Annotated in this window: 43 protein-coding genes and 1 tRNA gene (2 of these 44 cut by a window edge); 16 read left to right on the plus strand and 28 right to left on the minus strand. The window is 42.7% G+C overall.

Features of this window, described 5'->3' with window-relative positions:
- The 3 genes from J2X69_RS09115 to J2X69_RS09125 all read left to right on the plus strand — a co-directional run.
- Nucleotides 1-550 carry the 3' portion of an aldo/keto reductase gene (locus tag J2X69_RS09115; RefSeq protein WP_409014406.1) on the plus strand. The gene continues 455 nt to the left of window position 1, outside the view, so the window shows 550 of its 1005 coding nt (coding positions 456-1005); its start codon lies beyond the left edge, outside the window; the stop codon is at nt 548-550.
- Nucleotides 551-618: 68 nt separating this feature from the next.
- A complete protein-coding gene (locus J2X69_RS09120) occupies nt 619-1515 on the plus strand; it encodes a helix-turn-helix transcriptional regulator (protein WP_310101877.1) in 897 nt (298 codons plus the stop codon).
- Between the two features lie 20 nt (nt 1516-1535).
- Nucleotides 1536-2042, plus strand: coding sequence for a DinB family protein (locus tag J2X69_RS09125; protein WP_310101880.1), 507 nt, complete (start codon nt 1536-1538; stop codon nt 2040-2042).
- A 262-nt stretch (nt 2043-2304) separates the two neighbouring features.
- Here the strand turns inward: J2X69_RS09125 and J2X69_RS09130 are convergent, their stop codons facing one another.
- The 4 genes from J2X69_RS09130 to J2X69_RS09145 all read right to left on the minus strand — a co-directional run bounded on the left by J2X69_RS09130 (nt 2305) and on the right by J2X69_RS09145 (nt 7385).
- Nucleotides 2305-4032 carry an ABC transporter ATP-binding protein gene (locus J2X69_RS09130; protein ID WP_310101885.1) on the minus strand — a complete coding sequence of 576 codons (1728 nt, stop codon included), beginning with the start codon at nt 4030-4032 and terminating at the stop codon, nt 2305-2307.
- 56 nt (nt 4033-4088) lie between these two features.
- Nucleotides 4089-4781 carry a class I SAM-dependent methyltransferase gene (locus J2X69_RS09135; protein ID WP_310101889.1) on the minus strand — a complete coding sequence of 231 codons (693 nt, stop codon included), beginning with the start codon at nt 4779-4781 and terminating at the stop codon, nt 4089-4091.
- A 22-nt stretch (nt 4782-4803) separates the two neighbouring features.
- Nucleotides 4804-5538, minus strand: coding sequence for a siderophore-interacting protein (locus J2X69_RS09140; protein ID WP_310101892.1), 735 nt, complete (start codon nt 5536-5538; stop codon nt 4804-4806).
- Nucleotides 5539-5633: 95 nt separating this feature from the next.
- Nucleotides 5634-7385 (minus strand): ABC transporter ATP-binding protein, encoded by a 1752-nt coding sequence (locus J2X69_RS09145; RefSeq protein ID WP_310101895.1) that lies wholly within the window; start codon nt 7383-7385, stop codon nt 5634-5636.
- A 137-nt stretch (nt 7386-7522) separates the two neighbouring features.
- Between J2X69_RS09145 and J2X69_RS09150 the strand changes: the two genes are divergently transcribed.
- Together J2X69_RS09150 and J2X69_RS09155 are read left to right on the plus strand one after the other, a co-directional pair.
- Nucleotides 7523-8503 (plus strand): AraC family transcriptional regulator, encoded by a 981-nt coding sequence (locus J2X69_RS09150; protein WP_310101898.1) that lies wholly within the window; start codon nt 7523-7525, stop codon nt 8501-8503.
- Nucleotides 8504-8787: 284 nt separating this feature from the next.
- Nucleotides 8788-9117 carry a multidrug efflux SMR transporter gene (locus J2X69_RS09155; RefSeq protein ID WP_310101901.1) on the plus strand — a complete coding sequence of 110 codons (330 nt, stop codon included), beginning with the start codon at nt 8788-8790 and terminating at the stop codon, nt 9115-9117.
- A gap of 144 nt (nt 9118-9261) precedes the next feature.
- Here J2X69_RS09155 and J2X69_RS09160 read toward each other — a convergent pair whose 3' ends face one another.
- The 3 genes from J2X69_RS09160 to J2X69_RS09170 form a co-directional block, all read right to left on the minus strand.
- Nucleotides 9262-11538: a molybdopterin cofactor-binding domain-containing protein gene (locus J2X69_RS09160; protein WP_310101904.1), complete on the minus strand. Its 2277-nt coding sequence runs from the start codon at nt 11536-11538 to the stop codon at nt 9262-9264.
- Between the two features lie 9 nt (nt 11539-11547).
- Nucleotides 11548-12006 carry a 2Fe-2S iron-sulfur cluster-binding protein gene (locus tag J2X69_RS09165; RefSeq protein WP_310101907.1) on the minus strand — a complete coding sequence of 153 codons (459 nt, stop codon included), beginning with the start codon at nt 12004-12006 and terminating at the stop codon, nt 11548-11550.
- 742 nt (nt 12007-12748) lie between these two features.
- Nucleotides 12749-12825, minus strand: a tRNA-Ile gene (locus tag J2X69_RS09170).
- 103 nt (nt 12826-12928) lie between these two features.
- Between J2X69_RS09170 and J2X69_RS09175 the strand changes: the two genes are divergently transcribed.
- Entirely contained in the window at nt 12929-13558 is a 630-nt protein-coding gene (locus J2X69_RS09175; protein WP_310101910.1) for an HAD family phosphatase, read from the plus strand.
- On the plus strand, nt 13551-14666 hold the full coding sequence (locus J2X69_RS09180; protein ID WP_310101913.1) for a site-2 protease family protein: 1116 nt from the start codon (nt 13551-13553) through the stop codon (nt 14664-14666). Before J2X69_RS09175 ends, J2X69_RS09180 begins: the two co-directional genes overlap by 8 nt.
- A gap of 350 nt (nt 14667-15016) precedes the next feature.
- On the opposite strand, the gene J2X69_RS09185 is transcribed toward J2X69_RS09180, so the two are convergent.
- From J2X69_RS09185 to J2X69_RS09210, 6 genes are all read right to left on the minus strand, one after another.
- The gene (locus J2X69_RS09185) at nt 15017-15313 is read right to left on the minus strand and encodes a rhodanese-like domain-containing protein (protein WP_310101916.1); all 297 of its coding nucleotides are present in this window, start codon (nt 15311-15313) and stop codon (nt 15017-15019) included.
- 4 nt (nt 15314-15317) lie between these two features.
- Nucleotides 15318-17156, minus strand: coding sequence for a T9SS type A sorting domain-containing protein (locus J2X69_RS09190; protein ID WP_310101919.1), 1839 nt, complete (start codon nt 17154-17156; stop codon nt 15318-15320).
- Between the two features lie 5 nt (nt 17157-17161).
- Complete coding sequence (locus tag J2X69_RS09195) at nt 17162-17902, minus strand: PASTA domain-containing protein (RefSeq protein ID WP_310101922.1); 741 nt, start codon at nt 17900-17902, stop codon at nt 17162-17164.
- 145 nt (nt 17903-18047) lie between these two features.
- Entirely contained in the window at nt 18048-21125 is a 3078-nt protein-coding gene (locus J2X69_RS09200; protein ID WP_310101927.1) for a T9SS-dependent choice-of-anchor J family protein, read from the minus strand.
- A gap of 11 nt (nt 21126-21136) precedes the next feature.
- Nucleotides 21137-21385: a NifU family protein gene (locus J2X69_RS09205; RefSeq protein ID WP_310101931.1), complete on the minus strand. Its 249-nt coding sequence runs from the start codon at nt 21383-21385 to the stop codon at nt 21137-21139.
- Nucleotides 21386-21389: 4 nt separating this feature from the next.
- Complete coding sequence (locus J2X69_RS09210) at nt 21390-22484, minus strand: Mrp/NBP35 family ATP-binding protein (RefSeq protein WP_310101935.1); 1095 nt, start codon at nt 22482-22484, stop codon at nt 21390-21392.
- 152 nt (nt 22485-22636) lie between these two features.
- Between J2X69_RS09210 and dnaG the strand changes: the two genes are divergently transcribed.
- The 5 genes from dnaG to J2X69_RS09235 all read left to right on the plus strand — a co-directional run bounded on the left by dnaG (nt 22637) and on the right by J2X69_RS09235 (nt 29421).
- A complete protein-coding gene (gene dnaG, locus J2X69_RS09215; RefSeq protein ID WP_310101939.1) occupies nt 22637-24574 on the plus strand; it encodes a DNA primase in 1938 nt (645 codons plus the stop codon).
- Between the two features lie 86 nt (nt 24575-24660).
- Nucleotides 24661-25872 carry a bifunctional 3,4-dihydroxy-2-butanone-4-phosphate synthase/GTP cyclohydrolase II gene (locus J2X69_RS09220; protein ID WP_310101942.1) on the plus strand — a complete coding sequence of 404 codons (1212 nt, stop codon included), beginning with the start codon at nt 24661-24663 and terminating at the stop codon, nt 25870-25872.
- Nucleotides 25873-25965: 93 nt separating this feature from the next.
- On the plus strand, nt 25966-26610 hold the full coding sequence (locus J2X69_RS09225) for a hypothetical protein (protein ID WP_310101947.1): 645 nt from the start codon (nt 25966-25968) through the stop codon (nt 26608-26610).
- Nucleotides 26611-27396 carry a 5'/3'-nucleotidase SurE gene (gene surE, locus J2X69_RS09230; RefSeq protein ID WP_310101950.1) on the plus strand — a complete coding sequence of 262 codons (786 nt, stop codon included), beginning with the start codon at nt 26611-26613 and terminating at the stop codon, nt 27394-27396.
- Between the two features lie 168 nt (nt 27397-27564).
- Nucleotides 27565-29421: a tetratricopeptide repeat protein gene (locus J2X69_RS09235; RefSeq protein ID WP_310101953.1), complete on the plus strand. Its 1857-nt coding sequence runs from the start codon at nt 27565-27567 to the stop codon at nt 29419-29421.
- On the opposite strand, the gene J2X69_RS09240 is transcribed toward J2X69_RS09235, so the two are convergent.
- The 4 genes from J2X69_RS09240 to J2X69_RS09255 form a co-directional block, all read right to left on the minus strand.
- Complete coding sequence (locus tag J2X69_RS09240; RefSeq protein WP_310101955.1) at nt 29407-30279, minus strand: ABC transporter substrate-binding protein; 873 nt, start codon at nt 30277-30279, stop codon at nt 29407-29409. The two genes, J2X69_RS09235 and J2X69_RS09240, sit on opposite strands and share 15 nt — an antisense overlap.
- A gap of 264 nt (nt 30280-30543) precedes the next feature.
- Entirely contained in the window at nt 30544-31869 is a 1326-nt protein-coding gene (locus tag J2X69_RS09245; protein WP_310101957.1) for an MFS transporter, read from the minus strand.
- Nucleotides 31870-31902: 33 nt separating this feature from the next.
- Complete coding sequence (locus J2X69_RS09250) at nt 31903-34344, minus strand: glycoside hydrolase family 31 protein (RefSeq protein ID WP_310101960.1); 2442 nt, start codon at nt 34342-34344, stop codon at nt 31903-31905.
- A 183-nt stretch (nt 34345-34527) separates the two neighbouring features.
- Nucleotides 34528-35559, minus strand: a complete 1032-nt coding sequence (locus J2X69_RS09255; protein ID WP_310101963.1) for a LacI family DNA-binding transcriptional regulator — start codon at nt 35557-35559, stop codon at nt 34528-34530.
- Nucleotides 35560-36021: 462 nt separating this feature from the next.
- Between J2X69_RS09255 and fbaA the strand changes: the two genes are divergently transcribed.
- The gene (gene fbaA, locus J2X69_RS09260; protein WP_283414306.1) at nt 36022-37083 is read left to right on the plus strand and encodes a class II fructose-bisphosphate aldolase; all 1062 of its coding nucleotides are present in this window, start codon (nt 36022-36024) and stop codon (nt 37081-37083) included.
- A 126-nt stretch (nt 37084-37209) separates the two neighbouring features.
- On the opposite strand, the gene J2X69_RS09265 is transcribed toward fbaA, so the two are convergent.
- The 4 genes from J2X69_RS09265 to J2X69_RS09280 form a co-directional block, all read right to left on the minus strand.
- On the minus strand, nt 37210-38133 hold the full coding sequence (locus J2X69_RS09265; protein WP_310101969.1) for a hypothetical protein: 924 nt from the start codon (nt 38131-38133) through the stop codon (nt 37210-37212).
- Nucleotides 38134-38229: 96 nt separating this feature from the next.
- On the minus strand, nt 38230-39216 hold the full coding sequence (pfkA, locus tag J2X69_RS09270; RefSeq protein WP_310101972.1) for a 6-phosphofructokinase: 987 nt from the start codon (nt 39214-39216) through the stop codon (nt 38230-38232).
- Nucleotides 39217-39218: 2 nt separating this feature from the next.
- The gene (locus J2X69_RS09275) at nt 39219-39590 is read right to left on the minus strand and encodes a methylglyoxal synthase (protein ID WP_192349446.1); all 372 of its coding nucleotides are present in this window, start codon (nt 39588-39590) and stop codon (nt 39219-39221) included.
- A gap of 93 nt (nt 39591-39683) precedes the next feature.
- Entirely contained in the window at nt 39684-41726 is a 2043-nt protein-coding gene (locus tag J2X69_RS09280; RefSeq protein ID WP_310101977.1) for a S9 family peptidase, read from the minus strand.
- 184 nt (nt 41727-41910) lie between these two features.
- Here J2X69_RS09280 and mscL point away from each other — a divergent pair, with 184 nt between their 5' ends.
- Complete coding sequence (mscL, locus tag J2X69_RS09285; protein ID WP_310101981.1) at nt 41911-42330, plus strand: large-conductance mechanosensitive channel protein MscL; 420 nt, start codon at nt 41911-41913, stop codon at nt 42328-42330.
- Nucleotides 42331-42357: 27 nt separating this feature from the next.
- Here the strand turns inward: mscL and J2X69_RS09290 are convergent, their stop codons facing one another.
- The 7 genes from J2X69_RS09290 to J2X69_RS09320 form a co-directional block, all read right to left on the minus strand.
- Nucleotides 42358-42798, minus strand: coding sequence for a hypothetical protein (locus J2X69_RS09290; RefSeq protein WP_310101984.1), 441 nt, complete (start codon nt 42796-42798; stop codon nt 42358-42360).
- A gap of 229 nt (nt 42799-43027) precedes the next feature.
- On the minus strand, nt 43028-43387 hold the full coding sequence (locus J2X69_RS09295) for a hypothetical protein (RefSeq protein ID WP_310101987.1): 360 nt from the start codon (nt 43385-43387) through the stop codon (nt 43028-43030).
- A 34-nt stretch (nt 43388-43421) separates the two neighbouring features.
- On the minus strand, nt 43422-43970 hold the full coding sequence (locus tag J2X69_RS09300; protein WP_310101991.1) for an RNA polymerase sigma factor: 549 nt from the start codon (nt 43968-43970) through the stop codon (nt 43422-43424).
- Nucleotides 43971-44075: 105 nt separating this feature from the next.
- Nucleotides 44076-44996: a universal stress protein gene (locus J2X69_RS09305; protein ID WP_310101994.1), complete on the minus strand. Its 921-nt coding sequence runs from the start codon at nt 44994-44996 to the stop codon at nt 44076-44078.
- 599 nt (nt 44997-45595) lie between these two features.
- Nucleotides 45596-47068, minus strand: coding sequence for a polysaccharide biosynthesis C-terminal domain-containing protein (locus tag J2X69_RS09310; RefSeq protein ID WP_310101996.1), 1473 nt, complete (start codon nt 47066-47068; stop codon nt 45596-45598).
- A gap of 169 nt (nt 47069-47237) precedes the next feature.
- Complete coding sequence (gene feoB / locus J2X69_RS09315; RefSeq protein ID WP_310101998.1) at nt 47238-49367, minus strand: ferrous iron transport protein B; 2130 nt, start codon at nt 49365-49367, stop codon at nt 47238-47240.
- 5 nt (nt 49368-49372) lie between these two features.
- The gene (locus J2X69_RS09320; RefSeq protein WP_310102001.1) at nt 49373-49600 is read right to left on the minus strand and encodes a FeoA family protein; all 228 of its coding nucleotides are present in this window, start codon (nt 49598-49600) and stop codon (nt 49373-49375) included.
- A 400-nt stretch (nt 49601-50000) separates the two neighbouring features.
- Here J2X69_RS09320 and J2X69_RS09325 point away from each other — a divergent pair, with 400 nt between their 5' ends.
- Nucleotides 50001-55382 carry a hypothetical protein gene (locus J2X69_RS09325; protein WP_310102003.1) on the plus strand — a complete coding sequence of 1794 codons (5382 nt, stop codon included), beginning with the start codon at nt 50001-50003 and terminating at the stop codon, nt 55380-55382.
- Nucleotides 55383-55405: 23 nt separating this feature from the next.
- On the plus strand, nt 55406-57671 hold the 5' portion of the coding sequence (locus J2X69_RS09330) for a hypothetical protein (protein ID WP_310102006.1). The gene runs 1859 nt beyond the window's last position; the window shows 2266 of its 4125 coding nt (coding positions 1-2266); its start codon is at nt 55406-55408; its stop codon lies beyond the right edge, outside the window.

Below are 57671 nucleotides of genomic sequence, written 5' to 3' on the forward strand. Positions count from 1 at the left end.
AGAAGGAAAAGTCGGTTACTTGGGACTGTCAGAGGTATCTTCTGCGACAGTGCAAAGAGCACAGGCTGTTCATCCGATTTCTGCAGTCCAAAGTGAATATTCATTATTCGAACGTACGGTAGAAGAGCGTGGGGTACTACAAACACTGAATGATCTGGGTATAGGATTCGTTGCATACTCTCCTCTGGGCAGGGGCTTTTTGTCCGGTAATATCCGCGCGCTTAGTGATTTGCCTGAGGACGATTTTCGCAGGGCCATTCCCCGTTTTCAGGAAGCGCATTTTCACAAGAACATAGAGTTGGTTAAACTCATTGAGTCAATGGCCGGAGAAAAAGGAGTCACCTCCTCCCAACTGGCTTTGGCATGGATCATGAGCAAGGGGATCCTCCCGATTCCGGGCACGAAACGCAGAAAATACCTAGATCAAAACATGGCAGCTGCCTCTGTTGAACTAAGCGAAGCTGATCTGGGTAAACTGGAAAGTATTGTACCTTTGGGCACGGATACCGGTTTGCCATACGATGAGTTCAGCATGGGACTTATTGATTAAATAGTTATGGCGATTGTGGCTAATCTGCAGTCGCCTATTATTCAAGTCCCGGATTTAAATTGAAACCTATGAATACCATAAAGTCTATTTCCGAATTCCATCGTCTGTTGTCTTTATCCGAACCCCGACATCCAATGGTAAGTGTGATTAACCTTGCCGAAAGTATATTTCTGGATGAGGAAGTATGGAAAGGTTTTGTCAACAGTTTTTACTGTGTGGCCTTAAAAAGAGAAGCAAAAGGCAAAATAAGGTATGGCCAGCAGCACTACGATTACGACAAGGGGGTATTAAGTTTTACAGCACCCAACCAAGTCCAATATTTGGATGTTCAGACTATGGAATGCGGTTCAGGATATCTGCTGATTTTCCATCCTGACTTCCTGCTTAAGCATCCTTTGGCCCAATCCATCGGTAAATACGGATTTTTCTCCTACGCAACGAATGAAGCACTTCATCTATCTGCTGAAGAGGAAGATGACCTCATTGCCATACTAAATAAAATAGACAAGGAATGCACGCATATTGACAGGCATACCCAGGAGATTATCCTTGCACAGATAGATTTGCTGCTCACTTATTCCATCCGTTTTTACGAACGACAGTTTATCACTCGGAAAAACAATAATCATCAGCTGCTTATCAATTTTGAACAGTTTGTCAATAGGTATTTTGAAAGTGAAGAAGAGCTGCAATCAGGTTTATTGACGGTACAGCATATTGCCAAGCATATGAACCTCTCCCCAAATTACCTAAGTGACCTCTTACGGGTGCACACAGGCCAAAACACCCAGCAACATATTCACGGGAAATTAATTGAAAAGGCAAAGGAAAAGCTTTCTACGACCAGCCTTTCAATCAGTGAAATCGCGTATGCGTTGGGATTTGAACATTCTCAGTCCTTTAGCACACTTTTCAAAAAGAAAACCAACATGTCACCCTTGGAATTCCGCCAGTCGTTCAATTGATTTTTTTCAACCCTATTGACATGATTTTAAACTATTTGATACAGGAATTTGAAAACGAAGTAAAGAGTACCCGTAAATTACTTCAGGCAATTCCTGAAAAACATCTCGGGTATAAACCTGCCGAAACTTCCTGGACGATGGGAGAGTTAGCACAACACATTGCCACTATCTACTACTGGTACGTAGGCACTTTCACCCAAGATGTTTATGATTTGGCATCCGATAAGCTGGAAAGGGGAGATGTAAATGATATCCGGGCAACTTTGGCGCTTTTTGAGCAGAATGTAGAGAAAGCAAGAGCTGCATTAGAGTCACTTACTGAGGAGAAACTGAAAGCTGACTGGACCATGAAAGTGGGGGAACAGGTAGTTTTAGGTCCTATGCCCAGAGGTATTGTGGCCAGAGGATTTCTTTTTAATCATATTTATCACCACAGGGGAGAGATGATTGTTTACCTGCGTGCTACCGGAAATAAGGTTCCGGGATTGTACGGGCCTACTTATGAAGATGGGCTTCAGGGACAATGAGGCAGACCCGGCAACAACCTATGGGGATTACTTTGTTTGCCGGCAGTCAATGATTTTTCAATATCACCGGTGATGCGAAGGTCTGTTTCTTCAAATTTGATTCCTGCATCAGTTTTTTAGGTCTTCCGGCTTTATGGTGCTTACCTTTTTGCCGGGGGTTAAATATTTCATTCTCCTATTGTCGGTGAATCCCCAAGACTGGGTGCCGGTAGTTCAGCTCCTGATCTTTTGAATAGGGCCTGAGTTATTTGTCTATATCAGATTAATTTTGTTTCACCTTCCAACCTCCCGATTGCTGCTGAATATTCCACATTTTGCAGTAAATACCGTTTTGATTTAAAAGGTCAGAATGTGCGCCTTTTTCGGCTATTCTCCCTTCTTCCAAAACCAGAATCTGATTTGCTTTTTGAATCGTTGCTAATTTGTGGGCGATGACCACTACGGTTTTGGATTTTACCAATTCCTGAATGGCCTGCTGAATGTAAATCTCGTTTTCGGGGTCAAGACTTGCTGTGGCTTCATCCAACAAAACAATTGGGGCATCTTTCAGCAAGGCTCTTGCAATACTGATGCGTTGCTTTTGTCCGCCCGAAAGTTTGTTTCCGCCTTCGCCCACCATTGTGTCCATTCCTTCGGGAAATTCCCTGACAAAATCCAATACCTGTGCTCTGTCTGCTGCTTCATTGATTTCTTCTTCGGAAGCATCGGGTTTACCGATTTTAATATTATTGTAAATGGTGTCGTCAAAGAGGTACACCTCCTGAAAAACTTCGCTGATTAGTTTGTAAAATTTATCCTGATTGATGTTGCGGATGTCTACGCCACCGATTTTGATACCGCCCGAATTGACATCCCAAAAGCGTGCAATGAGCGAGGTAATGGTTGTTTTCCCTGAACCGGAATGCCCTACCAATGCGGTCATTGATTTTTCGGGGACAGTAAAGTTTAAATTCTGAACAGTCAGCTTATCGAGATAGCTGAACCCCACACTTTCAAAAGAGATATCAAAGTGTTCCGGTAACCCGTCTTTGTCAGTTTCCATTGTCGGTTCTTCCAGCACGTTGATGACACGGTTCAGGCTTTCATTCATATACCGAAGCACGAGGTAATCTACCATCACCACTTTCAGCGGATTGTACAGGTTGTAACCCATTATCAGGAATGTGATCAATACAGGGACGGTAATGGAATTTCCGCTCAGATAGTATAACCCCAGAGCGACCATTGCCAGAAAACCAATCTCAAAAACCACACTTGCCGTAATCACAAACGGCCCGGGAACAGCTTCCATTTTGATGCTTTTTTTGCGTAAATCTTCAAAAGCGTATTCCAATCCTTTGTGCCTATCGCCTGTTTGTCCGTAGGATTTCAGATGGCGGATTCCCTGCACATATTCCAAGAATTTTGCACCTACGGTATTGCGGGCAGCGATTTGTTTTTTGCCCAGTTTGCTCACGAAGTAATTTGCCAACTGTAGAAACGGAAAGATCAACGGCAATGCCGCCAACAGACACAACGCCAATCGCCAATCATAAATAAACAGAAAAATGGAAAGCACCGCCGTTCCAAACGCTGCCGAAGCAAGATTGCCTACACTGTGCCCGAAGATACCTTCAAAATTGGCTACGTCTTGCAAGACTATCGAGGCAATCTCTCCCGGGTCTTTCTTCTTGAAAAATCCCAATGAAAATTTCTGTATGCGGTTACCCAGATGGATACGCAATTTGGTCGACAAATCATATACCCATAGGTTGGACTTGACCATTGATTTTGATGCGATAAAAAACTGAATAACAAGCATCACAGTCATCAATCCAACAACAGCCCATATTTTTTGAATATTGGGGTTTTCTGAAAACAGTTCCCAAATAATCACCAATAAAATCCCCGATGGTGCCGCCACAAAAATGCTATGAATGATTTCCCACAGTGCCACTCGCCAAGTTTCTTTCAGGTTGAAAGAAGTAACGTATTTTAAGTTTTTAATCATAGTTCTTCAGTTGAAAGTTGAAAATCGAGTGCTCGTGGTGCAATTTCAACTCTGCATCATTTAATTTTAATCGTAAACTCCATCGCCTTCTTGGGATAGATCGTCGTGGACAGGTATCCGTTCTCGGGATTTCGGACATAATCGGTATAGTCCTTGGTCGAAGGCTGGAAACCCACGATATCATCCACAGCAATGACGGCACCCTTTTTCAGGTTAGGTTCTATCAGCTTGAATACAGGATGTACCATATCGGGCCAACCGTCCAGCAATACAAAATCCCATAGTACATCTAAGTCTTTCAGGGTTTCCATGGCATCCCCTTCCAGTACCTGCACATAGTCCGAAAGCCCTGCCTCTGCAATATTTTCCCTGGCAATTTTCACCTTATGCGGCAGGTATTCGGTAGAGATTACTTTGCCGCCATTATCCTTGGCTGCTTTGCCCAAATAGATGGTGGAAATACCGTAGGAAGTACCGAATTCAAGGATGTTTTTGGCACCCAATGCCCTTGCCTGCATATACAGAAATTCGCCCTGATAAGGCAATATGGGCGTGTATTTATCGTCATAAAAACGTTCGTTTTCCGTTTTCCAGTCGATGCCTTTACCGTACATTTTGAACGCTTTGGGCAGGAAATGAAATACCATCGACCAGCCCTGCTTCAGCGCGGCTTTGTATAAGCGGGAAAGTGTGGCTTCAACTTTCGGGTCGTTGAGTACCCGAAATAATTCCGGTGTTACTTTAGGCATAATACTGTGTTTTATGATTCCATTATAATCCTGTCTTACCCTCGGACCAATAGGGCTCTGTCCGGATCTGTTTGCTCTCAAAACCTCTACTGATTAAAAACTTCTTCACACCCGAAATAGACTTTGCATTTCCGGTCAGATAGAAAGTGGTACTTGCTTTTTCGCGAGAATAATTCGCCAAATAACCATCTAGGTAACGAATCGTCTCTATCGCTTTCATTTCCTTGTCTTTTTCGACAACGGTCGTTTCCAGTTGAAGCGCTTTCGGCCAGTGCTTGTTTTCCTTGTCCAGTTCGGCAATGGAATAGAATGAATGTCTTTGTTGTTTGGCTTCCGCTTCTATACAGGCGAATGATCCTAAAGAGGTTTCGTCTCCAAAAGCTATATGATTTTGGGAGGATGCATTGTATCCTATCTTTCCTCCCGGGCCCAATAGGTTCAAGGTTTCTCCGACTTTTAAATCAGCAACCCATTTGCTGCCGGGACCTTTACCATGCAGGTAAAACAGGACTTCGCAAACGCCTGCTTTTGGATCAAAATAAGAGGGTGTATAATGCCTGAATTCCGTATCGCTGACGCGGAATTCGATGACGTTTCCAGGTACGAATGCTCGTTTTGATCCGGAAAAGTCTCCTTCAAAACGTACTCTTCGCAATCTTTCCTCCAATTCTTCGGTAGCTGTGACTTGCACGGGGTGGTACATTCCGCTAAAGAGTGATTGCATCGCGTCAGCCATCCATTTGGGTACTTTAGGCATTGTTGTTTTAATTATGAATTACAGTTTTTACTTTCAATCGTCAGTTACCGGTTGTCAACTCTTCTTTGTCAGCCAGCCCATGTAAATATTGTTCACTATATGACAAATTCCTTAGCTCTAATATGTGCATTCCACATCCGTCCGTAGAGTTCACTTTGTTCCAGGAGTTCACGGTGTTTTCCTTTGGCAGATAATTGCCCTTTGTCAAACACTAGAATCTGATCGGCATCGGTAATGGTGCTCAATCGGTGGGCAATAATCAACACGGTTTTATCCCTAATCAATTCACTGAATGCCTGTTGTATTTTGTGCTCGTTTTCCGGGTCGGCAAAGGCAGTTGCCTCATCCAATATCAAAATAGGAGCATCTTTCAGTATCGCTCTTGCCAGCTGAAAACGTTGTTGCTCGCCTCCGCTCAGGTGCATACCTGACTGTCCGAACAGTGTGTTGTATCCGTCAGGTAAACCCAAAATAAAATCGTGGATTTGTGCCACTTTTGCGGCGTGTTCCACTTCTTCACGGGTTTTATCCATTCCCATACGGATGTTTTCGTACATATTCTGCTGAAACATAAAGCTGTCCTGAAACACGAAAGACACCATCTGCATCAGTTGCTCTGTTGGATAATTCCGAATGTCTATTCCTCCGATATAAATTTCACCTTCATTCACATCCCAAAACCGCGACAACAATTGACCGACCGTACTTTTTCCTGCTCCCGAGGGTCCTACCAATGCGGTAATGGTTTTTTCTTTGATTTCAAAATTGATGTTGCTTAATACCCGGTTTTTATCCTGATAGGCAAATGAAACATCCTGAAATCCAATGTTGAAATTTTTGGGCTGCCGGATTTTCTCGCTTTCCGGCAAATCCTCCTGTCCAAGCAGTTCGTCGATTTGTTCCACACCACGGTTGATGATGGAAAGTTGCATTCCCATATTGCTCAGTGCAAAAAGCGGTTTGATATATCCTGTACCCAAAATCAGGAACAGTAGCAACGTAGCCAATGTCACCCCATTCTGAAAATAGAGATATAGACCAAGAGCCAATACCGGAAGCATTGCATTGCTCGTAAAGCTCATAAATATGGCAAATCCGGGTGTACTGCTCTTTACCCATTCGGCGACGAAATTGTTGAAACGCTTAACCGTATTTCCGTACTTGTCGAATGTTTCTGCCGACTGTCCGAATATTTTCATTACGGGCATTGCCCGTACGTATTCTACGATTCCGGCATTCATGTCTTCCAGAGACTGATGATAGTCCTTAATCAGTTGCTTATTTCGTCCTCCATACATTTTTGGAAGCATTATCGCCAATACCACTAATGGGACAAAACTAATGGCAGCCAACCGCCAGTCCTGAGTGAACAGAAAAACAATCGTGATAATGGGCAAGGTGATTCCTTTCACAAAATCAGGGATTTGGTGAGCGATAAAACTTTCAATCCGTTCCACATCGTCCGAAAGGATTTTTTTCAGCGCACCCGAATTACGGTTTGTCAGGTAACCCATCGGTAGTTTCCCAACCTTGTCGGCAATAAATTTCCGTAATTCAAACAAAATATTGAATGCTGCGATATGCGATAAAATTCCCGAAAGAAACAGTATGGACATACTGACTATGGCGGCAATCACAGCGTAGATGATATAGGTACGTGCAAGAATAAAATCTACTGTTTCTTTGGTTAGTTCCCTGATGATGTAAAACACCAGAACATACGGTACAAGGCTTAGTACAGCATGCACAATCGCCAGAAATCCCGACACGAATAGTAGTCCTTTCCGTCTTCCTGCAATCTCCAAAAGCCTTGCTATCCCCGTTTGTTTTCGTTGTTTTTCATTCATTGGTAAAATATCAATCTCTATTAAGAATGATTCTAAATAATTGGTAGCTTTGGGCAAATATAAAAGTTAGATTCTTCGGACAGGTATGTAAGAGGGATTATAATGTCCGCAAAACGGATTACTTAAAAGTAGAACTGATGCATTTACGACTATATGACAATGATGGGGATAAGATATTCTTCGAAAAAGAATATCCCGACAGATTCTTAACCCATGGCGAAGGAATAAAAGAAAGCATCACCTATCATGAACAGTTAGTTGGTAGCGGATTTTATAAGGAAATCTACTTTGAAGGTGTTCATATCGGCTTCGGCAACACCGTTTTGAAAAGGAAAATCCTTCTCAATTTTGAAAGTGATATTGAAACCATAGAAATGCACTTTGCCTTGAAAGGCAAAAGCACTGCTACAACCGGCATTTTTGATAAATCAATAAGTTTTGTGCCCAATCGGCACAACATAATTTATGCAAATGGGATCTGTGGAAAGATGCAATGGGAAAGTGAAGAATTCCGGTTATGTGAAATCAATCTTACTCCGTTTTTTTTCAAAAAATTTCTGCCTCAGGACCATCAGCTATTTGAAACATTCCGTAATACCATCGAAAAAGGAAACTCTGGATTGTTACACCAAGACCATCGTCGCATCAGCCATCAAATGTACCGGATTATTGATGAAATTATGGGTTGCGAAAGAACGGGAATTTTTAAACGAATGTTTTTGGAAGCTAAAGTCATCGAACTTTTATTGCTCCAGCTGGAACAGTTTTCGGACGATTCTTTTTCCCATTCTACACTTAAAAAACCGGATGTCGATAAAATATATGCCGTAAGGGAGTTTATCCTGCAAAATCTGGATGCTACCTGCTCGCTCATTGATTTGGCTCATCTTGTAGGTACTAATGATTTCATCCTGAAAAAAGGATTTAAAGAACTGTTTGGTACTACGGTCTTCGGGTTTTGGAGCGATGCCAAAATGGATCAGGCAAAACAGTTGCTGATGGGAGAAAATATGAATGTGGGGGAAGTCTCCCAACGAATAGGCTACAAAAATCAACGCCATTTCTCAGCTGCTTTTAAACGGAAATTCGGTATCCTTCCCAGCCATTTTAAGAAGTGATACTTTGGAGATACCGCGTATTGTCTTTTTCAGATGAGAAAGACGATGATAAGCTGAAACCACACAACTTGTCCCTAACCTGCCAGCCGCAGACGGGGATTCCATAGCCTACCCCGACTGATCGGATCGGCCTCTAAAAAACAAGGCACTACAGGATTAAATCAAACGGTAAATCTATACAAGTATTTAAACATTAATCTGTAAACTTATTTTAGGACGAGTCAATTTGTAAAATTTATCCTCAATTCGCTTCCCGACCTTTGTGGGTACAAAGAGAAAGGAAAATGAATTGGATTATTTTGGTCACTGCAGGTTTGTTTGAAGTAGCTTTTGCATTTTGTTTAGGCAAAGCAAAAGAGACAGCGGGAAATGAAATGTATCTATGGTATACAGGTTTTTTCTTAGCCCTATGTGTTAGTATGGTGCTTTTAATTAAGGCAACCCAAAGTTTGCCAATCGGAACTGCTTATGCGGTGTGGACTGGAATTGGAGCAGTAGGAACTGTTTTAGTAGGTATTGTTGTGTTTAAAGAACCTGCAACTTTTCTACGGTTACTTTTTATTACCACTTTAATAGGTTCGATTGTTGGGCTTAAAGCAGTATCTGCTTATTGAGTAAGGTTTTGAGCCGTGTGCCGTTCTTGAATGTTAGAGTACCATATTTTATAACTAAAATAGTAGCGCTTCTACTTTAGGGAGTAGAAGCGCTTTGTGGATTAGTCTTCGCAGGAGTAGAAGAAGCAGCCGATTTTAATTTTATTAAAGCTTAAACGGTAGTTCGTAAATCCGTTTTCCCGTCATTTTATACACGGCATTGCAAAGTGCAGGGATAAATGGAGGGACAGGAGGTTCACCTACACCCGTGGGTTTTTCTGTGCTTTCAACGATGTGTACATGGATGTTTTTCGGTGATTGGGACATTCGGATGACCTGATATCCATCAAAATTATTCTGCTGTACCTGTCCATTTTCAAATGATATCGCAGAGGTAGTGGCTAAGCTGGTTGCAAATTGGGCCCCGCCTTCAAATTGAGAACGGATTCTATCCGTATTTACCGGCACTCCGCAATCAACCACGTAGTGGACATTCGGTATAAGCAATTCCCCATTTGTGCCTTTATCTACTTCAACGATACAGGCAACATAGGTCAGAAAGCTTTTATGGGCCGCAAATCCAACACTTTTTCCCTGTGCCAGTGATTCTTTCCAGTTTGCCTCCCCAGCCACTTTCCGAATTACATTTTTTAGACGGCCCGTGTTCCAGGGGAATTTCTCTATAGGTTCACCATAGTTGCCGAAAGTTCCCTTTATCTCTTCGTCAAATGTGATATCTCTGTCTTCGCCGAGTAGTTCCAACAGCATATCTACCGGATCCATACCCCGAGCTTCAGCCACTTCATCAAGCATACCGTTCACGGCAAAAGAGTGGTGAATATTACTTACAGATCTTAGCCAACCTATGCGCGTGTGGGCTTTGGATTCATGCGTTTCGATTCTGATATTGGGCACTTCAAAAGGGAAGTCTATGCAACCCAATCCCAACTCTCCGTCGGAGGGATGCAGTTCGTCCGGATTGCCTGTTGCCCCAATCGCCGGAAATACGGTATGATGGTTCCATCCACTGATCTTCCCTTCTCTATCTAAGGTGGCTTTAATTCGCTGTGCACTCAAAGAGTGGTAAAAATCATGGTGAATATCATCCTCTCTTGTCCATTGTACTCTCACAGGTGCTTTTGCGGCTCTGGAAAGCAGGGCTGCTTCCACTACATAATCCGGTTTGGATTTCCTGCCAAAACCTCCCCCCAACAGCGTCACATTCACTCTTATCTGCTCTTCAGGCATGGCCAGCGCTGTAGCTACGGCAGTTCTTGCCCATTGCGGGTGCTGGGTAGGAGCCCAGATTTCGCAAAAGTCTGCTTTCCAATTAGCAATTGCCACAGGTGGTTCCATAGTAGCATGGGCATAGTAGGGAGCCACAAAGCTTCTTTCCAACACAGTTGATGCTTCCCGTTGAGCTGAGGTGAAATTCCCTCTTTCCCTGCGGATCTGACCATTGGATAAGGTGCTTTTCACCATCTCTTCCAGTTGTTTGGCTGAGTTGTACTCTTGATTTGGTCCCAAGTCCCAATCTACCTCCAATGCCTTTCTCCCCTGAATGGCCGCCCAGGTATTGTCTGCAAGTACTGCTATTCCTTCCAATGCCTTATCCAACCCTGTAGGAATGCCTTGCCCATCAATTTTTATCACTTGGCTTACACCGGGAATAGCTAATGTTTTTTCATCCGAAAAAGAGACAACTTTAGCTCCGATTACAGGACTCCGCTGTATAACAGCTATTTTCATTCCAGGGATATCTACATCAGCACCGAAAACCGCCGTTCCTACAGCAATATCTTTTGCATCATAGATCGGCACATCCTTGCCTATAAGTTGATAATCCTTCAGGTCTTTTAGTTTGACTTCCTCAGGTTTGGGGATTTCCTGTTTTTTCAAATCTTCAATCAAATCTCCAAAGTCAACCGTCTTTCCGCCCGAATGGATGACCTGGCCCTTTTGAGTTCGGCATTCGGATGGATCTACTTCCCACTTCAGGGCAGCAGCGTTGATAAGCATCAGTCTGGCAGTAGCACCAGCTTGCCGCATAGGTTCAAAAAACATGCGGACTGAATAGGATCCATCGGTATTTTGATCTCCATATTTCTCGTTGTCTCCCTCGGCCTGGATGATTTTCACTTTACTCCAGTCAGCCCCCAATTCATCTGCGATGATCATAGGAAGGGAGGTACGGATGCCTGTACCCATTTCTGACCTATGGGCAATCAATGTTACCTGATTGTCAGAACTGAGGATTAGGTAGGAATTGGGAGCGAAGGTGATGGGATCACCTTTGGGACCGGTACATTGAAAATTCACTCCCAAGAGAAAGCCGCCGGTAGCCAAGCTTCCAATTTTCAGGAACTCCCTCCTGGAGGGAATATATACCTGACTTCGGTTCTCAGGATCCTGTTTTTTGCTGAAAAGAAATTTTGCGAACATGAGCGTAAGTTACAAAGAGTTGGAGGCTGTGTGTATGGCTTCTTTAATGCGGTTGTAGGTGCCGCAGCGGCATATGTTTCCATTCATGGCTGCTTCTATTTCCTCATCCGAAGGTTTGGGATTTGCTTTTAAAAGTGCAGCTGCACTAAGGATTTGCCCTGACTGACAATAGCCGCATTGGGGAACAACATGCTGAACCCAAGCTTGCTGAATAGGGTGGTCTCCTTTCTCTGAAAGCCCCTCGATAGTGGTGATAGAGGAATCACCAACTTCTGAAATCTGAAAGCTGCAGGAACGGATAGGCGAGCCATCCAAAAGTACCGTGCAAGCACCGCAAAGTCCCTGGCCACAACCAAATTTGGTTCCTTTGAGGCCGACTAAGTCCCTTATTGCCCATAGCAATGGCATCTCAGCTTCGGCTGAGATCTCATGAACTTTATTGTTGATTCCAAGAGAATATTTTTCCATAATTTAAATTACCTGATTTTCTGTTATTAAAACAGAATATTTGATTCTATCTTCTTGATGTTTTAAAAGGTAAAGTTGGTGAATGGTCACGCATTAAAGTTTAGCTAATCAAACAATGGATTAATGAATTCAAATAATACCTGTACCGGATACATTGGATGCTACATTTATTACCCACAAGTCCTGATGCTATTGATTGATTACTTTTATCATGTTTAAAGCGCAGCAATAAATAGGAAATGTCTGCCAAGATATTAGTTTGCTTCAAGGGGGCACACAAATCAAAAATAAGCTGAAGAAATAGCAGGAAAGGGAAGGGGTAGCAGGAAGTTTTACTTTCCGAAGCAAAGTCACTGCAATTGCTGTCTTAAACAACATCGTTCTTTAAAGAACAATTAATTCTCGATGAATACCGGCAAGTGAAAAGATCCGGTGAAGAGAGGAATCCGGAATTGGAGACCCAACTGGAGAAGAATCGAATCAAATTCGGAAAATGGTTTCGGGAAACTCTTTCATAAAGCGGTTCAATTCGCTTCAAGACTTGATTTTGTTTTTTCTTCCTGTGATTTAGCTCAAAAAAGGCGGCTAATTGGTTCGATCTTTCCTGAAAATCTGACCTTTGACGGCAAGGAACATCGAACCGCTAGGATCAATGAGGAAATTAACTTTATTTATCTGATAAACAGCGAGTTAAAAGGTAAAAAAAATGGGCAAAATCCTTTAAAAAAGATTTTGCCCGGAATGGTGGGCCCACCTGGAATCGAACCAGGCACCTACTGATTATGAGTCAGTTGCTCTAACCGAATGAGCTATAGGCCCTTAATTTTAAAATCCTCAATTTTTGGCTTGTATTCGCCGTAAACCTTGGTTTTGGGAGTGCAATGTTACATATTTGAATGCAAATACACAACCCATATTTCGAATGAAAAATGCTCCTGATGCAGATTTTTTGATTTTTGATTTAGGCAATGTCATCATTGATATCGATTACCGGAGAGCGATTAAGCGTATCTGTCAAGAGATCCCCGTTGATTTACATGATAAAGTGGATGGTTTTTATCTTACTGATTTTCATAAGGATTACGAGGTGGGAAGGATCCAGTCAGATAGGTTTAGAGATGAGGTGAGAAGCTATTTTCAGCAGGATTGGAATGACTCAAAAGTGGATGAATTGTGGAACGATTTGTTGCTGAAAATTCCTTCGGAAAGATTGGAATTAATTTCAAAATTGAGAGAAAAATTTCAAGTAGGGGTATTGAGCAACACAAATTCGATCCACATCAATGCCGTAAATAGAATTTTGAAAGAAGATCATGGGCTGGAAAATTTTGACCCGATTTTTGACTGGGTATTTTTAAGCCACGAGATGGGATTGGCGAAGCCTTTTCCTGAAATCTATGAAAAAATGCTGGTGGATCTGGGAACTTCAGGAGATCGGGTGATATTTTTTGATGATTTAATCGCCAATGTTGAAGGAGCCAAAGCAGTAGGGATCCAAGCAGTGCATGTGACCGGTCCTGAGGTTATTTTCGATTATTTTAAGAATGTATAGCAAAAAAGACTACCTCCGTCACGGAATTTTATTTCTGGTCACACTTATTTCCACCACTTTGGCAGGTTCCGAATGGGTATATGGGAAATCCGTACTCGGTACAGGAGACGGCTTACTTACCTGGGAGTATTTCTGGAAGTCAATGGCCTTCTCTGTACCTTTTATAGGGATATTGCTTATCCATGAGTTGGGACATTTTTTCACGGCGATTTATCATAAGGTAAAGTGTACGCTTCCTTATTTTATTCCCGGATGGTTGGGTTTTATAGGGATCCCAACTATCGGCACTTTTGGAGCGGTGATCCGGATGAAAGGTTTTGTCAACAGTAGGAAGAAATTCTTTGACATTGGTGTCGCCGGTCCTTTGGCGGGATTTGTTATTGCCTTTCTTGTGCTGATTTATGGATTTGTCACACTTCCTGAGCCGGATTATATTTATACAATACACCCGGAGTATGCTGATCCCGATTTTCACGGATTAGAGGAAATGGCATTTGATTTTGAACTTGGGAATAACCTGCTTTTTTGGGGATTGGGGGAAGTATTTGCCGATCCTGACCGTATGCCTGATATGTCAGAAATGATTCATTATCCCTATCTGTTTGCGGGTTTTCTTGCCTTGTTTTTTACAGCGTTGAATTTACTTCCGATTGGTCAGCTAGATGGGGGACATGTGGTTTTTGGCCTTTTTCCGAAGCGTCACAAGGAGATCTCCCTACTGGCATATGTCTTGTTCGTCGGGTATGCGGGCATGGGGATGATTAGCCCTTATTCAGATGTAAATGATCTGATGTTATGGATTCCTTTGTATATAGGTTTTCTCTTTATCTGTTTTGCGAAGTCGGGGCTGACCTTACAGAACAGAGTTACCCTTGCTCTGAGCATTTCGGCATTTCAGTATGCATTGGCTTATTTCATGCCGGATCTACAGGGATATCAAGGCTGGTTATTCTATGCGTTCTTACTGGGAAGAATAATGGGATTGAATCATCCGGAAGTGGCCGGATTGAAAGAATTGGATGGAAAAAGGAAACTGTTGGGTTGGGTGGCGATTGTGATTTTCATCCTCTGTTTTTCGCCACGTCCATTTATATTCACCGAACTTTAAGCATTGAAACGAGCAAAGATCGAGAGATGATTAGTGGGGGATCAGCTAAGGGCTACCGCTGTTGCCGTTCGCCACTGCCGCGGGTCGTGTCACAAACGGTTAAAACTAATCCGAAGACAGCAGACCGTACTTTTCAAAAATTTCTTTGCGTACTTCTTTGCTTTCTTTATGACTTTGAGGTGAAGAATATAGAACCTTCAGGGATAAAAAAAATACCTCAAAGGTTCTCTTCGGTCCCCTAAATCTAAGATCGTCCTTCACATTCAATACTATCGGATAAGGCAATCGGCCCCCTGTGATAATCTCTGTGACCGCCGTGGTTAAAAAAAAAACTCCCCGAAGGGAGTCTCTTATAAATTTCTGTAAGCTATTATTCCACCGGTAGTATTCCGCACCTTCGAATAGCCTTTGGATTCCAAGAATTTCTTGGCGTTCATGCTTCTCGCTCCTGAGCGACAGTGAACGACAATTTCAGTGTCCTTGTAATCTTCCAACTCATCAAGTCTAGTCGGTAAATCTGCCAATGGGATGTTCTTTGCTCCCAAGTTGTCATCTTCGTATTCCCATTCTTCCCGAACGTCTAAAAACACGAATTTTTCATTGTTATCCAATCTGGATTTCAGGTCTTCTACAGTAATATCTTCCATAATATTATTTAACTAAAATTCTATACGATTGCACTCCGGATTCAGTTGTCAAATTGAGCACATATACACCGGGCCGTTGCCCGTTAAAATTAACAATTTCTCCCTTGGATGAAAGTTGGTGTTCAAGAAAAATCTCTCTTCCAAACGAATCAAAAATCCTTGATTCTCTAAACTTCCCTTCTACATTAAGCAGTGTTTGCACAGGATTTGGATAGATCCGAATGTTGTCTTCATTTGGCGGCACTTCTTCTTCAAAAGGCGCATCTATGCTGATGTGTGGTCTGATCATCATCGAGCCGCGGATTTCTTCATTTTGAACCCAAGCACCGACTACATTGTAAAACAATTTGTCTCCCGTATCATTTACCTTGTCCAGCCCCACATGAAGGAAATCATTGGTAAATTGTGTGTAGCCTATGTAGAAATCCCCATCAACACGAAGGTTGGTGTCCAGAGAAAAGTATAGAAACTCCTGACCTTCTTCTTTCACATCAATGAGCGCCTCCTTTCTGAAAATAGGTTTCTCATCCAACTCTTTCCAGACATTGATATCTACAGCCTGGTTGACTTGCCTGGGGTTAGTGAAATTGATGGAAATTCCCTTGATATAAACTTCCTCGGGTGTGGTGTATTTTACTGCCGCCTGTCCGGAACGTTGATTGAGTCCGGCTGCATAGTCGGCGGAACCATTGTCATAGGCAAAAAAGTCCAACAGTGGGAACGATGTCCTCACAGTATCATTTAACTGATAATTTACAGTTGAAAAGAAAGTGGTATCACCGGCTACCACTTCATAAAGTAATCCATCCCCTGAAATAATTGAGGAAATAATCTCCAAGGTCGTTTCATTCTTCGGAATAGGAATTTCCCCAACTTCTCTACTTTCAAACACTCTACGTTCCAGTGCATTCGGCACGGGGTTAAATGGCGTGTTGAGATTGATGGGTGTGGTAGTCATAGTAGAAGAATCACGTATGACGATGGAGTATTCCATTGCCCGAAAGCGATTTTCCAGATTATAGAACTCATTTTGTATGCTGCCCCAAAGCCCTTCTTGATTGGTTTCCAATAAGGCAAAAGGATATGCCCCGTACTCCCCAATTCTAAGTTCATTTGTTCGGGTAAGGCTTCTGTCCCTGTAGTTTAGGTCAGAGCCGGTTCTGCCCTCATTTAGGTAAACGTAGTCAAGTAACCAGCTGTCAAACGGACCGGATTGCCTGCCGTCGGCATAAAAGCGAAACTGAAAAGAGTCATGCTGCCATTCGGGAATAATCTGTACTATTTCCTGATGAAATACATCCGTATCAATTCCCACTCCTCCAAGCTGGCTCCAAATTGTAACCCAACTTCCTTCGGGAGTTAGAGCTTGCAGTGTCAATTGGTCATTTTCGTCAGGAAGCTCTCCTCTTCCTGCTGCCTGCCAAAAGAAGCTTAAATACAAACTTTCACTAGCTGATAAGCTTAAAGAACTTAAATCAAATGGTTTTGAAGTAAGGTAATCCGTTACTCCTTGGTCACGCTCGGATAAAGAGTAGGGATGGCCATTTTCGTCTACTCCATCCAATAGGATCATGCCAATGGATGGGGCGTTCAGTCCAATGGTTTCAGTGTAGGAAGCTCCTGAAACAGTCCATTTCAATGTGTCTATTCCTTGAGAAAAATCATCCCAGAATGGAAGTATGTTGTTCCCCAGAATTCTTCCTTTCTGTTCGGAGGGATTCTGGGGTTTGATTTTTTGGTTCTGAATAGGGGCAAACTCCACCAATTGGCCATGGGCCAAAGTCGAAATAAAAAGTGCTGCAAGCAGCCCAGTCATTCGAAGTATATGGAGCTTATTCCGCATTCAGCTTAGAAATTATCTTTAGCAATCCAAAGGTCTATCAATTCGCCGGTTTTTACCTGCCTGGACGCCGGAGGAGATTGCCTCAGAACTTGACCTGCACTTACCGAATCAGTGTCAATGTAGTATTTATTACCCACTCTTAGGCTTGAACCTAAAATCATGAATTCAGCATCAACTTCCTCCATGCCTTTTAGGTTAGGCACAGCAAGAATCTGATTGCCCAGCCCATCACCCACTACCAGATCCACCCGTGCTCCTTTGGGAATTTCAAAGCCTTCAGGGACATTCACTCCCCGGTATTTTTGCTCCAGCACCACATTTATACCGATATCCGGCACATACACTATATCGCCCCGCTCAAGACCCATATTTGCCAAAATCTCCTGTACATTCTTTAAAGGAGTGTTGACCAAATTTGGCATTTTGAGCATCGGGGGATTTTTGGCATTCAACGTAAGATAGACGGTTTTACCCGTTTTTACCTGAGCATTTGCCTGCGGGATTTGCTTCAATATAGCAAAGGTCTTAAGATCAGTATTGAATCCTGAGTCAAGCGACACGTCGTATTGAAGTCCTGCACGGTCCAGAATATCCACACCCTCATCGAAGGTATAGCCTGATAAATCAGGGACTGATACCGATTCGCCATGATTGGTGTACATGGGAAGGTACATTTTCAAAAAAAGGAAGCCCAGTAAAACTGAAATCCCTACAATCACTAGGAGGTTAATTAATATCTTTTTCAAAAGGGAGTGCTGAATGAAATACCTGAGAAATTTTAATAGTTAAAGATAAGAGGGAAATTCAATCCTTACAAAGAAGGACTACCCTAAAACCGGGGAAATCCATAGGCAAAAAATAAGCCGAAGAGTTTTTTCTCGGCTTATTTGACTAATTAATAATCAGCTTTTTGGTATCCCGAATGGTATTGCCGGTTATTTTTATGATAAATACACCCTTGGAGAATAATTGTGTGCTAAAAGTATAAGTCTGGTTAAGTGTGTTTGGATATTCGATTTCCTGAATAACGGCTCCGGTACCGGAAATGATTTGAATAGTTACATCTTCGTGATTAGCCAAATTGAAAGCGATATTAAATACTTCCCGTGCAGGGTTGGGGTAGAGCAAAGAAATTCCCACAGCCGGTAGTACAGGCTCCGGATTTGCATTCAAAAACAATTCTACATTATCCAGATAAATAGGAGCGTCTGATTCTTCTCCATTTTTCACCACAAAAGCGAGCCTTACATGGGTTTTGCCTGCACCGGCAAACTCACTTAAATTGACGAATTTACGGTGATAATCTCCGGCACTGTTGGGATTGGATTCCCCTGTAGCCACGGTAGACAGTTCATCACCTCTCGCATTCCATACTTCAGTGTACACATTTCCTCCGTCTGTACTGGCCAATACACTCAGCGTAGTGGTGGAGCTAACCCGGCCTGCTGCCAAATCAAAGAAAACACTGGCTTGGCTGCTTACTGATAGGTCAAAAACAGGAGTCCCCAACCAATAACTTTGACCGCTCTCACTAGAGGTAAGCATGGCGACATTATTTGGACCTTGCCCGGAGGAAATTGAAGAGACAAACCAAGGCTGAGCATCTGACTCAGGACTTATCGTCTGCCAGGGGGCAAGTGCCCCGGAGCTATTGAAATTTTGCCTCCAGGGGGCAGGGATAGTGCCGGCATCTTCTATCACGTACCTGGTAAGGCTATCAGAATTATTTCCATTCTGATCAAAATTCGGTAATGAACTCACAAACTTGAGCTCGTTTTTCCCTTCTGAAGTAGCGTTTGGGGTGCCGATGTTAAAGCTTTCTCCTGGCTGGATTACACTGCCACTTGCTAGATAGGTCTGTGTAGCGGCATTATTTGTCCGTGTTGTAAACTGGAAGCTGGAGATAGGAAGATTACCTGTGTTGGTTAACGTCGTACTGTCAGTTTCACTTGTACCATCCGCAATTGGAGTTGGTGAAAGAATCTCATCTATACGCAGATCATATTTATACTCTTCATTGGGAAGAATCCGGATGTTTTTGATGTAAATATTATTTCCGTAAGCATTCTCCGAAATAAATGCCAAACGCACTAATCCAAGATCAGAAAACTTGGCTAGATTCACCAATTCCGTCCTGAACTGATTGTTGTTTGTAGGAATAAATTCATCCAATGTGGCTGAGGATGTTTCTAATCGCTGGCCATTCTTGTTATAAGGAGCATTTGCCAGATCAAACGTATTTCCGCAGTCCTGAGACACGGCTACTGTTAAATTATCCGAATACCCGACTTGATTATATGGTGCATGAGCCACTTCAAACACAAGTTGGGCGTTTGGATACTTGGACAAATCAATAATAGGAGAGATGTAATAGTCTAGCTGTCCCGGTGATTCATAGTCGAAGTGACGGATATAAACTACCTCCTGTGTATTGCCTGAAACCGTTAGGTTTCTCTTTTCCCAAGTCACCAAATTATCAGGATTTACTACTGTCCAAGGTGAAGGGAAGGTGTTGAGGTCGGTAGTGTAAGGCAACTCTACTGCCTGCTGCAGAACAGGAGTAATGGTTCGTGTGTTATTGGCGGTGTTGGTGTCCGGTAGATCATTTGCCTGCGTGACAGTAAATTCTACTGTGTTGTCATTTGGTAGCAGGGTAAACCCATTAAAATTCACCACAATACTTTGTCCCGTCTCTAGGCTAAACGTAAACCTTTTGGATTCCAGCAATGCTCCATTTCTCCTCAGTTCTACTCTTCCGGAGTTTAGGGTGTTTTTCCCTGCATTTAATAACTCTAGGGAAGGGTTTATCAAAGGATCACATTCAAAATCTCCCGGCTCAATCACTCTGGCTATGGCCAAATCATTGTCGACAAGAACCGGTTCCACAGTAGCTCTGTTGTTGATCAAAGTTACTCTTCTGGGACTGTTGGCAAGCACTACTTCAAATCGCTCTATTTGACCTCTGGTAAACAAATTCATACAGGCATCCGGAGTATAGTCCATGAAGTTTTGGATCATATCATTCGAATCGCAGCTAAAGCGGGTTCGATTGGGACTACAGGAATTGTTGGATCCATCTTGCAGTGGGGTATCCGCTACGAAATCATCCACCCCACATCCACCATCGCCCCATATATGCCTTAAGCCAAAAAAATGGCCTACTTCATGGGTGGCTGTTCTGCCCCTTGAGGATGATACGGCACTTCCTCCAATACCAAAATATCTATAGTCGATTACAACTCCGTCTGTGATGGATGAGGAGGGTGAAGTACTTAGTCCCGGCAAATCAGAGACGGGGAACGATGCATAGCCTATGTAGGGACTTACCAAAGCCGTCACATACATATTCATATACTCGTTTGGATCCCATTGAATCAGCTGGCCGATGATGGAAGCATCATTATTAGGGTCATAAGAGGATTTTGTGCCTACTGTGCGGGTAATGCCATCAGTAGGGAGTCCCGATGGGTCTTGTTTGGCAAGAACAAACTCTATGTTTAACTGACCGGCGACAGACAGGAATTCCGCGGGGGTATTGGCAGCATCGGCATTTAACCGCTGGAAATCTTCATTTAAGATTCTGATCTGTTCCTGAATTTGTGATACAGGGATATTTATCCCTTGTCCTACTTGATCTCCGGTATGGATCACATGAACCACTATGGGGATCAGTATGGGGTCATCGTGAGTTCTTGAGAGGATTTGGGGTAGGAGGCTTTTGGTTTCAATTTTATCAGTTATCCAGTTTTCAAAAAATGGCTTTGAGCCAAAAACGCCCAATTCTTTTTCCATTTTTTGCTCCAAAATCACATGCCCGCATTGTTCCCTATGCGTATGGGAATTGGACTGATTTAGCTGATTTGTGAGGCCAAAGGTCTGAGTTTGCTGAGCAAAGCCTGATGATACTGCAAAAAATGCCCCCAGTAGGAGCATACTGGCTTTGTCAAAAACCCGAAAACCTTTTTTCATTCAAATCCGGATTAAGCGACAGTAAGGTTTACAGCTTCCACACGCTTGATTTCAGGAATTGCCCTTTTGATGGCTTCTTCCACCCCTGCCTTTAGCGTCATAGTCGACATAGGACATGATCCACATGAGCCAAGCAATTCCAGTCTCAAAACCATGTCGTCGGTAAGCTCTACTATCCTTACATTTCCTCCATCTGCTTCCAGATATGGACGAATCGTGTCAAGTGCAAATTCTATTTGTTCTCTTAGTTCTGGTTGCATAATGTTAAGCTTTAATTTCTACCACCTCAGTTTTAGTTTGAGAGGCATTTCTTATGGCAATTTGTCTAGCTATTTCTTCCGCTAGATTCATATAGGATTCTTGGGTTATTCCATTTTTCAATACAGCAGGGTAGCCCGAATCCCCACTTTCCCTAATGCTTTGTACAATTGGTATTTCTCCCAAAAACGGCACATCGTATTTTTCAGCCAGTCTTTTACCACCCTCTCTTCCAAATATATAATACTTATTATCAGGCAATTCTTCGGGTGTAAAATAAGCCATATTTTCAATAACACCTAAGATGGGTACGTTAATTTGTGGCTGTCTAAACATCGACAATCCCTTGTTGGCATCCGCCAAAGCGACTTTCTGCGGAGTAGTCACGATCACGGCTCCGGTCACCGGCACAGTCTGTACCATAGTAAGGTGAATATCCGAAGTCCCGGGAGGCAAATCGATCAACAGATAATCCAACTCTCCCCATTCTACATCAGAAATGAACTGCTTCAGCGCAGAGCTGGCCATGGGGCCTCTCCAAACCACCGCACTGTCTACAGGAGTCAGAAATCCAATGGACATCAGCTTCACTCCATACTGCTCTATAGGGATAATGATATTTTTATCACCAACCTTCTTTACGGAAGGTTGCTCAGCTTCTACATTGAACATGGTAGGGATCGATGGTCCCGAAATATCGGCATCGATCAGACCCACTTTTGCTCCGGATTTTGCCAAAGAAACTGCCAGATTCACTGCTGTGGTGGATTTACCTACGCCGCCCTTGCCGGAAGCTATGGCAATGATGTTTTTTACATGAGGCAGAACAGGTGCAGCTTCTCTTACTGTAGTGACTTGGGATGTCATGAATAGATCCCATTCCGGATCATTTCCAAAGTCTTCTTCCAAGGCTTCCAGACAATTGTTTTTGATGACTTCTTTCAGCGGGCAAGCCGGAGTAGTGAGCACAACGTTGAAACTGACTTTATTGCCGTTGATTTCAATTTTCTGTATCATTCCCAAAGTCACCAAATCCTTTTTTAGATCAGGATCTTGTACCCGGGAAAGTGTTTTCAGGATATTATCCTTAGTTAACTGCATGAGGTGAATGTTGTAATTTTTCGCAATTTAGAGCTTAATGACTTCTAAATAAAGAATGAAAGCAAAATGTATTCTACCTGTGAACTGGGAGAAACTGTAGAAAGTTCTCATTTTATAGATTGAGCGATTAACTTTGCTCCATTCATTTTCCTATGGGCATCAGCAAACTTACTACGGACAAGGTCAAAGAACGCATGGACATCGAAGAGGTGATCGGTGACTACTTGCCTATGAAGAAGAAAGGCCAGAATCTCTGGGCCAACTGCCCGTTTCATGGTGAAAAAACTCCTTCATTTTCGATTTCCCCAGCCAAGCAGATCTATAAATGCTTTGGCTGTGGCAAAGCCGGAGATCCCATTCAGTTTGTGATGGACATTGAAGGCATAGGTTTTCAGGAAGCAATCAAGCATATCGCTGGTAGGTATGGGATCGAAGTAGAAGAGGACGAAACCCGTACACCTGAGCAGAACGAAGCTCAAAACGAGCGGGAAAGTTTACTGATTTCCTTGGGATTTGCCAGAGATTTTTTTGTGAAGAATCTTCAAACTCCCGAAGGAAAATCAATCGGTCTGAGTTACTTCAAAGAACGGGGATTTACTCCCGCCATCATCGAAAAGTTTGATTTGGGCTATGCGCTGGAAGGTTGGGATAATCTGCTGAAAGCTGCCAAATCAGCCGGGTTCAGTGAGGAAATTCTATTGAAGGCGGGCTTGATCCTGCAGAAGGAAGGTGACGCGTCCAGAGTTTACGACCGATTCAGAAACCGGGTGATTTTTACCATCCACAACATCAGCGGGAAGCCACTGGGATTTGGTGCCCGGATTCTCACCAAAGATAAAAACCAGCCTAAGTACATCAACTCCCCGGAGACTCCTGTGTATCACAAAAGTGATGTGCTCTACGGGATGTTTCAGGCAAAAAAAGCAATCAGAGAAAAAGACAATTGCTATCTGGTAGAAGGATATACCGATGTGGTGAGTCTGCATCTGTCAGGAATTGAGAATGTGGTTGCTTCTTCAGGAACCTCACTTACCGAGGGACAAATCAAATTGATCAAACGGTTTACCGATCAGGTGACAGTACTTTACGATGGGGATGCTGCCGGTATCAAGGCTTCCCTCCGTGGTATTGACCTGCTACTGGAAGGCGGTTTGAATGTGAAAGCTGTGGTTTTTCCGGACGGAGAGGATCCGGACAGTTATTCGAGGAAAGTTGGTTCACAGGCATTTCAGGATTATTTGGAGAATAATAGCCGTGATTTCATCGGCTTCAAAATTGGCTTGTACAAAGAGGAGTTTACCAAGAACCCAATCCGAAAAGCCGAAGTGATCCGTGAGGTAGTCCAAAGTATAGGGAAGATTCCGGATCCTATAATTCGCTCAGTATACGCCAAGGAAGCTTCGGGACTTCTAAGCATCGAAGAGGACATTATCCATGCTGAGCTGAATAAACTGCTTCTGAAGGGACAGAAGGAAAAATCCAATAATCATAAGGATGATCTTTTTGCCGAGCAGGCAATGGAGGAACTGATTCCTGATGAAACGGCCACTTCTTTTTCCGAAATTCTGAGAATTCAAGAGCGGGAAATGATTAGGATTTTAGTGAATTATGGCTGGCAAAAATTGGGTGATGAAGAAACGCACTTGTGCCAGTACCTGCTTTCGGAGACCGAAGATCTGGAGTTTACTACACCTATCTACACTAAAATTTTGGATCTCTATCGCAATAGTTTGGTTCAAGGCGAAATCCCCACTGCTGAGTTTTTTATAGGACTGGGTGATCAAGCAGTGCAAAAAGAGGTGATAGATCTAGTCACTGTCCGTCATGAAGTATCCCATCACTGGGCAGATACACATCAGATTATCATCAATACTGAATCTGACGATCTTACGATGACAGGCTTTAAATCCATTTTGAGATTGAAGCGTAAAATGGTACAGAAACTGATGGAAGAGGCCAAGGAGAAAATAAAAAATGCAGAGTCTGAGCACCTGGATGATGACAAAGTCCATGAGTTTCAGGTGATCTACTTTGAGCTGAAGAAAGTCCAGCTTGAGATTGACAGGGAGTTGGGTATTGTGATCGGGTAATACCAAACTTTATTTGGCTACAATCTGTTTAAGATTTGAAAGCGTGTAAATTTGCCTTTCTAACTAGTAATTCAAACACAAATTTCGTGGAAAAATACATTCTGGATCCCATTGAAGATGCAATAGCAGCAATCAAAAATGGAGAAGTGATCATCGTAGTAGATGATGAGGACAGAGAAAATGAAGGCGATTTCATATGTGCAGCAGAGACTGTCACTCCTGAGATCATCAATTTTATGGCTACTCACGGACGTGGGCTGATTTGTGCGCCTTTGATAGAGGATCGCTGCGAAAAGCTTGGCCTGGAGCTGATGGTTGGCAATAATACTGCCGCCTTCGAAACACCATTTACCGTGTCTGTAGATCTAATCGGACATGGGTGTACTACCGGGATTTCCACTGCAGATCGTGCCAAAACTATCAAAGCGCTGGTAGATGACTCTATAGACCCAAGTGAATTGGGCAAGCCCGGCCATATTTTTCCACTCAAAGCCAAGAGAGGTGGAGTTCTGAGAAGAGCCGGACATACTGAAGCTGCCATTGATTTGGCCCGATTGGCAGGATATTCTCCAGCCGGAGTTCTGGTGGAAATCATGAATGAAGATGGGACTATGGCCCGCCTTCCTGATCTTGTGGAAGTTGCCAAAAAATTCAATCTGAAGTTGATTTCGATTAAGGATTTGATCGCTTACCGGCTCAAGCATGAATCCCTTATCCAGCGTGAAATCGGAGTGGATTTACCGACAGATTTTGGTGATTTCGAATTGATAGCTTTTCGCCAGACCAATACCCAAGAGCTTCATCTTGCACTGATCAAAGGCAAATGGGAAAAAGACGAGCCTATCTTAGTCCGTGTGCATTCTTCCTGTATGACGGGAGATATCTTCGGCTCCTGCAGATGTGACTGCGGCCCTCAGCTACACGCTGCGATGCGGATGGTGCAGAATGAAGGCAAGGGGGTAATACTCTATATGAATCAAGAAGGAAGAGGCATAGGCCTTATCAATAAGTTGAAAGCCTATAAGCTACAGGAAGAAGGTATGGATACCGTACAGGCAAATCTTGCACTGGGACTTCCTTCGGACAGTAGAGACTATGGGGTAGGAGCTCAGATTTTAAGAGATTTGGAAGTGAGCAAATTGCGTCTGATTTCAAATAACCCGCAGAAGCGTGTTGGTTTGCTGGGCTATGGGCTGGAGATAGTAGAGCAAGTTCCCATAGAAATAGTGCCAAATGTGCACAATGAAAAATATCTGCAAACCAAAAGAGATAAGATGGGACACAATATTTTGAAATAAAATCCTGTTCTTAACCTGATATAGGACAATAAAACCGGAGAGAGTTTCAACCTGAGGATATTTTATTGCGTAATTAAGGCTATGATGAAAACCATGAAAAAAGCACTCTTATTACTTGGCTTCTTGTTTCTGGGCATAACTGTTTTATTTGCGCAGAATCAATTCCCTTCGCAGGTTTGGCATAAGGGTAACATCTATACTACCGATGGACAGGTGTATGGAGGGAAAATCAAATACGACCTTGAGAATAATGTGGTCCAGCTTCAAGACCAGACAGTGGATACATTTACTGCTACCAACGTCACCTATTTTGAGTTCTTTGATGAGATATACGGTGGCGTACGCAAGTTTTTTAGTTTGCCTTATTCCCAAGACAGCGATTACGCCACACCGATCTTCTTTGAGGTACTGACTGAAGGAGAAGATCTTGCATTGCTGTGTAGAGAATATGTAGCTACCGACTCCCGGGGAATGGGAGGGTATGGTATGATGGGAGGCTATGGAATGAATCCTTTTTATGGCCCATCTATGATGGGACAAAGACTTGCTTTTAAATTTTACTTTTTGAAAAATGGTAAGATTGAACAATACAGCATGAAGAAAAAAGACCTTTTTGAGATGCTTCCCGGCCATGATGAACAAATTTCTCTATTCATGAGAAAGAATCGCTTGGATTATGACAAGAGGGGGGATCTTCTTCGAATTACAGCTTACTATAACGAATTGAATCAAAATTAAATGTCTAAACCTTTAATTCTCGTCTCAAATGACGATGGAATCACCTCTAAAGGAATCCGTGTGCTCGTATCTGTAATGAAGAAACTGGGAGATGTAGTGGTGGTGGCACCGGACAGCCCTCAGTCTGGCATGGGACATGCCATTACTATAGGGGAGACACTCCGTCTGGATGAGGAAGATACGTTCGAAGACGTTAAAGCATATAAATCAAGTGGAACTCCCGCTGATTGTGTGAAACTGGCAAAACATTATGTGATGAAGGACAAAAGTCCCGATTTGATCGTAAGTGGAATCAACCACGGTTCCAACACTTCAATTTCGGTGCTGTACTCAGGTACTATGTCTGCGGCCATAGAAGGAGCTTTGGAAGGATATCCTTCCATTGGATTTAGCCTTTGTGATTTTTCTTCTAATGCTGATTTTTCGCATGTGGAGGAATGGGTGGAGAAAATAGCCCGGCAGGTCTTGCAAAAAGGGATGCCTAAAGGCGTTGCTCTAAATGTAAATTTTCCTCCCAAACAAAATGAAAGTATCAGAGGGGTGAAAATCTGCCGCCAAGCAGAAGCCAAATGGCAGGAAGAATTTGATGAGCGCTTTGATCCCAACGGGCGGAAATATTTTTGGCTGGCAGGAAATTTCGTGAATTTTGATAAAGGAGAAGATAATGACGAATGGGCAATTGCAAACAACTATATTTCGATAGTTCCCTGTCAATATGATTTGACTGCACACCATGCGATCGCTCAAATGAACAAAAATTGGGACTGGGAGGAGTTTAAAAAGTAGATTTTGGAGGGTGTCTATTTTTTACTTGTGATTTAAGGAGTTAAATTATTTTCATAATTCATTAATAGTAAAAATCGTTTGAGTCCGAAATTACTTAGTGTACTTTTTTTTTTCTTAGGCACAACGGGATTATTTGCCCAAATCCCGAATATTGATAGCCTTAAAAACGTGCTGCCTAATGCTAGGGGAGGGAGTAGATTGACTGTTCTCAATGAGTTGTCTTCCTACCTTCGGGAAATTGAGCAGGAAGAAGCGTTTAATTATGCAGTAGAGGCCGAGCAGCTGGCAAAATCTCTCAATAATAAGTCTGCAGAAGCCAAAGCCAAAGAAAATATAGGCTGGATCTATTACCGTAAAGGTCAGTGGCAGAAGAGCTTTGATTACTCCAAGAGTGCATATGATCTGGCAATAGCAGGGGAGAATTTGCAGGAGGCTGCACGAGTGCTGAACAACCTGGGGGCTTTGTACTATGAGCAGCATAATTACACTTTTGCTATTATTCAGTTTAAAAAGGCCTATGAGATCAGCAACAAAGCAAGTGATCTCTATACCATGATAAGGAGCCTAAATAATGTTGCCTTCAATTTTCTTTATCTGGATGAATATGATTCTGCTATGTATTATGCATCTAGGGCTATTGATATAAATATCCGTGCAGGCTCACCCTATATGCTGTCATTTTCCAATCGCGTCATCGGTGATGTTTACCTAAAAAGAAATCAACTTGATTCTGCGGAGCATGTCTTTGAAAAAGCTCTGAAAAATGGAGAAGCCCGTGGCCTTACCGCCTTTAACGCCAGTGTTCTCCATAGGCTTGGCAATACATATCTTTTAAACGGGAAGCCAGATAAGGCAAAAAAAGTATTACTAGAGGGAGTAGAGCTGTCTAGGCAACACAGCTTTCTGGACGAGCTTTCAAAAAGCCATAAATATTTAGCGGATTATTATAAGCAGACCGGGAATTATAAAGAAGCTTTCGAACAGCAATCCCACTATGTGGCCTTAAATGATTCTTTGGTGAACAGAGCAGCAAGGGATAGACTGGCACTGATGCAGGGAATGTTTCAGGATGATTTGGAACAATCAGAGCTAGACTTACTTGTAGCACAGAATGAACATCAGACCACTAGATTGGCTATGAATAGAAGGATAATGATCCTGATAGGAATCGGCTCTATCTTGATTTTTGGACTGATGATTTGGCTGTTTATCCTAAATCGAAACATTAAGAGATATAATACGGGACTGATATTACAAAAACGGAGGATTTACAAGCAAAAGGAAGAACTGGAAGCCAAGTCAAGCCAGCTTCAGGAAATCAATCAAACCAAAAATAAGTTATTTTCTATACTGGGACATGACCTAAGGGGACCTATAGGACAGGTGAAATCTATTGTAGATTTATTGACTTCCGGGTATTTGGATCAGGAAGAATTTGATGGATTGATTCACAGTTTGAAGGAGGACGTAGATTCAGTGTATTTTACACTGAACAATACCTTGAGATGGTCTATGGCTCAGATGGAAGGATTCAAGCTTCACAGAGTTAATTTTAATCTAGATGAGTTAATTAGCTCCACATTAAAGCTGATCAAGCCTCAATTACAGGAGAAGTCACTGAAAATCGTCGATTCGTCTTTACTCACCGACTTAGAGATTTATGCAGATCGGGATTTGATAGAGGTGGTGGTTAGAAATATTTTGAACAACGCCGTGAAATTCTCCAAACCGGGAGATGTGATCCAACTTTCGACCAAAGTAGACAATGGACTGATTGTATGGACTGTCAAAGATCAGGGGGTCGGTATGAAGGAAGAGCAGATCAATGCCGTCCTTTCCAGGGGATACGTCATATCCGATTCTACTTTGGGTACAAAAAAAGAGAAAGGGTCAGGGCTGGGGCTTCAGATTTGCAAGGAATTTATCCGGATGAATGGAGGTGACTTGCATATTAAAAGCAAAGAAGGGGGAGGAACGAAAGTCTCTATCAAAATCCCTGCAAGTAAAGTCCTAGAAAGTAATTGATAAGTATTGGGAAGTAAGAAAATTTTCTAAAGGGATTTCTTCAGAGATTATTCCCAACTCTTTCATGGTTTTCATGGAATTCATCAATTGAGCCCGTGAGATTTCCGAATCAATCGCCCATGTAGTCTGTGCAAACCATTCCTTCACATCAGCAGCATCCAGTTCATAATTTTGAGAAATCTCTTTAACTGCCAAATCGCTTGCCTGAAGGTTTTCAGAAGCGTGGTAGACACTGTCTCTTAACTGAAATAGGATCTTACCAAATTCTGCCAACGCCTTGTCTGAAGCAATGATGGCAAAACAAGGCCAGGGACTTGGTACTTCCCCGATCCGCTTCATTTGCCCAGAGTCCACCCAAGGTTTGGTCGTGTACTTTTCCCAGAGAAACATTTCCGGCTTTTCCGCATTCATGGCCTCCAAAGCCCCCGGTAGGTTGTTTACGGTTTTAAATTCCAGTGTTTCAGAATTCCAGCCTTCCCTCTTGGCCAGTACATAACTCATAAGTTGCGATCCGGAGCCCGGCCTGCTGATTAGAAAGGCCGGTTCTTTTATTTCATCCACTGAATTGACCGGAGAATCGCCCGAGATATGGATCCCCCAGTTTAGAGGGGATTTTACATGGAAACCAATCATTTTGGATGGATTTCCGGCTTCAAAATCTTTCAGAAAACTCTCGGTAAGCACAATGGCAATATCGGTATTGTCCTCTCTCAAATCCTTGTTCATCTGTCCGGAACCTCGGGATTCATCTATCCATTGAAGGAGAACTCCATCTTTTTCGAAGGGTTGCGCTGCTACAACTTTTCTCCAAGGGAAATTGAAATGCTCTGGAACGCCGGTGATTCGAAGGGTTTTCATCTGTTTATATTTTGATTTTTAATAGTCAGATGGAATCTCGCATGATTGATAATCATCCCGGTGTGTGACGTTCTGAGTCATGCTCGATTTCATGTGTTTATAATTTGATTTGTAGTGGTCATAACCTGTCCCGTGACGAAGGAAACGGGATCGAATCCCTGCCTGCCTGAGGCAGGATCGATTTTCATTGATCCTGATTTTACTTGATGTAAAGGTAAGAACCGAAAATTAAATAGAAGTTCCACTCAAAGAAATCATCCCGAATTAATCATGGGCTGCTTTTTGGTCTGTAATCAACAGCGTGCTAAGACCGGCCAAGATTAAGAGTGTTCCTGCCAACAGCATGGTATTGATGACCGCCTCGCCGAAAAGTAGTTTATAGAGAAAATTGATTCCCCCCAATGCTGCAATGATCTGGGGAATAACGATAAACATATTAAAAATCCCCATGTAAATCCCCATTTTTAGAGGATTCACCGAACTGGAAAGCATGGCATAAGGCATGGATAGAATACTTGCCCAGGCGATTCCGACTAGCCCAAAGCAGATGTGAAGCATCCACGGCTCGGTAATGAAATAAATCAGGATAAATCCTGTTCCTCCTGCTACTAGACTTGTAAGGTGAAGAAGCTTTCGGTTGATTCTATATCTACTGGAGAATACTGATAAAACTAGCGCTGCAAACATGGACACTAAACCATAGGTGCCTAAATAGTTTCCCACACTATCGGCAGCGTTATTGTAAGCGGCCGAACTGGTGTCAGTGGCTCCAAAGATATGCTCTGTAATCGCCGGCGTAGCAAAACTCCACATGGTGAAGAAAGCAAACCAGGAGAAAAATTGAACCACTCCCAGCTGCCTCATGACTACGGGTATATCCCAAATACTGCTGAAAATTTCTTTTACTCCCTTTAATAATCCCTTGCTTTTTGCTTTCTGAAGCTTAAAATCAGCTATGTCTTCGGGAGGATATTCTTCGGTTTTTAGAATGGTGTATAGAATGGACGAGAATAGTACGAAAGCTCCTATGGCAAAAGCATATTTCACCGAATCAGGAACTACACCTTCCGGGGCCGTATTCGGTACGCCAAGTTGAGTCATTATCCATGGCAGATTTGACGCAACCCAAGTGCCTGTGCCTATAATCAGTGTTTGTACGATAAAGCCATAGGAACGCTGGGAATCGAGAAGTTTGTCAGCCACCAAAGCGCGAAAAGGCTCCATGCTGATATTGATCGAGGCATCAAGAATCCATAGGGCTCCTGCAGCCATCCAAAGTGCAGAAGAATAGGGGGTGAAAAACAGCGCAATGGAACTCAGCAGGGCTCCCACAAAAAAGAATGGCTTTCTTCTGCCAAATCGATTGTGCCAGGTGCGGTCACTCATGTACCCCACTATAGGCTGAATCAATAGTCCTGTCAGAGGAGCCGCTATCCAAAGCATGGGAATGGCGTCTTTGTCAGCACCCAGCGTCTGAAAGATTCTGGACATAAAGCCTCCTTGCAGCGCAAAGCCGAATTGAATTCCCAGCATGCCAAAACTCATGTTCCAGATTTGCCAGAAATCTAACTTCTTTTTAAAGTTGGGCATTTGGGTGATGTAAGGAGTAGTAGATCATGTAGATTAAACTAAATCACAGATTTCGATTTTATGTGACTCGATTTTTAGATCCATGTATTTCAAATTGGGAATGGATAAATGTGGAAAGCGCATATCCGGCAGAGGATCAAAGTCACTCAATTTATCCAAAAACGCAAAACTCTCTTTATTCAAGCTAATTGTTTTTTTGCCCAAAGTAGCACCGTCAGTCGTGAAACCGTGAAGGTATATTCTGAACGTCTCAAAGTCGCTGGGGTAATTCCCCTTCGCTTCGTTGATGGTTAATTTTGACTCGTTCGGGAAGTATCTGAATACACGCTCCAGATACTTGCCCGACTTATACTCCAGACTTTCTCCATCATCTTCATAGTGTATGTATTCACTTGCTTGAGTTCCTTTATACAGATGTATTCGAAGAATTCCATCATTTATTGCACGGGTATGGGCGATGTCGTTTTGCAGGGCGAGAATACTTCCTGCTTTGATGAAAACAGGTAGGTTATTCAAAGGGCAATCCTGGTAAATAACCTGATTTCCATTATAAGTTTGGTCAGTGAAAAAGTAGTACCAATCTCCCTTGGGTAAATAGACTTTCGTAATCTCCTTATAGCTTTCTACCGGCGCTACCATTATAGTATCACAGAATAGGTATTGATTTTGGTATGCAGGAAGGTAAACCAATGGATCTGCGGAATAATCTACAGCCAAGCTAGCAGCGACGGGCAGTCCGGTTTGGCTGCTTAGCCGAAATTTGCTGTAAAGCGTAGGGAGCAATTTGTATCTCAATTTCATATAAGTTCTGGAGATCTCTTCCACTTCCTCGCCAAAAGCCCAAGGTTCGGCATCATTGCTGTTGATCATGGAATGGGCACGAAAAAGTGGCGAGAATGTGCCAATACTCATCCATCGGGCATAAAGCGATTTGGTAGCTTCTCGGGCAAATCCTCCCAGGTCATAACCGGAAAAAGGAATTCCGCTTAATCCAAGACTATTGACTAATCGAACTCCTGCAAGCATATGCTCTTCAGTGGAGACATTGTCCCCTGTCCAGATGGCAGCATAGCGCTGCACACCCGCAAAACCCGATCTCGTCAATACAAATGGACGCTGATTTGGCAGATTGTCGGAAGAGCCTTGTTGTGTGCTTTTTGCCATCTGCATGCCATAAATATTCCGGGCTTTTCTGTGTGATGCGGTATTCCCTTCATAATCAAACTCGATCAAATTGGGAGTGAACTGACCCCAAGAAGCAGGTTCGTTCATATCAGTCCAGAATCCGTCTACTCCGGCCTCTGTGTAAAAAGCCATTTTCTCCATCCACCATGCACGGGTTTTGGGATTGGTGAAGTCCGGAAAAGCGCATGGGCCAGGCCAGACTTGTGCTACGTATTCTTTTCCGTCAGGATAGTTGACAAACAATCCCTGCGATTTTCCCTCATCGTAAGGAATATATCCCGGCTCAGTTTTTATTCCCGGGTCTAAGATTACCACCACTCTAAATCCTTTTTCCTTAAGCTTCGATATCAGGCCCTTAGGATCAGAAAATTTCTCCCCGTCAAAAGTGAATACCTTATAATGCTCCATATGGTGGATATCCAAGTAGATTACATCTGCAGGCATTTCCTTTTCCCGAAACGTATTGGCTAAGGTCAGCACCTCCTTGTCCGGATAATATGAATACCGGCATTGCTGATAGCCTAGAGCCCATTTGGGAGGTATTTCCATAGTTCCTGTCAGCTCGGTATAGCTGCTGATTATCCCGGCGACAGTAGGCTGATGGATAAAATAATAATCCATGTCTCCATCCTCTGCATTGAAATACATAAATCTGTCTGTGGAGGCTCCAAAGTTGAAAATGCTTTTATGTGTGTTGTCAAGGTAGATTCCGTAGGCTTTCCCCTCCTGTAGTCCGATGTAAAATGGAATACTCGCATACAGCGGATCATCGCTGATCCCATAGCCGAAGTAATCTGTATTCCAATTGGTATATGCTCTTCCTGCCCTGTTGAGATTCCCTGTCTTCTCCCCAAGACCAATAAATTTCTCATTGGATTGAAGCTCCTTGTAGCAAGTGACTTCCGTGCCTATCCAGGAAATCCCCAATGAATCATCTTTATTGAGTAGGGTACCACTTACATCATAAAATGAACATACTCCATTTTGGAAGTCAAATTGCAAATGAATCTTTGAAGTTTTGAGGTGGATTGATGTTTCTTTTTCTTCAAGTGTAAACTCAACCGTTTTAGGCTGGGCTATGACCGAGTAGGGATTGGGATCAAAGGTAGAATTCCGCGATGCTTGAACTCTGATAATTCCATCCCGGACCACACTGATTTTGACTTGGGCTATTTTGCTGTAAGCGACAAAGCCACTTTCATTCTCTGCCCAATTTTCTATTTTTCCAATAGAGAGGTATCGTGAAGAAGATGAGTGTTGGAGGGATGATTCTGGGAGGTTGTGGATCATGTATCAATTGCTCTTAAAGGGTAGAAGCGCAACTAATTTAGAACCAAAACCGGATCATAAAAACTTTGGAATTAGCTGAAAGCCAATAAATCGACAGCAGGAAAAGGCAAGATGTGCCTTGGATCGAAAATTTGCCCTATTCAAACGTTTGCAATTTTTGATAGAAAAAAGTGCAACTTTCTTCTAAAATCTTTTTGAGGAATCCCTTTCCATCAGTTTTGTCTCCAGAATCAAGGATTGCTCCATAGTTTTGGGATCAAGTTTTTTCTCGATGATGTCAAGCAAGATCTCCGTGGCTTTGGCTCCCATAGTAAATCCCGGCTGTGATACAGATGAAAGCTGAGGGTCGAGCATTGCGCAGAACTGCCAATCTGAGAAGCCGACAATCCCAACTTCCAACGGGATTTTTAAACCTGCATCCCGACAGGCCATCATTGCTCCGACAGCTCCTATGTCATTGCAGGAAAAAAAAGAGTCGGGTCGCTCCGGAAGAGAATCCAGCAACTCCGCAACCATCTCCCTACTTTCTTCCACGGTTCCCAAGGGACATGAGATAATGTGCGCGGGATTGACGGAGATCCCATTTTTCTCCAATGCAGCTTTATACCCATTTTCCCTGTCTATGCTTATTTTAAGGGTTTTTGGTCCAGCTAGGTGTACGATATTCTTGTAACCCTGACTGATCAGATGTGCCGTAGCATCGTATGCCCCCTGGTAATCATCCACCATGACATTGATCGCATTCGGGATAGCGGGTGCACGGTCAAAAAACACAATGGGGAATCCCTGATCCAGTACCTTTGTAAAGTGATCGAAATCCTTTGTCTCCTTGGAATAACTCACCAAAACTCCATCGATTTGGTTAGAAAGCATGGTCTCTATACTCGATATTTCCCGGCTTAATTTTTCATTGGATTGGGAAAGAATGACATTATACCCTCTGGAATTGGCGATTTCCTCTATGCCGCTAATCACTGTGGAGAAGAAAAAATGAACTACCTCGGGGATGATTACTCCTATGGTAAATGACCTGCTTTTGCGAAGTGACAAGGCAATGGCATTTGGGCGGTAGTTCAATTTTTCGGCTACTTCCTTAACTTTTCGCTTAGTTTCACTATTAATCCCCGGGTAATCTTTCAGTGCTCTGGAGATAGTGGAAACCGAGAGGTTCAACTCGCGTGCGATATCTTTTATAGTAGCTTGACCTAGTTTCATAACTTAAAGTTAGAAGTATAAAAAGTAGTAATGGTTAACCTTGACTTGCCTCCAAGCTATTGATTTTTGGTGGGAATCAAATAAATGTCTTGAAAATGAATTTTTGCATAATTATGTCACACGGTCATGTTTTGTTAGAATAGGAAATGGGAATACTTGCTTATCTAAGCTCAAAAATATTTTCAATTTATTCAATTTTTCTAAATCTTCTGTTTTGGAATCGATTGCACACGGAGAAATACTTTTAAGAAGGATATTTTAGAATTGGATGTGGGGAATTATAAGGAAGGGATTTATATCTTTGGAGCCTGCGTTGGAAAAACGGAGCCTTTTTGGGCTTATAAAATTGAAATAAACAAACCTAATAACACATGAAATCGAGCATGACTCAGGAGTCACACACTGGGATGATTATAATGCATGCGAGATTCCATATGGCCTTTAAAACCAAATTATAATCATATGAAATTTAAACCTGGAGTAAAATACGGTGAAGAACTTCGAGATCTTTATGCTTATGCTAAAGAGAACGAGTTCGCAATGCCTGCAGTAAATGTGATCAACACCAATTCAGTGAATGCAGTACTTGAGACTGCCAAAAAGCTGAATTCTCCCGTGATCATTCAGTTCTCTAATGGCGGAGCACAGTTTTTTGCAGGAAAATCTCTGGCGAACGATAAGCAGCAGGCAAGCATCGCAGGCGGTATCTCAGGTGCGCATCACGTGCATTTGATGGCTGAAGCGTATGGTGTTCCTGTGATTCTGCATACAGATCATGCAGCTAAGAAATTGCTGCCGTGGATTGACGGACTTTTGGATGCGGGGAAGGCTTATTACGCTACGCACAAGAGACCTTTGTATAGCTCCCATATGTTGGATCTGTCCGAAGAGCCATTGGAAGAAAACGTAGAGATTTCTTGTAACTACTTCAAAGAATTCGAAAAGCTGGAAATGGCTATAGAAATCGAATTGGGCGTAACAGGCGGAGAAGAAGATGGTGTAGATAATACCGATATTGATTCTTCCAAACTTTATACTCAGCCTGAGGAAGTAGCTTATGCATACGAGCACTTGAAAGAAATCGGAGATCTGTTTACTATCGCTGCTGCTTTCGGTAATGTACACGGAGTATACAAGCCAGGTAACGTTAGCCTGAAGCCAATCATCTTGAAGAACTCTCAGGACTTCATCAAAGAAAAGCATGGTTTGACAGGTAAGCCGTTGAACTTTGTGTTCCATGGTGGATCAGGATCTACAGTAGAAGAGATCAGAGAAGCAAACAGCTATGGCTCTATCAAGATGAATATTGATACAGATATGCAGTGGGCTTTCTGGGAGGGTATCTTGAATAACTACAAAAAGAACGAAGCGTATCTTCAGACTCAGCTGGGTAATCCGGACGGTGCTGATAGCCCAAATAAAAAATACTACGATCCAAGAAACTGGTTGCGTAAAGGTGAGGAGAATTTCGTGAAGCGTCTTGAGCTTGCTTTTGATATGCTTAATGCGGTAAACAGAAATTAATCCTCATTTCTGAATAATTAAAAAAGTCACCCTTTCAGGTGACTTTTTTAATTATTACAACTTGATTTTTATTAGGTACTCCGATTAGTCGGGGCAGGCGATGGAATCCCTACAAGGTCTTAGGATTTATAATTCTCCCTCCGTTTGACGTTCTTCGTCATGATCAATTTCATCTTGCAGTTCTTTCAATTGGTTGAGGGCTGTTTCATTGCCCGGTTCCAATTCTATAACACGTTTAAATAGTTGTATAGCCAGATCTTTCTGATTATTATCCATAAGGGCCTCACCATAGCTATGAAGCACATTTGGAGAGTAGGGGAACAGCACGGAATTAATCTCAAACGTCAGTAATGCCTCGGGCATCCGATCAGAATATTTGAACACGTAGCCTAGCGTATTTAATTCTTTTTCTTTCCCCACTAGTCTGTAGACATTGTTAAAGTGAGTTTGCACATTTTTATAAACTGAATCCAGAGGCTCTGACTCAAATAATTCAAGAAGGTAGGTAGCAGCTCTGTAATTAGGTTCAGAAGCATATCCTAATGCAATTTGAGCTAAGTCTGTCTCCAGATCATTGACAGGGAACTCGACAATCCTTGCGAACTCTTCACCCTTATTTGTGAAAATGAAGGTAGGAACACGATGGATTAATTTTCCCTTTTCTTCTCCGTTTGGTCCTTGTTTATAAAGTTCCTTGCCATCATAAAGAGCGGTGAATTTCAGCTGGCTCTCCTCAAGACCCAGCTCATTCCAAAGTTTGACAAATTGGGGCACCCAGCGCTTGCTGTCCCCACACCAGGTCCCAATAAGGATTTCAACTTCTGAATTTTCAAATGCATTTTTCCAATCCGTATTTTTCCCGGAAAGGTTAAATAAACGCTCATTCTCAACATACCAAGTTTGAAAGGAGCTATCAGATTTAAGGATTTCCAAGTCAAATTCCCCTGCGAGATGCTTATCCCCTGCAGCATTGAAATAAGTCTTTGAAGTTTGCGCCAAGACAATAGATGAAAGAAATAAAAATAGAGTGGTTAGAAAACAGTTCTTCATGGATTTTATAAAATTGGAATTAAATAAAAACCCAAAATAATGCAAAAAGTCCAAGCTGATGAACTTGGACTTTTATTTTTTTAAATTGTTGGGATATTAAGTAGACAGAATCTTTGCTACACGGAAATCATCCTCATCCACCGATTTATCATCGACAATTGCTTTTTTGATAGGAGTGTAGACTACTTTGTTATTGATCAACCCGGCCATCACGTCATATTTGCCCTGGAGCAGTCCCTCTACAGCCGCCACGCCGAGTTTGGAGGCAAGGAGACGGTCATAGGAGCTAGGTGATCCACCGCGCTGTAAGTGGCCAAGTATAGTTACTTTGATGTCATAGTAGGGAAGGTGCTTTTTCACCAGTGAAGCGATTTCATTTGCTCCACCGCTTTTCCCGCCTTCTGCCACGATCACAATATTTGATGCTTTTTTGGCTTTGGTTCTGATTCTCAACTTATCTACCAGGTGCTCAATCGGCATTTTTTTCTCCGGAATCAAAATAGCCGCTGCAGCACTACCGATTCCTGCATTGATAGCAATGAATCCAGCATCCCTTCCCATTACTTCCACAAAGAAAAGCCTATCGTGGGAAGTGGCTGTGTCACGGATTTTGTCAATTGCCTCGATTGCTGTATTACAAGCGGTGTCAAAACCAATGGTAGAATCTGTACCGGAAAGATCATTGTCAATCGTACCCGGAAGTCCAATAGCAGGAACTCCAAATTCCTTATAGAACAAGTGGGCTCCGGTCAGGGATCCGTCACCTCCGATAACCACCAAAGCATCTATTCCATGGGATTTCAAATTGTTATAGGCGGTTTGACGGCCTTCAGGAGTACGGAATTCAGCGCTTCTAGCAGATTTCAGAAAAGTCCCACCGCGTTCCAAAACATGCGTGATATGCTTGGAATCCAGCTTTTTGATATCATTTTGGATCATACCTTCGTAGCCGCGGTAGATTCCATACATTTCTATGTCGTAATACAATCCTGCCCGTACTACAGCGCGGATTGCGGCGTTCATCCCCGGGGAGTCACCTCCAGAAGTCAAAACGCCGATTTTTTTAATGGTTTTAGGTTCCATTTTTAGGTTTGAGTGAAGGCTTTAAACATTAATTCGGCCGAAGCCGGATTGGTTGCCAATGGGATATTGTGGACGTCACAAATCCGCATAAGCATTTGTACATCCGGTTCGTGCGGATGCTTGTCAAGTGGGTCTCTGAAGAAAACAACCATTGCCAGTTCTTTCTGCGCAGCCATAGCCGCAATCTGAGCATCACCCCCAAAAGGTCCTGAGAGTAATTTTTGAACAACAAAGCCTGCTTTTTCTATATGAGATCCTGTGGTGCCTGTAGCCACCAATTCCACGTCTGCCTGATGCAGTCGCTCACGGAATCCACTTAAAAAATGAACCATGTCGGCTTTTTTGCCATCATGGGCTATAAGAGCAATTTTCATTAACTATAGTGTAATAGGTTCGTGCCAAAGTTAGGAAAAAATCTTTCCCTGACGGCTTAGCATTGGTTATTTAAAGGCTTCTTAACGTTCAATTCAAATCATTTCTTCCAAATAGAACAGGAAAGTATATTCCAGTGCCATTTCTTTGAGGGAATTGAATCTGCCCGAAGCACCTCCGTGTCCTGCTTCCATATTGGTATGTAGGAATAGAAGTTTGGAGTCTGTTTTCAATTCCCGGAGTTTTGCTACCCACTTGGTAGGTTCCCAATACTGCACTTGACTATCATGTAGACCTGAAGTGATGAGTAGATTTGGGTAGTCCTTAGCTTCCACATTATCATAAGGAGAATAAGAAAGCATGTAGTCGTAGTATTCCTTATCCTTGGGATTGCCCCATTCTTGAAATTCACCTGTAGTCAACGGAATACTTTCGTCAAGCATGGTAGTCACCACATCCACAAAAGGCACTGCCGCAATCAGGCCATTGAACAGATCAGGGCGTAAATTCATCACTGCGCCCATCAGCAATCCACCTGCACTTCCACCCATTGCATATAGATGCTCAGGTGAAGTATATTTCTCTGCGATCAAATGCTCTGCACAGCTGATGTAATCGGTGAAGGTGTTTCGCTTTTTCAGCATTTTCCCATCCTCATACCATCCACGGCCCAAATCTTCCCCGCCCCGGATGTGTGCTATCGCAAATACAAATCCTCTATCCAATAGGCTTAGACGACTGCCGGAGAAATGGGCATCCATGCTATAGCCATAAGATCCATAAGAATAGAGTAGGAGGGGATTGGAGCCGTCAGGAGTGAATTTGTCGATTTTGTATACCAGAGAGATGGGTACCATGACTCCGTCTGCAGCTTTCGCCCAAATCCTGGCTGATGTGTAGGCTGAAGCATCATAGCCTCCTATGATTTCTTGCTGCTTAAGTAACGTCTTCTCCTTAGTGACCATATGGTAGTCAAAGGTGCTTGGAGGTGTTACGAGTGAGTTATAGCCAAAGCGAAGGATCTGTGTATCAAATTCCGGATTGGTGCTGATCCAAGCTGTGTAGGTTTCATCATCAAATTCCAAGGAATGCCCTGCAGTTCCGTCCCAAGGTTTGATGTTGATTTTGCAAAGCCCGTTTGATCTTTCCTGTGTTACCAAGAAATGTGAGAAAATATCAAAATCCTCCAATAGAACCGATTCACGATGAGGAATCACATCCTCCCAATTTTCAAGTGAAGGATTGCCGATAGGAGCCTTAACAAGTTTGAAATTCTGGGCTTCATGATTTGTTCTGATCCAAAAATAATCTTCATAATGGTCAGCGGCATACTCCAAATACGGAATTCTAGCCTGAAGCAATGTGAATTCTCCTGTAGGATTAGTAGCATCCAAAAAACGCATTTCAGAAGAAATGGTACTTTCGGAATGTATTAGGATATATTTTTCAGATTTTGTTTTGTGTACCACACAGGAGAATTCTTCATCCTTTTCCTCATAGATCAGGATGTCATCCCCGGTAGAAGTGCCCAGTTGATGCGAATAGATCTGATAGGAGCGAAGGGTCTCAGGGTCTTGTTTGGAGTAGAAAAGTGTCCTGCCATCTTCTGCCCAGACAAAGTTTCCGGTAATAGCAGGGATGTGATCTGGGAGGAGTTCACCCGTTTCGAGGTCTTTGAAGCGGATTTCATAGATTCTTCGTCCCACTTCATCTACAGCGAAGGCCAAGATCCTCAGGTCAGAGGAAGCCGCTGTGCCACCTACCTGATAATAAGCTTTGCCCTCAGCCAGTAAATTGACATCAAGAAAAATCTCTTCGATAGCATTCAAACTGCCTTTCTTACGGCAGTATAATGGATATTCTCCTCCGGTTTCATATTTGACGTACCAGTAATATCCTGATTTCAGGTAAGGAACACTTTCATCGTCTTCTTTGATTCGCCCCTTCATTTCCTGAAATAACTTTTCCTGAAATTCTTCTGTGGATTTTAGGCTCGCTTTGAGGTATTCGTTCTCCGCATTCAGATATTCTATGACTTCCGGGTTTTCCCGATCGCGCATCCAATAATAATTGTCAGTACGCTGATGACCATGTGTCTCTAAGAGCTGAGCTATTTTTTTGGCTTTTGGTGCCTGCATATTCTAGAATAATTAAGGTTGCAATGTTAAGGAAAAAAATGGGCGTAGAGTTCTCTTTTATGGATGAATTTGGGTATGAAAAGAGGTTTTTGCTATATAAAATGACGTAGAAATAGCTTAAGTCTTGCATAGGAGGATATTTTTTGAAATATTCATTGATAATATAACCATTAACCAAAATCTTATGGGATTGCTGAAAGAGTTTAAAGAATTTGCCGTAAAAGGCAATGTAGTCGATCTGGCTGTAGCTGTAATTATAGGCGGAGCCTTTGGAAAAATTGTCTCCTCCTTTGTAAGTGACGTGGTCATGCCTCCAATAGGAATGCTATTGGGCGGGATGGAATTCACTGATTTAGCGATTGTGTTAAAAGAAAGTAGTGTAGGCCCAGCAGGTGAAGAACTGGGCCCGGTGTTGCTTACTTACGGTGCCTTTATCCAGAATGTGGTGGATTTTATTATCATTGCATTTGTGATATTCATTGCAGTGAAGGCTATTAATAGTATGAAAAAGAAAGAAGAAGCCGCCCCTGCTCCTCCTGCTGCACCACCAAAATCCGAAGTACTTTTAGAAGAAATCAGAGACCTATTGAAAAAAGGTCAATAAGTAAAAAAGCGGCTTAGAGCCGCTTTTTTACTTTCTATCATCATCCTTTCGTCTTTGGTAGATATGTCTCGCAAATTCCCTTGACAAGCCATTCAACTGGATGATTTGATTATAGGTCAATATACCGGATAAGTCTTTGACAAATTTCTCTTCATCCACGATCATTTTACGTTGGATTTCAAATTTCCGGTCGATTCTGGATTTTGCCTCGGCTTCGGATAATTGAAGATCCTTGCCTTTGCCCAGCTCGGACATTTCTTTGAGATTTATTTCCCTTGAATCATTAAACACATTGAAAATCGGCCAGAATTTTTGGGCCTGCTCCGGTTTTAGATCCAATCTGGTTGTAATAAAAGCCACCCTTGCGGCTTCTAGTTTTTCACGGTCATATTTTCCTCCGGTATGCTGAGCTTGGACAACCCCGAATACCAGGAAAAATATGAGTGCAACTAATGTGTGTTTTTTCATGTGTTTATAATTGTTTTTTAGAGGTCACATGGAATCTCGCACGGTTTATAATCATCCCAGTGTGTGACTTTTTAGTCATGCTCGATTTCATCTGTTTATAATTTGATTTTTTTGGTCAGATGGAATGCCCTAGATAATCATCCCCCTGTGTGAGAAGACTTTCTCATGGGCATTTCATCTGTTTATATTTTGTTTTAATGGTGATTTTAAGCGTGTCCATTTTATAGGCTTAATACCATTGTTGATCATTTTCATCCACCAAATCTATTTCGTACACCATTTCCTCTGCTATAATCTGATCCAGGATTTCCTCCGGATTGTCTACCATACTCAGCACATCTTCAGCGGTCCAATAGTGACTCTCAATGTAGAAATTAACCTCTTCATCCATAGCCAGTCTTTCAAACTGCGAATCTTTAACATTGAACTGCCACACTCCCAGGCTTACTACAAGAATGGCAGCAGCGGCTGCATAATTCATCCAGTTGACAGATCGCTGAGTATCGATTCTATCCATTACAGTATCCGGAAGATTATCAAAATAATCATCCGGAGCCTTGAAGTCCTTGATTTTTGGAATCTTTTGCATGGTGTAAGTTTAGACTGGATTAGTGTTCAAAAGTTTATTCTTTAGCTAAGGAATGCTCGATTTTTTTTACTGCATGGTGATAACTTGCCTTGAGAGCTCCTATACTGGTTCCGGTAATTTCAGAGATTTCCTCATAGGTAAGTTCTTCCTGATATTTCAGATGAAAGACCAGTCGTTGCTTATCAGGCAATGAGAGCAATGCTTTTTGAAGTAAGCGCTGAATTTCGTCTCCATCCATATTGCCCGGTTGGTCAATATAGGATTCCATTTTCTCCTGATGATCATCAATAGAGAAGAAGTACCGCTTTTTCTTCTTTTCCAGAAAGCTTAAGGACTCATTGGTCGCAATTCGATAAAGCCAAGTGAAAAGACTGGACTGACCTTGAAACTTGCCGATGTAGTGATGGGCCTTGATAAAGGTATTTTGGGTGATGTCATCTGCATCTTCATGAATCAGAACCATTCTCCTGATGACATGATACACCCGCTTTTGGTAAGCCAGAATTAGCTGCCTGAAACCCATCTCCCTGGTTTTGGGGTTTTGGATGAGTTGGAGTATTTCCCGGTCACCGTTTTTCGTCATTAGCCTTTTAGACCCAATTTAGACAAAAGGGTTTATTTGACCGGAAATATAAACTTACTATGCATTGATTTTCAGGCAAAAAAAAATCCGAAATAAAGCCGGGTGCTAGATTTCAAGGATGTAATCCAGAATTCCCGCATTTTTTCCTTTTGGCCTAGTTACCATAAGAGGAATACTGTCATTGTATTGAATCAATCGCTCTGCCATACTTCCTATGAACAGGGCAGTGGCAGCTGTACGTCCTTTTGCTCCTATTATAATTCCGTCTGCACCGATTTCTTTTGCTTTTGCCACGATTTCCTCAACAGGGTCATCATTTACATCTTGGGTATAAACAGGCGTGATTTTGTTGCCTTTGGTGTCTATTTTACGGATGAATTTTTTGTAATTAATCTCAGCATGCATACGCATGATCTGGGTAAATTCTTCGTAGGTTTTACCTGTGTAATGATAGCCGGAAGGTACCGTAAACACATTCTGGCAGACAATTTCAAGGCCGCCATGCTTTTCGGCAATCATAATAGCTTCTTCCAAGGCATCTTTGGAGTAATCAGAAAAATCACTGGGGACCAGTAAACGTTGCATTTTGGTAGCAGAGCCTTCAGGCACTATAAGTAAGGAGCAGCTGGCGCGCCTGGCTAGTCTGGACGATGCTACGCCGGTTCCGGGAAGATGGACTTTTCTGCCAATCAGAATCATATCGGCAGATTTTTCTTCAGCAAGTTTTAAAATTTTCTTAGAGAGAGAGCCTTCTTTTACTATGTAATTCAATGATATGCCTTTCGGGTTTTTGAAGTGCTCATTGACTACAGTTTCCATGGCTTCCTGTCTTTCGTTGACCATGTTTTCAACCAAATTCGGGAATTCTTCCAGTACCTCTTTAGGGATGCTGAGGTTTTTAATCACATTTACGAAGTAGATTTTTCTGGTTTGGTTGACCTGAGCAATAAAGGCTGCATATTGAATCAGGGTTTGATCCAAAGATGTCTGATCTAGGCAAACGACCATTTTTTTAATCAAATACATAAAGCGTCAATGGTTTTAGAAATACAAATTTACGAGTAAAATCGAGTAAAACTTTAGGAGTTGGGTGAAATAAAATTTTGGATAAGCCTGTTTTCACATTTGATTGCCTTGTGATCCTCATTAAATTGATGATTTTTCAGGAATATTATTCTGATATAAGCGGTTGAAGCCCACGGTTTTTTATTTTCTTCATCATACATTATCGGAATCATCCGTCAATTTCGCCAACCTGCCATGTAATAAATCGTATATTTGTACTGTCCGGGTCGTTGACATGTTCAAACTTCACAATTATCAATTTTACCGAGTGAAGCCCTTCCCAAAAACAGGCCTCACCCCGATGTAAATCGGGGCCTCGATTCGCAAGAGTCAGGATAACAGTGGAAGTTTGCGGTTAACAGGCAGCTCAAATCTTGTCTTATAGGAGGTTTGCAACACTCTAAGGCCCGGATTTTTTAGTTTTTTAACTGTGCGCGGTGGATACGGAGATTTTCATAGAGCCCACAGGTTAGAGGTGATTTTTCTTGCAGCTTAGCTGCCCGCTACTCCCTGTATAATCTTAACACTTACCACTTTCCTCTTGTAAAACTTTGAAGATGTTACTCAGAACGTGTTATCCTCTTTTTCACCCATTCCCATTCTTCGGTACCCACGTCCAATAATCTTGAGAAAAACAGGTAAGTCGCCAGCACTAATGTGCTCGTCACGATAATGTCCGCAATAGGTGAAAGAGACAGGTAATTGAAATAACCCGGGATAAAGGCAATACATCCTACGAAGATTATCTTCATAGTTTCTATAGAAAATGGTTCGAAGCCCAGTTTGATCTTGAGGAATAGGTATTTCACCAGATTGAACAGCAGCATCACAGCTACTGAAGCCATAGCTGCGCCTTCTATACCATACATAGGGATTAGCAGGTAATTCAATCCAATAATCAAAACACTCATGCCAATCGTAGCAATAAGGTTGAAGCGGTAATGTTTTGAGAAAATCAGGATTTCACCATTTACGGAGAATACTACATCGAAGAGTTTACCTAGACCAATCAATACCACTACCTGTTTTCCCGCCTCATAAACTTCGCTGTTGGGAATAAAATAGTACAGAGTATCCAAGTTGGCCCAGATTCCTATAAAAAGAAGTAGGCAGATGTAGAGTTGACGATTCGAAACCTGCTTGTAGAGGGTGTTGATTTCACTGTGGTTGCCTTTGGCAAAATGATCCGCGATGACCGGCATTACCACCTGAGAGATTGCCCTGCGGGGTAATTCTATCACCAGAGCCATGCTGAACGCAATCGTATAAATAGCATTAGCCTCAAGACTAATCATGGAGCTCACCATGATACTGTCAATTTTCATTATCAAGGTAGACGCTGCCGTAGCCAAGAAGGTGATGAGGCTAAATTGTATGAAAGATGTACGAAAGCCTTTAGGGAACGTACTCCAACGGAAATCTAATTTCAAAACTCCCAACCATAGCAAATAGACCAGAACACCCAGCAGGGCAAATCCATATACTGCCACCAAGCCCTGCATTACTTGTGGAAATGTGATCCATTTGAGCAAATAAGATCCAACTAAAATACCTGTGAGCAAGCGTAAAAACACTTCCCGAACCAGTGTAGGCACGGCGACTTTTAGAAACGAGCGGCTATAAGCATCCAGTATGCTGCTCAGCAAAGAGAATAAAGTAATCAGAAGCACTATCCCAAAAAAGTCTATCACTTCCGGTGAATTGGCAGCAAATAGACTTATTATTTGAGCCTTAAAGCCCAGAAAAATGGCGCTGACAAGGGCAAAGCCTACTAATGAAAAGGCAATACCATAGCTTAGGAAAGCAGATTTGTTGGATTGGAGCTGGGGAAAAAACCGGGTGATTCCATGTCCTACGCCCAATTGTGCGAAAGGAACAAAGAGCAGGCCCAAATCCTGAATTGTACGGAAAGTTCCCAGTTGCGATGCATCCAGCGCATAGGGATAAAGCCAAAGCACGTTGACATAACCTATGACAACACCCAGATAGGAAAAAATGGCAGTTTGAATGCTCTGTTTGGCTACTTTGCCCATGAGCTTAAAAGTATCAAAAAACTACTGATAAACTATTGTTTGAGGCAAAACTCAGGGTTTGGCGCATTTATCACAGCCGGCTTGGGTCTTGGATTTGAAGAAGTATTTCTTTACCAAATAACCCAAAGCTGCCAAAACTATAACTCCAACTAGAATTTCCTGCCACATATTAGGATAGAATTTGATAGACGAGAAGCGCAGAGCAATATGCCAGTACTGTCATGTATACTGTTTGGATCAACGGCCATTTCCACCCGTTGGTTTCCCTATATACAATTGCAAGCGTGCTCATACACTGCATGGCAAACGCATAGAACACCATAAGCGAGAAGGCAGTAGCTGTATTATAGACTTTTTCTCCTGTATCCGGATTAATCTGCTGATCGAGTTTTTCCCGTATCGTAAGTTCATCCTCTGTATCTGTACCTATGCTGTAGATAGTTGCAATAGTGGAGACAAATACCTCCCGTGCCGCAAAGGAAGTGATCAGTGCGATTCCGATTTTCCAATCATACCCAAGAGGCTTTATCACAGGCTCTATTGCTCTTCCCATTATACCTATGAAAGAGTTCTCCAGCAAAAGGGAAGAGGTTTCGTTGGCGATCACCGGGATATCGTCCGGAGAAGCTTGGGCAAGTCTTTCTTCACTTTCTGCTCTGATAGCATCCATACGATCAGGAGGACCGTAGGAAGCCAATACCCATAGCACGACTGAAATGGCAAGAATGACTTTTCCCGCTTCGAAAACGAATGTCTTGGACTTGTTAAACATGGTCATGAGAACATCCAGCCAGCGAGGCGCACGATAGGTGGGAAGTTCCACCATCAAGAAGCTTTTCTCTTCCGATTTCAAAATGTATTTAAGAAGAAGCGCAGTGAAAAATACTCCGAATACACCTAACAGATAAAGACCAAGTAAGGCAACTGCCTGAAGATTGAAAATACCGAAAATGAATTCATCAGGAACGACCAAGCCTATCAAAATAATGTAAACAGGGAGACGGGCAGAGCAGCTCATCAATGGCGTCACCATAATGGTGATTATTTTTTCTTTCCAGTTTCCAATATTTCTAGCAGCCATCACACCGGGAATAGCACAGGCCACACCGGATACCAGTGGAACTATACTTTTACCATGAAGGCCAAACGGGCGCATCCATCGATCCATCAGAAATACCACTCTGGACATATATCCTGTGTCTTCCAGAATAGCCAGAAATCCGAATAACATGGCGATCTGGGGTATAAAGATCACTATGCCTCCGATGCCGGGTATAATCCCATCGGTGATCAAGCTCGATAGTGGCCCCTCAGGCAATTGATCAGAAACCCAGCCTGACAGCTCAGCAAAAAAGCCGTCAATCATATCCATGGGAACCGATGCCCAGGCGAAAATAGCTTGGAAAATCAGCAATAGAATAGCCCCAAATATCAGATACCCAAATACCGGATGTAGCAAAATCTTGTCTATGCTTGCTTTGGGTGATACTTCGGAGGTTTTGACAACTGTCTTTTCTACGATTTCGTTGATTTTGCGATAGCGTATTTTTGTCTCTTCCAGCTGAGCAGCTTCCAAGTCAAATTTGCTTTCGGACAGCTTGGTTTTTAGCCATTTCCTGTCTTCTACAGAGTATGTTTTGTCTTTATCTCCAAACCGAAGCATCTGATAGGCCTGATAGAAATTGGATAACCCAAATTTATCCTTTACCTCGGATAGCAGTTCAGTTGGAGCTATTTCTTCAATGTTGAGGAATGTTGATTTCTTGCTGAAATTTTGTTGATGGATTAATTCACGGATTTGATCCAGCCCCTTTTCGCCGCGGGCGTCTGTACTCAAAATTGGAACTCCAAGAGCTTTGAATATTTCGAAGCTCTTGATCGTAATATTTTTTTTTGCCGCGATGTCGGCCATATTGAGCACCAAAGCCAGGTTTAGCCCCAAATCCAGCAGTTGCGTCGCTAAAAATAGACCTCGGGAAAGCTGGCAAGAATCAATTATCATTAAGACAAACTCCGGTTTATCCTCTTCACTCACTTGGTTTAATACCCGGTGTGCGATGATCTCGTCTTCAGAATTTGGATATAAACTATAAGTTCCCGGAAGATCAATGATCTCATAACTGCTTCCCTGATAATTCATCCTACCTACCTTCTTGTCCACGGTGACTCCCGGATAATTGCCGATTTTCTGACTCAATCCGGTGAGTTGGTTAAAGATGGTCGATTTTCCAACATTCGGATTTCCGATGATGGCTACTCTTGGCGATTTGACAAGGGAAGGAGTTTGGGACTCAGGCATGAAATTCAGAGCAATTGGACTTCGATCAGAGAAGCCTCAGATTTTCGTAAAGCAAGAATAGTTTCCTCTAGTTTGAAAGCCATCGGGCCTCCAAGAGGAGCTGTATGATGTAGCGTGATGATTTTTCCCGGAAGAAAGCCGAGTTCCATCAAATTGATTTTCAAAGGTGAATCTGAAATCTCTCGAATTATTGCCGCCCGGGTGTGCGGAATTGTATCAGCTGTAATTGTCATATTCTTTTGCCGGTCATTTGACCGTGCGCAAAAATAGAATTATTTGGAATGAATCTAAAGAAAAATGGAGAAGATTTTTGTCATGTTTTGAATTCGGAAGCTTATTAGGGAAATTATTCACCGAATTTGATTCAGGGGGAGATAGTTGGAATAATAAAGCCATTTTCAATCTCAACACGTTTTGGGGAATTTATCCCTTCCTTACCAAAATTGGCAATTTTTACTAAAATAAAATTTGTAATTATTACTCTTTCAGTGCCTTACGCTGGTGTTTGGCTGATTATTTTTCTAGCTTCACAGTGCCCTTTTTAACCAAGAATTGTTTTGTGTTGATTTTTATTTGTAGCCAAGGTTGACAGTTTTTGAGGTAAGGAGCATTCACATCTAAATACTTTTTACCATGGAAAAGGATGAACTAGAATCTTTATTGTCCAGTATCTTCGGACACCTGAATGCAGGCAATTCAGCAGAGAAAAAACAGTGGGAGGAAGGACTGCCCCTTTTGGCAAGATCACTGCTGATTCAGGATAGCTCACAAATAAAACCCGAATCATTCAGCTTTGAGCGATCTGAAATATTCTTTCAGGACAGAATTCCCAAGGAGAAAATTGAACTGATCCGTAAAGAAGCTGAAAAAGTCAGTGTTAAAGAATCTATTGATCCATTAATCAAAAAAGGTACTGATAAAGAGAGTGTTAAGAGATTTGAAAATGAACCTCCAAAAGAGGAAGAGCCGGGATTAAAAGCATTTGTCCGTGAAGTGCCTGTAAGGAGCACTCAGATTCGAGCCAGTGTACCTGCGTGGGCAGCCGGAGCGAAAGTAGAGAAATCCATCGGTCCTTTGGTCAAAACTGATGGAAGGATCATTTTCATTGATTTTTATAGGATTACAAAGCTGATTGCTATTTATCAGCAAAACAGTAACCTTCCCGTTCTTCTATTTAAAGCCTCTTTTCTCGACCAAAAGATTAAACCTGTGAACGTACCTCCTGTGGAGGTTTCTAAGGTTTACGATGTGGCAGCAGGTAGTTTTTACGTCAGAGCGGATATGCTTGCTTCCAATGCTCCAAGTACCAGGTATGTGGGATTGAAAGTGAAAGACGGCAAGATCCAGTTGAGTGCAAATCCTGTACTCCAAGGACAGAAACTTGTATTGGCGGCCAATACCTCTGTCCAAGTACAACTGGATGTGGATCAGACCCCCGAGGCAATAGATGCTAAAAAGAAACATGGAAAAGATGCCATCAATGCTAAAGTGCAGAATCCAAGTAGCTTGAAATTTTCATTTTCAGGTGCCTCAAAAGCTCAAATTTCGGAAAGTGGGCCTGCCCAGTGGTCTGTCTATGGGCAATCGGCAGCGTTTTCCCAAGCCAATAAAGTACCTACCTATAGTACCCAGTTGTCCCGATTGCTGATTCCATATTCCTGTTCAGTTTCAGAATTTGCTCCTAAAAAACAGTTGAGTCCCATGGTTGAGATTCAGGAATCTGCATCTGTCAGTAACTCATGGTGGGCAATTCCCGCTGCGGAGCTGGATATACAGTCTCCATTAGAAGTAGCGGGGTCTGGAGGGATGCTGCAAGAATTGAAGGCTGGATTGAAATTTAGATGGAAAGGACTTCAGGGAAAGAATTTGAAATTGGGAAAGCCACAGGTTCTTGTTGAAAATGGGAGAATTGGTATTACAGATTTGATCTCAAACGGTGAGGGTGCTTTTCAGGAAATAGATCATTGGAAGGATGATTTGAATGCGTATGGAACGTCTGTTTCTATAGCACTGAATAAGTCCGCCATGTTTATGTACAATTCTCTGGCGGAGGGGACAGAGATGCTCGTGGCTTTGGCAAATACCCAAATTAAAGTAGATAGACCACTGCAGGTCAATGGGCTCCCTGTCTCAGTCAAAACAAAGAATTCAGCATTGGTAATGGCCGGTTCTGACGACAAGAATTTAATTTATATACTGGATGACAATATTCTATGGGACAATAAGTTACCTTTTGATAAAGTGCCAAATTTCAAAAGTATTGCCATAGCACTTGAAAATGCACTTTTTACACTTTCACCGGTAAATGGTGCATTAGTTTTTGGAGAATGTAATGCGGATTGGAGTAAAATTGTCAGAAGCCAAACTTTTCTGGTTTTTGGAATGCTGAGCTACATGCCCACGCTTCCGGATCCATATGTAGCTAATCTTGGGATTTTAAGTAGGCAATTTGGAAATAAAGGCAGAGGTATTGAGGCAATTCAAAGCTGGCTGATATGTCAGATATCACAAGAGCCTGTGAAGGAAAAAGAAGATAAAGTCCATGTCAATTTTCATTTTGGACCGGGTAATACCAGTTCCTCTACCCCAGGAGCAGCAGATGTGGCAGTTTCTCCAAGCCATATGGCTGTTAATCAGTTGACATCTTCTGAAGTAAGGATGGAAACCCTAAAATCCACTACTGCTGCTACTACTGGACGAAAGGATTCTCTTCCTCCATATGAAGATCAACTTCAGCCTTTTATCAGAGCTTATGAAAATGATTACTTCGCCTTACTGGATGTAAGTTCTAATGCCAACCAACTTGGAGTAAGTCTAGGCTTGTCGCAGGGGCACCGTGTGACTACGGGTACAGTTAGAGCTGTCAATGAGTCTGAGGCAAGCATTTCCCAAACGGATAATCAGTTTATTTCGGTAGAGGGAATGGAAGTCATTGCCCAGGGTGCAATGACTCGGTTATTTATGATGCCTCAAGTAGCTTGGGAACCTGTCCTTAATTTGACAGCTCCCGGTCAAAATAAACCCGGGGATCCACCGCTGTTTCATAATTATTATCCTAATGACGGTGGACCTACAAGGTTTGTAAACAATCATCAAGAGAGAATTGCTCTATCTCCTAAGCCGCTTGTTGACTTTATATTGGAGAAATACAAACAAAAACAAACTCCGATAGCAGCCTTATTTACACTGCCTTTTGGTCTTAAAGCTTTAGCAGAACTTTCACATACGAATAGTGGTGAAAGCATTAAACCCCAGCTAGATCAGGTAAGCCCGAAATTTCCAAATGAAATGGAAGGAGGAATTCAAATCCGGGCGACTGCAGGAAACTTCGGAAAGAATTTTCCCGATGAACCCAAGAAGAATGATTTACCGATGTTTGCCGGATTTACTGTACAACTGGCAAATGTGTTGGGACTAAGCGGAAATGAGACAGGTGCAAGTACTTTGGGGCAGAGTGTTACGGAGATCTTTAATGGGGAATTTTTTGTAAATCAAGGTAATCCTACTCAAATCACCGGTAGAGGAGTGCCCGTAAGCAAGATTGATTTTACCGGATATGGAGCGAGCACCTTCAGCAACTGGCTTAGTCCTTCTGCTGCTATAGCACAGACAAGCCAAGCCAGGTTTGACATTATGCTGGGCAGGACGGGACATGAGGTGATTCAGGTGAAAAGTTTGATTTATCCTTGGGGCATTCGTGTGGTGCGTACCATTACTATTTTCAGGACCAGTTCCGGCTTTGTCTATAGGACGGATAGCGGATGGCAACCGGAATCGGATGGGATTTTTGATTTTAGGGCAAAATTCATTGATGATACAATCCCGGGAAATCTGGTGGAGGATGCCAGGTATGAGTTGCACCCTGGGACTTTGAGGGGTTTGTTCAATATCACCAATATCAAAGAAGATGGTTCGGTAGCAGATTATGTGGCCAATAACGTAATCCCAACCGGCAAAGCCTTCATGAATGTCAAAGGTGAAAAAGAAATAAACAATGGTGCACAATTTAACCAGGAAGTTAAATGTGCGGCAGTCTATTTTGATGCTGATGTGGCCGTCGAAAACTTGGTGAAAGGGCATAAAAATGGAAGAACTCCTGCCAAAAAGATTTTGGGCTATGTGCAATTGTCCCCACCGGGTATTCCTTTGACCCCTGTTCAACTCAAGGGTTTGTTGGCTAGTCAGGGAGGTTTGATGGGAGGTGATATCAATTGTGTAATGGATGTGGGCGGATCGGGTCAGTTGATGCAGATCAACAGGTTCGATATCTCGCATTCTGAAAAACCGGGCAATTCTGCCACTGCACCGATTTTTGTGGCGGCTACCCGCGGATCTGTCCTTCTCCCAAAAGACGGCAGCTGGAGTATGGTACAGCACGAAACGGGCTCAGGCGAGGTTACTCCGCTTCCGCCACATATTCCCATACCGTTAATACGTATTGGTAAATGGCAGAAAGAAGTAGTAGTCAGCGCATCTGATGTAAATAACAACCTGATCCGTTTGGCGCATCCGTTGGAGATTCTCAGAAATCCGGCAGTAGATACGGTCAATTATGGATTCCTACAGAGTACTGCTACGCAAAAAGCCCTTTTTCTAACTCCTAGCTTCAAAAAGGGAATTGGTAAACTGTTAAGTAAGACTCCGCCGATTTTTTCGGATGCGTATAAACTCATGAACGGAAGCAGCATATTCCCAAATGTTGGGGATGCCTATTCCAACTTCGGAAAAGCCATTCCATTGTTAAACGGAATAGATAAAGATGGGGCTAGCGTAGCTGCATTTATAGAAAATACTGCTACTGATGGTGGCAAGAAGGTCTTGGAGCTGATGGAGATTACATCTAAAGTGGAAGCCGGTCAATTGGTGGACAAGGGATTCAAACTGCTTTCCGGTGAGGCAAATAGCGCTCTGAATAAGGCACTGGCATTTGATATTCCAAATTTTGACCCACTGTATCTGGTGAATATGGATGCCCTGAAAATCTACATAGAATATAAAGCTGAGCAAAAGAAAAACGGTTCAAAACAATACGTGGATTCCAAACTCAACTTTGATGTGGATTCCTTTGCGACAGATTTAGCCGATACCTGGAAAAGTAAAGTCAACAACGTCGCCATGGTGGTTGATTTGGGTTCATTTGAGCGCCTTATGACGATAAAAGGAAACTTTGACGCAGCAAAAGGAAAAGAGTCAGGTTATGCCGGGGATAAGGACAGTCCCGGGCCTCTGGATGGAATACCTCTTCCTGAAGTAGAATTCAGTGATGCCTTGCAGCCGGTCATAGAATTATTACAGATGCTGGCAGCACTCAGTACGGGGGATTACGGAGCCGTGATGAGGAAAGGTCTTCAAATAGCCATGAGCAATGCAGGGGAGATTTGGGAGTATAAGTTTGAGGCCACCAAAGAAATCCCGCTTATCCGCTTCCCGCCTGAGGATTCTGTTTATAACTCTCCTCAGTGCCCGTTGAGATTAGAGGCAGGTCTTGCATTGGGCGTGTATTTCAATGCTGCATTGAAGGTGACCAATGATCCTTCCCAGCTGCTTCCGACGGCAGGTGGATTTGTCCAATTCAACGGAGGATTGGAAGTCATGTGTGTGACTGTAGGTGCAGCGACGATATATGCGGTGGGGTCAGTGGAAGTCAAGATAGCCTGTGATACTAAAATAGGCCCAAGTCTGATGTTGAAATTCGGTTTCGGTGCGAATATCTCTGTAGGCTTGCCTGTAGTAGGTAATGTCAGCGTGACTTACCTGGTCGGATGCCAAATGTATGCAGATGCCAATACCATTGAGATCACTGCTTTCATGTTGTTCAAAGGGCACGCCAACCTGCTGGGTGGAATTGTCAGCGTTACGATTTATATAGAAGCAAGCGGTACTGTGAAGAGAATATCGAGTCCGGAAAGAACGGATTGCACAGCATCTGTGACTTTCGGGTTGGATATCAGTATCTGTTTTATTATCAATATCAGCTTCGAAGAGACTTGGCAAGAAAGCCGTCAGATAGCTTAATTTTTTACCTCAACAATCAAATTATGGAACCAAGAAGATTAATTTCCCTAATGACTTTTCCTCAACGTTTCGATGGAAATGTACTTACAGTGAACATCGTGGTTGTACCGCGGAATACAAATCCGTTTTCGGATTGGGCTACCGGCTTACCAAACCCCGCAAATGTGCCCGGATTTGCAGATTTCCAGCCTGAATTTAGTTTTTCTATCATAAGAGGCACTGACGATTTCCCTTTGAGTAATGCGACAGCAGCCAATAGAATACCCATTGTAAGAGCTGTGACAGTAAAACCCGCTGCGGATAAAGCTGTCATAATTAAGAAGGTCGCAGATGCTATGCCTCTTCCGATTACTGACGATTCGGATAAGCTGCCTGATCCGGTCCCTGTAGAAAAGAGCATCAAAAAATACCTGCCGGTTTCTTACCGTGAAAGATTTAATTTCACACAACCCAGACATCCAAATGCAATTACGGATGACGGCTATCAATGTGCGGTCCGTGACAAAATACCAACCATTAACTACCAGCCACGAACCAAGATGAGCTGGGGCAAAGTTTTTGCAAATATTTTGAGGCAACCTCTGCTGGCTAAGGCTTGTGGGATGATCTACGAAGTTCAATTGGAAGTAGAAGCTGGCTGGTTTGAAGAGGGTGGTTATCTATATGCGGACATTACAAATGATCCTTACGCGCTAGCTCAAGCCGTTTTGTTGGAAAACTCGGATGGTCCATTGATTAAGAGATATGCAGCCAAGATTCCATTATTGACCAAGGGTACACCAAGGCCTGTTTTTGCGCCTGTCTTATTTCCCGTGTTGTATAAGAAAGTTTCTGATCCGGACGAGCCGGTTCCTTTGGGACCATGGGATGAGCTGTTTATGGAGGCGCAAACCTACAATGACGGATTTGCCAAAATAGTGCATGCAAATCAGCCGGTAAGCGGGAATTTATTGGAAGAGAGCCAGGATGAACTGCCTCCTCAATCGGACGCGGGAATCCGTTTGGGCTGGGATGATGAGCAAATACTGGTGTGGTACCTTAGACAGATGATTGAGAATCCTTCCGATCCGGGTTCATTGAAGAGGACGGATGCACCATTGGGAGTGATGGGATATCATATCGACGTCCGACAGGTATCAGAAGGAAGTCAATGGGAAAGTCTCAATAGCATTGAGATCAATGAATCTGAAAATATGTTTGCCGGTCAACTGGATTCCAGCAGTACCGAACTCCCTTATCAGGTCTATCCGAACAAGATCAGTGGTCCGCAAAGTGAGCATTATTGGTTACCGATGTATTATGCGCATTGGATAGGCAAAAGCTTGGTAACTGAAGACCAGGATGCGCTGCAGATTTATAGAAATCATGAAAGCAATGGCGGACAACAAAATGAGCTGCAGAATAAAAAAGTCTCTCAAAATAAAGCTCTGATTCCTTCTCCTTTGAATACCAAACTCCGATATGGAAATACTTATGAGTTTAGAATTCGGATGACTGATATTTCCGGTGGTGGTCCCAATTTGGATGATGTTCCATTGAATGCGGCACCTAGTCCTGAGACCAGTGTTTCATTCAAACGGTATGTGAATCCGGGGATGCTTCGTATTGAAAAACCACTTGAAATCAGGAACAATCTTCGAACTTATTTCAATGCTGTAAATGATGAAGAAACTCAGTTTGACCCGAATCCCGCTTTTGTAATTCAGAGGCCTTTACTGGAATATCCTGCTGTTGTATTTACCGATAAATACCAAAGTATAGGTCAGGATCCGATCAAGTTGTTGAAGGAATTGACCTTTCAGACAGATGGGCTAAAGCCTGCTTTATCTGATCCTGATGTGCATCAAGTCAAGATAAGAGTGGAGGTGAAGTCACTTCGGATGGATACACAGCTGAGTCAAAGTGGCAGAGACAGCTTTATCACCTTGTATGAGACGTCAAGGCTATTTCCTTCGGATTTTGATGGGGTTTTGAATGTTCCCATTAAGTTTATTGATGTTTCTGTTTTGAATCTTGGAGAGCCTGCTAATCCATTTTTAAATGAGGACTTACTCATTGATGCTATCCATGGGATGGAGGAATTGGTCGTGCCTACAGGAAGACACATTAGAATTTCATTGCGGGCCGAAGCGACTTCTGCTGGGGCACCTGAAGGCTACTTTGGTTTTATTGACGCTAATGAGGATAAAGATAGCCGGTTTGGCAAAGTACAGCAGTTTATGCTCTATAAAGAACCGGCTGCTGAATTGGATTTATTACAGCCTTTTGAGGCAATTCAGCCGGTTCAGG

Origin of the sequence: Algoriphagus sp. 4150 (genome assembly GCF_031457395.1) — a bacterium.
In the GTDB taxonomy this organism is placed as follows: Bacteria; Bacteroidota; Bacteroidia; order Cytophagales; family Cyclobacteriaceae; genus Algoriphagus.

What these genes read in the sequence shown, in the direction of transcription:
- J2X69_RS09120 (WP_310101877.1), top strand. Translation starts at nt 619, where the DNA reads ATGAATACCATAAAGTCTATTTCCGAATTCCATCGTCTGTTGTCTTTA.
- J2X69_RS09125 (WP_310101880.1), top strand. Translation starts at nt 1,536, where the DNA reads ATGATTTTAAACTATTTGATACAGGAATTTGAAAACGAAGTAAAGAGT.
- J2X69_RS09130 (WP_310101885.1), bottom strand. Translation starts at nt 4,032, where the DNA reads ATGATTAAAAACTTAAAATACGTTACTTCTTTCAACCTGAAAGAAACT.
- J2X69_RS09135 (WP_310101889.1), bottom strand. Translation starts at nt 4,781, where the DNA reads ATGCCTAAAGTAACACCGGAATTATTTCGGGTACTCAACGACCCGAAA.
- J2X69_RS09140 (WP_310101892.1), bottom strand. Translation starts at nt 5,538, where the DNA reads ATGCCTAAAGTACCCAAATGGATGGCTGACGCGATGCAATCACTCTTT.
- J2X69_RS09145 (WP_310101895.1), bottom strand. Translation starts at nt 7,385, where the DNA reads ATGAATGAAAAACAACGAAAACAAACGGGGATAGCAAGGCTTTTGGAG.
- J2X69_RS09150 (WP_310101898.1), top strand. Translation starts at nt 7,523, where the DNA reads ATGCATTTACGACTATATGACAATGATGGGGATAAGATATTCTTCGAA.
- J2X69_RS09155 (WP_310101901.1), top strand. Translation starts at nt 8,788, where the DNA reads ATGAATTGGATTATTTTGGTCACTGCAGGTTTGTTTGAAGTAGCTTTT.
- J2X69_RS09160 (WP_310101904.1), bottom strand. Translation starts at nt 11,538, where the DNA reads ATGTTCGCAAAATTTCTTTTCAGCAAAAAACAGGATCCTGAGAACCGA.
- J2X69_RS09165 (WP_310101907.1), bottom strand. Translation starts at nt 12,006, where the DNA reads ATGGAAAAATATTCTCTTGGAATCAACAATAAAGTTCATGAGATCTCA.
- J2X69_RS09175 (WP_310101910.1), top strand. Translation starts at nt 12,929, where the DNA reads ATGAAAAATGCTCCTGATGCAGATTTTTTGATTTTTGATTTAGGCAAT.
- J2X69_RS09180 (WP_310101913.1), top strand. Translation starts at nt 13,551, where the DNA reads ATGTATAGCAAAAAAGACTACCTCCGTCACGGAATTTTATTTCTGGTC.
- J2X69_RS09185 (WP_310101916.1), bottom strand. Translation starts at nt 15,313, where the DNA reads ATGGAAGATATTACTGTAGAAGACCTGAAATCCAGATTGGATAACAAT.
- J2X69_RS09190 (WP_310101919.1), bottom strand. Translation starts at nt 17,156, where the DNA reads ATGCGGAATAAGCTCCATATACTTCGAATGACTGGGCTGCTTGCAGCA.
- J2X69_RS09200 (WP_310101927.1), bottom strand. Translation starts at nt 21,125, where the DNA reads ATGAAAAAAGGTTTTCGGGTTTTTGACAAAGCCAGTATGCTCCTACTG.
- J2X69_RS09205 (WP_310101931.1), bottom strand. Translation starts at nt 21,385, where the DNA reads ATGCAACCAGAACTAAGAGAACAAATAGAATTTGCACTTGACACGATT.
- J2X69_RS09210 (WP_310101935.1), bottom strand. Translation starts at nt 22,484, where the DNA reads ATGCAGTTAACTAAGGATAATATCCTGAAAACACTTTCCCGGGTACAA.
- dnaG (WP_310101939.1), top strand. Translation starts at nt 22,637, where the DNA reads ATGGGCATCAGCAAACTTACTACGGACAAGGTCAAAGAACGCATGGAC.
- J2X69_RS09225 (WP_310101947.1), top strand. Translation starts at nt 25,966, where the DNA reads ATGAAAAAAGCACTCTTATTACTTGGCTTCTTGTTTCTGGGCATAACT.
- surE (WP_310101950.1), top strand. Translation starts at nt 26,611, where the DNA reads ATGTCTAAACCTTTAATTCTCGTCTCAAATGACGATGGAATCACCTCT.
- J2X69_RS09240 (WP_310101955.1), bottom strand. Translation starts at nt 30,279, where the DNA reads ATGAAAACCCTTCGAATCACCGGCGTTCCAGAGCATTTCAATTTCCCT.
- J2X69_RS09245 (WP_310101957.1), bottom strand. Translation starts at nt 31,869, where the DNA reads ATGCCCAACTTTAAAAAGAAGTTAGATTTCTGGCAAATCTGGAACATG.
- J2X69_RS09250 (WP_310101960.1), bottom strand. Translation starts at nt 34,344, where the DNA reads ATGATCCACAACCTCCCAGAATCATCCCTCCAACACTCATCTTCTTCA.
- J2X69_RS09255 (WP_310101963.1), bottom strand. Translation starts at nt 35,559, where the DNA reads ATGAAACTAGGTCAAGCTACTATAAAAGATATCGCACGCGAGTTGAAC.
- fbaA (WP_283414306.1), top strand. Translation starts at nt 36,022, where the DNA reads ATGAAATTTAAACCTGGAGTAAAATACGGTGAAGAACTTCGAGATCTT.
- J2X69_RS09265 (WP_310101969.1), bottom strand. Translation starts at nt 38,133, where the DNA reads ATGAAGAACTGTTTTCTAACCACTCTATTTTTATTTCTTTCATCTATT.
- pfkA (WP_310101972.1), bottom strand. Translation starts at nt 39,216, where the DNA reads ATGGAACCTAAAACCATTAAAAAAATCGGCGTTTTGACTTCTGGAGGT.
- J2X69_RS09275 (WP_192349446.1), bottom strand. Translation starts at nt 39,590, where the DNA reads ATGAAAATTGCTCTTATAGCCCATGATGGCAAAAAAGCCGACATGGTT.
- J2X69_RS09280 (WP_310101977.1), bottom strand. Translation starts at nt 41,726, where the DNA reads ATGCAGGCACCAAAAGCCAAAAAAATAGCTCAGCTCTTAGAGACACAT.
- mscL (WP_310101981.1), top strand. Translation starts at nt 41,911, where the DNA reads ATGGGATTGCTGAAAGAGTTTAAAGAATTTGCCGTAAAAGGCAATGTA.
- J2X69_RS09290 (WP_310101984.1), bottom strand. Translation starts at nt 42,798, where the DNA reads ATGAAAAAACACACATTAGTTGCACTCATATTTTTCCTGGTATTCGGG.
- J2X69_RS09295 (WP_310101987.1), bottom strand. Translation starts at nt 43,387, where the DNA reads ATGCAAAAGATTCCAAAAATCAAGGACTTCAAGGCTCCGGATGATTAT.
- J2X69_RS09300 (WP_310101991.1), bottom strand. Translation starts at nt 43,970, where the DNA reads ATGACGAAAAACGGTGACCGGGAAATACTCCAACTCATCCAAAACCCC.
- J2X69_RS09305 (WP_310101994.1), bottom strand. Translation starts at nt 44,996, where the DNA reads ATGTATTTGATTAAAAAAATGGTCGTTTGCCTAGATCAGACATCTTTG.
- J2X69_RS09310 (WP_310101996.1), bottom strand. Translation starts at nt 47,068, where the DNA reads ATGGGCAAAGTAGCCAAACAGAGCATTCAAACTGCCATTTTTTCCTAT.
- feoB (WP_310101998.1), bottom strand. Translation starts at nt 49,367, where the DNA reads ATGCCTGAGTCCCAAACTCCTTCCCTTGTCAAATCGCCAAGAGTAGCC.
- J2X69_RS09320 (WP_310102001.1), bottom strand. Translation starts at nt 49,600, where the DNA reads ATGACAATTACAGCTGATACAATTCCGCACACCCGGGCGGCAATAATT.
- J2X69_RS09325 (WP_310102003.1), top strand. Translation starts at nt 50,001, where the DNA reads ATGGAAAAGGATGAACTAGAATCTTTATTGTCCAGTATCTTCGGACAC.